Origin of the sequence: Agarivorans sp. Toyoura001 (genome assembly GCF_005405585.1) — a bacterium.
Classification (GTDB): domain Bacteria; phylum Pseudomonadota; class Gammaproteobacteria; order Enterobacterales; family Celerinatantimonadaceae; genus Agarivorans.
Genome location: NZ_BJEQ01000003.1, coordinates 230,318 through 287,685 on the forward strand (window position 1 = coordinate 230,318; position 57,368 = coordinate 287,685).

The window sequence follows — 57,368 nt, forward strand, 5'->3', positions numbered from 1 at the left end:
TGTGTTATTGGATTGACCCTAGAGGGGAGCAAGAACAATGATTAAGTCATTAAGCTTGAACCAAAAATTAGGGCTAACGCTTTTACTGGGGTTATTTGCTTTTGCTGTGCTGGTGGGTGGTTTCTCGCCCTATACCATCGATGAGCAAAATCTCTCTATTCGCCTTATAACGCCTAACAGCGACCACTGGTTTGGCACAGACCATTTTGGTCGCGACATGATGACAAGGCTAGCCAGCGCCATTGTATTGTCATTTAGTTTAGGTGTGTTCTGCGTACTCACCTCATCTATTCTAGGGGTGACTCTAGGTGTATGCTCCGCATGGGCTGGCGGCCGCGTAGAACAAAGCTTAGATGTACTGGTAAACATACTGTTGGCCTTACCTGGCTTGGTATTGGTGTTATTGCTATCAGCAATTGCTCCAGGGTCATTTGTGGTGCTGTATTTTGCGATTTCTTTGGTGCAGTGGGTGGAATATTATCGCGTCACTCGCGCAATAACCCGTACCTTAATGGACAGCCCTGAGCGCCAAGTATCAGTAATGATGGGCTTTGGGAAATGGTATCAATTTAAGCGCCATATATGGCCAGCCATCTCTTCCTCAGTATTCACCATGGCAGCCTTTGGTGGTGCCAATGCCATCTTAATGATGGCCTCTCTTGGCTTTGTTGCGGTAGGTATTCAACCACCATTGGCCGAGTTAGGTTTGATGAGTGTTGAGCTATTCCCATTTTATGTTGAAGCGCCTTGGGTATTAATGCAGCCGCTTATTGTGGTGGCATTGCTAGTACTAGGCTTTCATTTGTTAGCAGGAGCGAGTCGTGAATCTCTTAATTCAACTCACTGATCTATCGATCAATGCAAAAGAGCTTGAGCTCCTTCAACCGCTTTCACTGAGTCTTTACCAAGATAAACCTTTAACTATTCTTGGCCAAACGGGATCAGGCAAGAGCTTGTTGGCACAGGCGATTATTGGCCTACTCCCCAACGAACTGAGCCAACAGGGCCAAGTGGAAGTGTTTGGTAAATTACACGACCGCGGCTCTTTAGTTAGCTTATGGGGTAAAGAGGTGATTATGTTGCCGCAAGAGCCATGGCGAGCGCTAGACCCTTTGATGCCAGCTTACCAGCAAGTGTTAGAGGTGTATGAGTGTTTACATGGTTTAACTCATGAGCAGGCGTTTAACCAAGCGATGGATGATTTAGATAAGGTCGATCTGAAATCAAGCGCCTCGAAAAGACCGGGCCAATTATCTGGAGGCATGGCGCAACGCTTAGCGGTAACAGCCGCAACTGCAGGTGGTGCTAAGCTGATTTTAGCTGATGAGCCAACTAAAGGTTTGGACGTAAGTCGCCGTAATGACATAGTTCAATTACTGTTGCAAAGCGCTCAAGGTGGCGGTTTGCTCACCATTACTCATGATATTGAGGTGGCAAGGCAAATCGGTGGCGACATCATAGTGATGAAAGAAGGTGTTGTAGTTGAGCAAGGCAGTGCAGAACAAGTGCTGAATCAACCCGAGCATTCTTACACACAATCACTTATCGGTGCTGACCCTCGGCATTGGGATCAACGTACTAAGGGCTTGATAGATAAAAAGCCGGTGCTAAGTGCGACAAGCCTGGCGATTGGGCGTAACGGACAAGCACTGTCTGCAGGCATTGATTTTACCATTCATGCAGGCGAAGTGGTGGGTGTGGTTGGAGATAGTGGCAGTGGTAAAAGTACGCTGGGTGACACCCTGTTAAATTTGCTACCACCGATTAGTGGCAAGGTAAACAAACGGGTATCACAGGCCAAGCCTTACCAGTGGCTAAAGCTATTTCAAGATCCGCCAGCGGCTTTTACTTCAAGCGTAAGCCTCGGCGTATTGTTAGAAGATGTCATAAATTTGCATCAGATTGATAGAGCGCGAATTGCACCGTTGATGAACAAGCTCAAGCTAGCACCAGAATTGCTAGCACGCAGAAGTACCGAGGTCTCTGGAGGAGAGTTGCAACGCTTTGCTATATTACGTGCTCTGCTACTCGACCCGATATTTTTGTTTGCCGATGAGCCAACATCACGGCTCGACCCTATCATCGCAAAAGAAGTCACAGATTTGCTGGTAAACCTCGCTAAAGAAAAGGGTTGTGCCTTGCTTCTGGTGAGTCATGACCCACACATGATAGAGAAGCGCTGCGATACGGTGGTGCAATTGAAGTAGACCACAATAGAAGGCCGTTACTCCCTAATGACCTTCTTTTAAGTTTATCAATCGGATCCAATACCTAAATCAAATTAGTTCGAGCAAGCAGGAAATTGATGCCAGCAAAAATAAAGCCGACTTATTAGTCGGCTTTTTTAATCGAAAGTGTAAATACTAGGCTTTTTCTAAGGCTTGGCTTACATCGTTAATGATATCGCCGATGTTTTCGATACCTACCGAAATGCGCACTAAATCTGAGCTAACACCTGCTTTCGCCAGCTCTTCTTCATTTAGTTGGCGGTGAGTCGTTGAAGCTGGGTGGCAAGCTAATGACTTGGCGTCGCCTATGTTCACCAAACGTAAAATCATTTGTAGAGCATCAATAAATCTACCGCCGGCTTCTTTACCGCCTTTAATACCAAAGCTCAAAATGCCAGAGGCTTTACCACCAGCGATTTTTTGGCAAACCTCATTATAAGGGCTAGTAGGCAGAGCAGCGTAGTTTACCCATTCCACTTTTGGATGTTGCTTTAAGTACGCCGCTAAGCTTTCGGCATTTTCACAATGGCGCTCCATGCGTAAACCCAGTGTTTCTAAACCTTGGAGAATTTGAAAAGCATTCATAGGGGAAATAGCCGCTCCCGTATTACGCAGCGGCACCACCCGACAACGCCCAATATATGCGGCAGGGCCAAGCGCTTCGGTGTACACCACACCATGGTAAGACGGATCAGGCTCATTCAAAATCTTAAAGCGCTCTTTATTGGCAACCCAATCAAACTTACCTGAGTCCACAATAATGCCGCCAATTGAAGTGCCGTGGCCACCAATGTATTTAGTCAGCGAGTGGATAACAATATCGGCACCTAGCTCGATAGGGCGGCACAAAAATGGTGTAGCAACAGTGTTGTCTACCATAAGTGGAACGCCATGCTTTTTGGCAATTTCCGCTAGTTTAATCAAGTCAACAACATTACCTGCTGGGTTACCGATAGATTCACAGAAAATGGCGCGAGTATTTTCATCAATCGCGGCTTCAAAACCCGCATAATCATCAGCCGACACCATGCGAACATCAATGCCCTGTTTAGGGAAGGTATGGGCAAATAGGTTATAGGTGCCACCGTACACTTGGCTGGTGCTAACGATATTCGTACCTACTTCACAGATACATTGAATGGCATACGTAATTGCTGCCATGCCAGAGGCCAAGGCTAAGCCGGCAATGCCACCTTCCATTGCTGCAACTCTTTGCTCCAGCACATCAGTGGTAGGGTTCATAATTCGCGTATAAATATTGCCAGGTACCTTCAAATCGAAGAGATCTGCGCCGTGCTGAGTATCGTCAAAGGTATAAGACGTGGTTTGGTAAATCGGCACTGCCGCAGCTTTGGTGGTGGCTTCTGATTCATAGCCGTGGTGAAGTGCTAAAGACTCTAATTTCATTGCTGTTCTCGCTACTTAAAGGAATAAAACAACCCTGTCTGCCGCCAAACTAAGCCAGCGGCAATTCCATTTATTGCAGCGAACCGCAATAAACCCGAGGATCACGCTAAAGTGTTGATAAGTATTAGCCTAATTTGCAGCAAATAGAATAGCGAAGCAATCTAGAATGTGAACTATCGCTAAGCTTGGCGTGTAATCACCACTAAACAATGCCCATGTTATGCCAGCGGTAAGTTTTCCAACGCCAGTGATTGATCAGCCCGCGTACCACTTCATCTAAGGCAAAACATGCCCATGCGCCAATAATGCCCAACTGCCAAGATATAGAACACAGGTAAATAATCGGCACAATACCCCAAATAAAAGCAACCCCTACGGTCGCCGCAAAGCGCCCATCGCCGACCGCTTTTAGGCCCATGCCAGCCACAATATTAATCGCTCTAAATGGCTCCATAACAATACAAATAATCAGTAACCATTTGGCATAAAAAGCCACTTGAGGATCATCACTAAAAAGACCAATAAGAGGTTGGTAAAACCAGGCAAATACACACATGTTCACAAAGGCGAATAATATCGCCAAGCTTACACAACGATTGTATGTAGCATCCACTTGTTGCAGTTTTCGCGCGCCCATTTGATGCGCCATCATAATTTGCCCTGCCGCTGCTAACGACCAACTCACTGCCATTGAAATAAACAAAAAGCGCAGCACAAAGGTATAAGACGACACAGCCAATACCCCAAGTGTGGCCAAAATACCTGCGACTACAATTTGCTGCAGAGTATAGTTGGCGGGCTCTGCGGCAGAGGGAATAGAAATTTTCATTAAGGGTTTAAAAACGGCGCGCATTCGTGGAATAATTGCGCGGTTAAATTCAAAGCTCACTTGCGCCTTAACATGCACAATCACCATCACCACTAAACAGGCAAACAGGTAAGACAACACCGTGCCTAAGGCGATGCCTTTTAAACCCATGGGTTCGATACCAAACCAGCCAAAAAAGAAAGTAGCATTTAGAAAAACATTCACCACGTTCGTCAGTAGTGACGCCAACATATTCCAATTGGTCATGGCTTTTGCGGCCAAAATAGAGCCATAAGCACAGCGCAAACCAAAGAAACCAAAAGTAAACGCCATTATGGCCAAGTAATCTTCAGCATACAGCTGCATTGCCGCAGGGAAGTTAAGCCACACGCCAATATTGTTATAGTTGAGATAGGTAAAAATACTAAAGGCGATACCAGCCAAACCCAGCAACAAAACGTTGGTCATAAATACCGGTATCACTTTGTCGAACTGCTTAGCCCCATAATACTGCGATGCAGCGGCAGTGCCGCCGGTAGAAAGCATCGGCAAAACAAAGAAGCCAATCCATAGATAGGGCATTAGCAAACCAGCAGTCGCGGCGGCGTCTTCCCCTAGTAAACTCAGGAAGTAAATATCAACCATTACCACAAAGCCACTGGTTAACTGCTCAACCAAAATGGGCCACGCCAAATTAAATAATTTGAGTTCTTTTACCGCGCCTTGAGGCATGAGCATTGTCCATGGTTGAGTAAGGCATTAGTGTAACCAGCCTAATCGTTATACCGATTACTTATTTCGAGTTATTACAGACCTTTTATAAAACTTGTTGTCACTCGCAAGCTAAATGAGCGACTAATGACAGTTATTTCATCAACTTGGCAAACAAGCGATCGCAGCCTTGTTTTAATGCCTGCAGTTCTTCTAACGGCATATCGGCTTGGCACAACATGGCTTGAGGAACACTCTCAGCCTGTTGCTGTAAACTCACACCTTGCTCACTTAAGCTAATCACTCGTACTCGCTCATCATGTTCACTTCTTGCGCGAATCACCAAACCTTTTGCTTCTAGTCTTTTTAGCAAAGGAGTCAAGGTACCAGAGTCTAAATGCACTTTTTCCCCCAAGCTTTTCACACTGACACTGTCGTGCTCCCACAGCACCATCATCACAATATACTGCAAGTAGGTAAGATCGAGTTTATCTAACAACGGGCGATAGGCACGGCCCATGGCATTTGACGCGCTGTATAAAGAAAAACATAGTTGCTTGTCTAAGCTGAGGTTCACCACCTGGTCAGATTGCTCACTTAACTTGCTCATGGTAAAACCTTCATAAAATAAATTGTGCACAATATACTTGCATTTCATCTCACCCTCAACTAAAGTTGCAAACAATTAAATAGTGCACAACTTAAATTAAAGGGACACGATATGACAACCTTATACACTACTTCAGCTACAGCACTAGCCGGTCGTAATGGCCAAGTAAGCACCGACGACAAAAAACTAGACCTAGCACTTAGCTACCCAAAAGAAATGGGCGGCAGCGGCGAAGCCACTAACCCAGAGCAACTATTTGCAGCAGGTTATGCCGCGTGTTTCTCTAATGCTATTTTACACGTAGCCAAAGAAGGTAAAGTGGCGATTAAATCTGCCCCAACCACTGCTACTGTGGGCATTGGCCCAAATGACAATGGCGGTTTTGCACTAACAGTCGCGCTGGCAGTAGAGCTAGAACTAGAGCAAGCATCGGCAGTAGAGTTGGTTAAGGTTGCTCATCAAGTTTGCCCATACTCAAACGCTACTCGCGGTAACATAGATGTACAGCTTAGTGTGAACAGCGAAGCGCTTTAAGAACTCTTGAAATACCAAAAACCAAGCTAAGGCTTGGTTTTTTACTTTGCGTCATCGCTCAGCAGTTCATCGCGCTGACGCTGGTACTCTTCAAAGCTCACATCCGCTTGATCCATACAGCTTAAATAATCTTGATGATTAGTGTGTTTGTCACACTGCTGTCGTTGGTTTCCTTGCATGGCATTATAAGCCTGCTGCTGACTGCAGCCGCTCAACGTTACCAGTAAAATACCTATAATAATTTTCATGCTTCGCCCTCGCATCATTGCCATTAGCATGAACTATTTAAAAACAAGTACGAGGATCTTTCCTTATGATAATTGTCAGCACTATCTCGCTAGCTTTACAGTATGTGGGAATGGCTACAGGGATTTTTGCATACTAAAGTTAAGCAAAGTTTGCCCTGCTCGCTGTACCTTGTTGGTTTTAATCACGCTAAAGCCTTGTTTAACAAAGAACCGCCTAGCCACTTTAGACGCATCAACAAACAAGTATTCCCTTTGCTGTTGGCGAGCAATCGCTTCAATATACTGAAGCATTTGTAGAGCAATACCCTTAGCTTGGTATTTTGGCAAAACATAGCAGCAATCAATATTGCAGCCCTCTAGCTCAATAAAGCCCACTACCGTTTCAGCTTGCAAGGCCACAAAGCAGCGTTCAGCTTTTAAGCGTTGCTGCCAATATGAGTAATCTACGGGTGTTGATGCCCATGCTTGTTTTTGTTCCGCGCTATAGTGCTCATTACTAATGGCATGCACCGCTTGAGTAAAAACATCGGCGATTTGTTTAGCAAACCTAGTGGAATAAGGCTCGATGGTGATATTCATTTAAACAAAACTCGACACAAACTCACTTATCGTTTGTCGCATTGGCGCGGCCGACGGCGTAAGCAAGTACGCTAAAGCCGCACAATTAAGCAAAACGGTAGCGTAGTAAACCCAACGAAATTGCTGTTTCTGAGTTTTATGTCGTAAGTACTGCTGAGCAAGCATAGCGCCCGGCCAACCACCGAGTAAGGCAAATACATGTAGCTTGGCTTCTTGCACTCGCCAACGACCCGCTTGAGCAGCGCTTTTATCTAGAGCATACAAAGCAAAACAGACTAAGCTCATCACTAAATAGGCCAACGCAATTGCCAATGGCAAGTTTGCCAACATCACTAAGGCCGTTAGTAGACCGGCAAATACCGCGACTTTTATACTCGCGCCAAATCCAGCCTTGTTGGTCTTAGTAACAAATGCCGGTTTTGCGCCCACCAATTTAAGTTGCTTGGCGCAGGGCCTACCTTGTTTATCGGCAGATAAGCGGTACGTAAACCAATGGCCGATTAAGCGCTCGGGGTTAATGCTTCGATCATCAAAACTGCTGGCGTGTACAAACAAGTTTTTCTCAGCGTTTTTATCACTGAGTTTTAAAAAACCAAAACCTTTGGCGTCATTCCATGAGACTAACTTCGCTTTAGTCATTCGCTTGCATCACCCTTTGCTACTAACTCGGCATGTTCTTTTATTTGCTTAGCCATGCTTGGCTTAATCTTAGCCAAGCCCTTAGCGACACCCAGTTGATTTTCTACACTGTGGTTTTGACTAAGTTTAAATTGAGCTTGCAGCTTATCAATGCTTATTTCAAAGCCAATAATGGCTTTATTAAGCTGAGCCATAAAGTTGTCTGGAGCATCACTTACTTGCCAAGGTTTAGTTTGGTTTTGCTCGTTCTCTAGAGTCAATCGCTGCAATAAATCCAGCGTCCAGGCGGCATCATTTTTAGCCTTAATAACGCCATTAATATGCACTGCTTGATAATTCCAAGTTGGCACTACCTTGGGGTTAGCCAGCTTAGAGGGATAAAAGTTTGGCGATACGTAAGCATCTTCCCCCTGAAACACCACCAATGCAGATAAGTTTGACTGCAAACGCTTAGCTAAGGGATTAGCTCGCGCGATATGACCTTGTAAACACCAGTCATCTTGAGCATTTTTAGCCAGTAGTAAGGGCACATGATCGGCCACTAGGCCTGCATCACTTTGAGTGGTGATAGTGGCAAGTGGATAACTGGAGATCAGTTGAGAAATAGTTGTCCAGTCGTCTTGTTTAAAATGCTTGGGTATATGCACGTGCTATCGCTCCCTGTTAGTTACTTGAATACTCTCACAATTAGGGAACCTAGCACTAGTGATGATTAAGTTATTGTTCAGGCACTTTTTAACCCGTGTTAAGGCACGTAAAACTCGATGTCTTTGTTTAAGCTCATTGCATACCCAGCGCTGGCAATACCTTCTACGTCGGTGGCTTTTACTTGCATTTGACCACTTATCCAAATCACTTCCCAAGGTTCAACCATATCGATTCCAGCAGGATGGCGAACATGAATAATTTGATTGGGTGGCGGTGGGGGTAAGTGCAAACAAGCACCAAAAAATGGTACTAAAAAGAACTCAGTAATTTTGTCACCATCGCTTTCTAATGGCACGACAAAACCAGGCATACGCATATCTTGGCCGTTTAAGGCTTGCACTAAACCGCCAGACTTTATTTGCGGCGCGCGCTCATCAAGTTGAATTTGATGATTAATAGGATTTTGGTTTGGCTGATCTCTTTCTAGCTCTGGCACCAGCGATAACCAAGGATTTGGAGTCGCCAATACTATTGGGCTAATTAAGCCAGCAAAAACAAAACATAATATTCGTAACATAGTTCACCTGAAGTCCTCTGAACTATACCAAGGCACAGTTCAGAGGTAATAGCTTATTTACTCAGCGTCTAAAGCGCCGCGCATTACATTGTAAATCGCAGTGTTGTCTACCGAACGGCCAACAAAGGCATGTGAATTTAAGCCCCAAGAAGCGATAGGTACATCAACGTTAGTGTGGCTTCCCCACTTCCAACTGACTTCTGGTACTACACCTACGCCGTTGGTTTTCTCAAGCTTCAAACCACCCGTTTCGTGATCGGCAGTAACAATGACCATTGAGTCACTGCGTAAATCAGCCCAGTTAGCGACATCTTCAACCGTGGTATCAAAGGCAATGGTTTCATGAATCAAACGTTCTTCATCGTTAAGGTGACCTGCAAAATCAATTTGCGAACCTTCTACCATCAGTACAAAACCATTTGGGTTTTTAGACAGAATGTCTATGGCTACTTGAGTCATTTCATTCAGCTGGGGAATGTCTTGCTCTTCGTAACTTTTCTGGTCGCCAAGCGGTAATACATAAGGGATTTCGTCTTCACCAAAAATACCGGCAAATAAAATTTCTGCATCAGGGTCTGTTGCAGGTAACGCCGCTACCGCAGGAATCATGTCGGTTTTGTTTTTAACGATGGTGTAACCACCTAGCGCAGCCTGTTGGCTAATCACGTCTACGTCATCAACTTGCTTACTGCCACATAAGGCAACGTTTGGCTTTACGTCGCCAAACATACTTTGTGACAAGGTAACAAAGTCATTTCGGTTCGGACCGTGTGAAGCAAAAGCTGCAGGTGTAGCATGCACACAGTGCGACGTAGCAACAATACCTACTGATTTACCCTGTTTTTGAGCATATTCCAAAATGGTTTCTAAATCAGAACCATCACCCGGACGCGCTTGAGCAATGGTGCCAGAGATAGCTTTACGGCCTGTCGAAATAGCGGTTGCCGCGGCGGCTGAGTCGGTATAGTAATTCATGCCTAGCTCGGCAAGATTCTCGTAACCTAGAGTATCAGCGCTGGCGGTTTTAATATCACCACGATGCTTGCCAGATTCTAGGAATAAGGACTCGCCTTGATAAGCACGGGTAATATCAATTTGCCCATAGCCCATACCATCGCCAATCATCATTACAATGTTGTTCGCAGATACTAGATCGATAACATCTATGTCTTGGCTGTCGCTAGCTTGGCCTTTGTTAATGCTAAGGTTTACTTGATAACGACCTAGAGAATCGGCGGTAGCTAACTGACGAATACCCTCAATGGTTTGAGTCTCGTCGTTGGCTAAACCAACTGTAATATCACCTTCCGTTTCCCACGTATAACTTTGAGCAAAAGTACTGCCATCGGCAGTAACACTGGTGGCTAAATCAGGTACGGTGATGGTGTCATGACCCACTACCGCGCGCATTTTAGACAAGGTTAGTGGCACTGCTTGCTGGCCATCGCCCAAGGTTGATAAAGAGAATACATAAGTACCCGCTTCAACCTGCGCAGACATTTTTCCGCCAGGGTAAGTCGTTAATGATGACTCACCTTCGCTTAGGCTAATTGGTTGGTTATCTAAAGAACCGTAAACCAAGGGTTTATCTATACCTTGATGTAGGTTAAAGCTGATGGTGCCAGCTTCAGCAAATTTTACCTGTAATTGGTAGTTACCGGCACCCGCGTAGCTAAACTCGCTGCTGTCATTAGCAGTCCAATCGTTAAAGGTACCCACTAAGTACATCGCTTGGCTTAAGTTATCTACGTCGGTATCGGTGATGTTTTCAATTAATAAGGTGGGGTTGTTAATCGTGGCCGACGAATCTAAGGTAAAGCGATACACTTGGTCTTCATCGCTGGAAACTGTGATATCCATATTTTGGTTACCAAAGTCGTCATACTTGCGTTGCAGCTCCATCGGAATATCAAATACCACTTCAGCATCGGCGTCTTCACCAATCGCTAAGTCGCGCTCGGCACTCCAGCTTGGGTCAGAGATTTTGAAGGAGTACTCACCTGGCTGCATGCTAAATAAGGCAATGTATTCACCGTCGCCTTGGTAGTGTAACTGAGCTTCTGGGCGCGAAGACCAGCTATTCATAGAGCCCTTGATATACAAGCGACAATCTTTGTTGGCGTCGGCAGCAATTTCTTCATCGCTACATTTAAACGGCCCTAAATCGATGCTGTCTGCGATTGGCGGATCAACATACACATACTCAGTATCACTATTACAACCTACTACAACAGATGTAATAGCAATACCAGCTACAACTTTTATAACTTTCCCAACTTGCATTTTACTTCCTTAATAAATAATTATTTTATGTTTTATACTTATTTATATATCTATGAATTTAATTACGATAAAAACATAGCACGGTAAACTACTCGCTTATTATGACTAAAATATTAAAATGTGAAGCGATACAAGGAACAACTCGCAGAAACCAATAAAAACTAAATATATAAAAAACAACAACTTAATATTAAGTCCGTAAACAACAAGACCCGTCACGTTAAAAGTGCGTAACTATCCAAAAAATACATGTTTAATAGGATTTATTTAAAGGGGAGTGATTTATTTAGACAATTAATTCATGAAAGGCTTATTCAAAAAGAATGAAAACGATTTCAATACGGTTTCACAAATAAATAAAGTGGGTGAGTTGATTTAAAATTAAAAAATTATCAAGAAAGGAATATAAACCCTATGCCAAGAACCGCTATGAAAATGATAATTAGTTAGCTTAACGCTTAGCTGAAATTACACCTTAAAATTGGCAATACTGGCTTGTATCAATCCACTTAATTGACCCACTTTTTCAGCCTGTTGAGCTGTGTGCTCAGTACCTTCTAAACTGCGTTGCGCAGCCGATTCAATGTCTTGCATCTCATTCACTACTGTTTCCGAAGTATTTAACTGTGCGTCACAAGCAGCCGTTACATCATCCAGCAAATTAGTAATATCGCTAACTAACTGGTGAGTCGTTGCTACTGATTGCTGCATTTCCGACATCAGTTCAAAACTAGCGCTAGCTTGGCTGCGCCCTTGGCGCATTTGCCCTTCGGTTTTTTCTGCACCTTTGACTAGTTCTCCCATCATTTGCTCAATTTGATCGGTAGAACCACGGGTTTGCTTGGCTAAGTTCCTTACCTCATCAGCCACTACCGCAAAGCCGCGACCATGCTCTCCCGCTCGAGCCGATTCAATGGCCGCATTTAACGCCAGCAAATTAGTTTGCTCTGCAATGCCATTAATCACTTCTAAGATCTTACTGGCATCTTTACTATTTTGCGCCAGCTCTCGCATATCTTCAGACGCGCTATCCACCTGCCCCACTAGCTGCTTTATTTCAGAGGTGGCGGATTGAGTCAGCTGATTGCCGTGTTCGGAGGCTTCATCAATAGCAATCGCAGAGGTATCGGCACTGCGTACATGATCAGCCACTTCGCTAAAACCTTGCGATAACTGACCAATATGGTGGCTGACTTCGCCAACCACTTGCTGCTGTTGGCCCATTTGGTCTTTAGATTGCCGAGCTAAATCATTTAGCTGTCCTGCCGCCAAATTAAGCTCCACCACGTTCGTATTGATAGTGGTTACGGTAGTTTGCAGTAATGCAATAAACTGGTTAAAGGCTTCGGCTAACTGCGCTAACTCATCCTTGCCTTTTACTTTAAGCCGCTGAGTTAAATCACCATCTCCTTGAGCAATAGCTTGCATCGCTTCAACCATGGTCACAATAGGTTGGCGAATCAAACGGGTTATTATCCAGCCCATGAGTAGCGATATCACCACAATAGACAAACCAAAGGCCATATTAGTCCAGGCGGTTTGTTGCAATTGTTGGCTAATGGCTCGGCTAGAATGGCTGAGCACTTGCCATTGATGTTGCTGGCTGTCACTCGCACCCTGCACCACTTGCTCAGCGGCAGGGTTTAATAGGTCTTCCATTAGCAATTGACGCTCTTGCAGTAACTCAAATAACCGAGAGGCCGAGTTAGCCAGCTCGGCAACGTCTTTTGCCACCAGTTCAATCCAAGCTTTATGGTGCTCACGGTTGAGCCCTTTTTGTAAATCTAACAAGGCATTTTCTGCACCAAATAGCTCTAAATAGAATTGGTCTTTACTGCGATCATCTTGGCGGTTTAAATGGCTCATTAAAGCAATGGCAGCAGCTTGAATATGATTCGCTAAATTAACGGTTAGTCCCGGTAAACGGCCAGAGTTCAGAGGATCTAAAGTGGCATGAATATCAGCACTATTAGCCAGCGCATTTGGCACTAACTGGCGTAACACAGTATTTTCAAGTCGGCTCACTTCAGCCAATAAAGGAACCAATTCTTCGGCAAAATGTTGGTCTAGCAACTGGGAGTTACTGGTAATCTGTTCGGCGTTATCAAAACCTGTAAGGTGAGGACTACCTCCTAGTTGCTCCGCCTGTTGCGATAACTGTTGGTAGCGTTGTAATAACTGAGGGTCTTCGCTTTGGCTAAAGCGTGATTGCACCACTAAACGCTGTAAAGCATTTACCGACAACTCACCCGCTAAACGGGCTCGTGGCTCAACTTTTTGCGAAAACTCAACGGTTTGTTGCTCAACATTTTTTAGCGCTAACATGCTGCTCCACAGCATAATGCCGAGCAGCACTACAATACCAATAGGAATAAGGGCGATTTTCTGGCTAAGGCTCAATTTGTCCATCATAAGGCTGGCGCTCCTACCATCTGTAACAAACCACTGCGCAGTTGCACCAACTGCGCGTATAGCAAGTTCGCATTGCTAAGGTCAGCCATTGGTTCTGCAGGACTGTCTTGTTCAATTTGTAAGATTGTTTTAGCTCGATGTAACTCGGCACGTAAATTAACGGTGCTATCCACCACTTGATAGAGGCTGGATTCCCCAGTAGGTAAACGCCCTGGCTTGCTCGGTTCTATCGCCAATTGGCGGAATAAACGTTCTAATAAATACAAACACTGAAAAGCCACTATATTAGCGTCTGTTAACTCGCGGTTTTGAAAATTGTTTAGCGATGCAAAGTTCAGTGGTAAGTCTTTTAACTGGCTTATCTGTTGTAAATCGCCCTTAATGATCGAAAGGTTCTTGGCTAACGCGGTGCTCCCTTCTCGATCAACTAAATCAACAAATAAGGCCTCAATAATCACCAATTGCTGATAAACATCATTCACTGATTTCCCTAAGGGACGTTCTACGTCTGCGGGCTTAGTCGCCGCTACTTTAGTCGCCACAGCATCAAGTTGTTGCTCTAGCAACTCCAGATAAGGCATAACGCTACGTGGCCGAATGACACGATAAGCCACGTTTTTATTAGCACTAACAGGCACGCCATGCTTGCTTTGCAGCTTGGCAGCAAACTCACTTAGCTGCTGGCTCTTAAATACCAAATGGATAGCCAGCTTATCGGCAAAAATTTGCGGTTCGGTACTGAGTGCTGGAAGCTTTTGCTGTTCACGAATCTCCACCAGCTGTTGAGTAATGACTTGGGTTTTCTGATAAAGATGGTTGTTGTTTACAATCGCCGCCACACTAACAGGGCTAAACACCAGCAAACAGCCAATGGCAAAACCGTATCGTTGAAGAAATAACACTAATTTAATCAAAGTAGAATCTCGTCCTTGAGGCGGCTTTTTAAAGCCGTTTTGAAGCCTATTCGGGTTTATTTCCAGACTTATCTTTCAAGCATAGGAACCTTTTAAGCATATAGCCAAGCAAGAACTACACCCAAGGTGTGAACAATAAGACAAAACTCAAGGAAACATCAAAAAAGTGGCAAAGTGATTACAGTTGGAATAATTGTTTGGCGTTTTGCTGCACTTGTTGTTGTAGCTCAAACACATCTTGCTGGCGTAAATCGGCTACCCGCTGGTAAATATGCCCTAAATAACAAGGCTCGTTACGGCGGCTTTTAGGTTTGGGTTTAAGATCTCGTGGCAGCAGGTAAGGCGCGTCGGTTTCTAGCAATAAACGATTGTCGGGAATTTCAGTGACGCGTTGCTGTAAGTCTTGACCACGACGTTCGTCGCACACCCAACCGGTGATGCCGATATAAATATCTAAATCAAGGCAAGCTTTAAGCGCCGCTTGGTCGCTAGTAAAGCAATGCAACACTGCACCAGGCAGCTTATCGCGCCAAGGAGCAAGGATATCGATAAAGCGCTGATGGGCGTCTCGCTCATGCATTACCACCGGCATGTGTAACTCTGCCGCTAAGGCGAGCTGTGCTTCAAATATCGCTTCTTGCTGAGGACGAGGTGAAAAATCACGGTTAAAGTCGAGACCACACTCTCCCACAGCCACCACCTGCGATTGCGCCAATAAGGATTTTAACTCAACCAGCTGTTCTACACTTACCGATTTAGCATCGTGTGGATGCACTCCCGCAGTGGCGTAACACAGATTTGGCCATTGCAGTGCCAACTCACTGACTGCTTGGCTTTCTTGCATGTCAGAAGCAAGCAATAACATGCCATTAATGCCCGATTGTTGGGCACGCTCAACCACCTCGGTGCGGTCTTTATCAAACTGCGAACTGGTAAGATTAAGCGCGATATCAAACATAAGGCTTAGGCTTGCGCTTCTTCATCATCATTCTTGCGTACATAAAAACGCGCAAAGAATAAACCGACTTCAAACAGCAGCCACATTGGCAAGGCTAATAAGGTTTGAGAAATCACATCTGGCGGGGTTAACAACATACCCACCACAAAGGCCCCTACAATCACATAAGGACGCTTGCTACGCAGCTTTTCAGGAGTAGTAGCACCCGACCAACACAGCAGCATAGTGGCAATGGGGATTTCAAAGGCTAAACCAAAGGCAAAAAACAGCTTCAGTACAAAATCGAGGTAATTAGAAATATCGGTGGCAATGGTTACGCCTTCTGGCGCTACTGCGGTAAAAAACGCAAAAGCCAGCGGGAATACCACAAAGTAGGCGAAAGCCACTCCGGCATAAAACAATAAACCAGAGCCAAATACCAAAGGAATGAGTAGCTTACGCTCGTGTTGATACAAACCCGGCGCGATAAAGCCCCAAGCTTGCGCCAATAAATAAGGCATCGCTATAAACGCCGACGCCACTAAAGTGAGCTTAATAGGCGTGAAAAACGGCGCGGCTACGTCGGTAGCAATCATACTGGCGTTATCGGGCAATACCGCTAACAAGGGATCGGCCACTAGCGAATAAATATCGTTAGCAAAATAGACCAGGCCAAGAAATACAATTAAACAGGCCAATACGCCACGCAGCAAACGATTGCGTAACTCAACTAAATGCTCAATTAGGGGTTGCGCAGGGGCATCACTCATAGCTTATTTTTTATCTTCTTGGTTGGCGTTAGGTTGTGAATCTGCAGGCATTTCCACCGTGTCGGCTTGATGCTGACTATTTGCCGGATCAGCCTTTTCAACATCAGGCTTATCGGATGTGGTCTTTTGATATGGGCGAGTGACAGACTCGGCGCGTGCCTTTAAGGTTTCAAAAGACTCACTCAAATCACCATTCAGTGATTCTAAGCCTTGTTGCTCGGCTTTTTTCAAGTTCTGATGCAGCTCATCCAGCTCAAGCTCTTGCTTTAGCTCGGTAGTCACAGACGATACCGACTGCTTCACTTTATTAACCACTGCCAATACACTACGAATAGCACCCGGCAAACGCTCTGGGCCAAGAATAACCAAGCCCATAATCGAGATTAAAATTAACTCCCAAAAGCCAATATCAAACATGCTTAACCTTGCTGCTGGTCTTTGCTTTTAGTGGTTTCTTCAGTTTGCTCTTTGTTTTGAGCGAGCTGTTCTGGCGTAGATTTTTCTGCAGACTTGGCATCATCGTCGTTCATGGCATTTTTAAAACCTTTCACCGCTGAGCCTAAATCGCCACCCATGTTACGTAGTTTTTTGGTGCCAAATAACAACACCACAATGACCGCTACGATCAACAGTTGCCAAATACTAATTCCACCCATCTGTTTTTCCTTTTACATTCTTGTTTGGCCACAATGGCCATAGTTCTATTTTAGTTGTCGCCAGCTAATTAACCCAGTTAAACCACTACATACCGCTAAGGCTGCAGCAACCATGGGTAGGCTTGAGTAAATGACCGCTGCCGAAATTAAACTAGAAGCGGATACCAAAGCCAAAATTAAGCTACGCTGACGTTGCTTTTGTTGCTGCAAATACTGTGCAGTAAACTGTTGAAACTTAAGCTGCTGTTGCTTGGCCAATTGCAGGTTATCATAAACCAACTCTGGCAAATGCGGCAGCGTTTCTAACCAATAGGGTGCCTTTTCTTTAAACGCAGTAAACACTGCTTCTGGCCCCACTTGTTTGCGCATCCAGCGCTCTAAAAATGGTTTCGCTGTGGCCCACAAATCTAACTCTGGGTAGAGCTGTCGTCCTAAACCTTCTATATACAGCAAGGTTTTTTGTAACAATACTAATTGCGGCTGCACTTCCATGTTAAAACGTCGCGCAGTGTTAAACAGGTTTAACAGTACATGGCCAAAAGATATTTCTGATAAAGGCTTAGCAAATATTGGCTCGCACACCGTGCGAATCGCTGCTTCAAACTCTTCTACCTTGGTATCTGAAGGCACCCAACCGCTATCTACATGCAGTTGCGCCACTTTGTGGTAGTCACGATTAAAAAAGGCCAAAAAGTTTTCCGCTAAATAGCGTTGGTCTTCTTTGTTTAGCGTTCCTACAATGCCGCAATCAATACCTATGTACTGCGGATCTTCTGGGTGCTCACGCGAGACAAAAATATTACCCGGGTGCATATCTGCATGAAAGAAACTGTCGCGAAATACCTGAGTAAAAAACACTTCTACGCCACGCTCTGCCAACAACTTCATGTTGGTATTTTGCGCTTCTAACTCGTCGATATTGGCCACCGGAATACCGTAAATACGCTCCATCACCAACAAGGTTTTACGACAATGCTCACTATACACTTCAGGAACATACAGCTCTTTTGCGTCAGTAAAGTTACGGCGCAATTGAATTGCATTCGATGCTTCTCGAGCGAGGTCTAATTCATCAACAATGGTTTTACGATATTCTTCAACCACTTCTTTAGGACGCAAGCGGCGACCGTCAGCGAAAAACAGTGCAAAAAACCCTGCAACGCGCTGCATTAGCGCGATATCAGACAAAATAGTGCGCTCAATGCCAGGGCGAATAACTTTAAGCACCACCTCTTGGCCATTTTCTTTTAAGCGAGCGGTATGCACCTGGGCGATAGACGCAGACGCCAAGGGCTGCATATCAAAATCATCAAACAGGTTTTCAATTGGCTGTTCTAAGGCCAACTCGATTTGTTGTTTCGCTAATTCACCAGAAAACGGCGACACTTGGTCTTGCAGTAAAGCGAGTTCGTCGGCAATGTCTGGCGGTAACAAATCGCGGCGGGTAGACATCATTTGGCCAAATTTAATAAATACTGGCCCGAGTTCTTCCATCGCCATTCGAATACGCGCGCCAGGAGCGCTATTTTTATGCTGGTTACGCCACCAAAATACTAGGCTGCGTAAAAAACGTAGCGGCCACGGCCAAAAACGTTTGGGTAACAACTGGTCGATCCCATACCGACATAAAGTACGATTGATTTGTCTAAAACGAGCGAACTCTTTGGGGGTCATTCACTCAATTCCTGTATTCTCACGGCCAAGTTGTCTAGGTCTTTGGCAAGTGTCTGTACTTGCTGCTGCCAAGTTTGGTATTCCAATTGCCCCACTAGCAACTTCCACTCTTCGCTAGCCAATTCGGTAAATTTTTCAGGGGTTTTGCTAAATAGACTTTTTAAAGCTTCGGCGACCATACGGCCTTTAGAGACTATTTGGTAAGCTGCAACATCACCCACTCGTAGGGATAATTTTTCTTCAAAATCTGGATCTAGCTGCAAGAACAAATCGGCAAACTGCTGAGCAAGTTTAATATCGCCTTCTAGCTGCAACTTGTCTTGCTTAATTAAACTAGGAATTTTATCTGCCTGTTTAAGCTCAGCTAAGGTGAACAAAGACAAATTCAAACTGCAATCTGCTTGGCCTTCAAACTGATTCAGCACATCTAACTGTTGCTCGCTAATCACAAAGTAAAAACACGGCAGAGGTTGGATTTTAATAGCCAACACTTTACCAGCCAGTTGGCTGCGGCGAGCTTGGCTGGTGTCATCTAAGGCTAATACTTGATTACTCAGCGCTTCTACACCAGCGGAGATTAATGAGGAAAAGGGCATAGCGGCCTCTTAAAACTTGTAACCGCGATGCAGAGCGACCACACCACCAGTTAAATTGTAGTAATCAACGCCTTCAAAACCAGCTTGTTGCATCATGCCTTTTAAAGTTTCTTGATCTGGATGCATACGAATAGATTCAGCCAAATATTGATAGCTCTCAGCATCGTTGGCGATCAGTTGACCCATTTTAGGCAATAAGTGAAATGAGTAAGCATCGTACACTTTGCTTACGGCCTCTATCTCTGGCTTAGAAAACTCCAAGACCAGCAAACGACCACCCGGCTTAAGCACGCGATACATAGAACGCAGAGCGGCATCTTTATCGGTTACGTTGCGTAAGCCAAAACTAATGGTTATCACATCGAAGGTATTATCAGGAAAGGGCAGCGCTTCAGCATTGGCTTGAACATAACGCACATTGCCTACAATACCTTTATCACGCAGTTTACTGCGACCCATTTTAAGCATTGAGTCGTTAATGTCGGCCAATACCACTTCGCCATTATTTCCCACAATACGAGAAAACTTAGCGGTTAAGTCACCGGTACCACCGGCTAAATCCAACACCTTTTGGCCAGGGCGTACGCCACTGCAATCAATGGTGAATCGTTTCCACAAGCGATGAACCCCACCCGACATAAGATCGTTCATTACGTCATATTTAGCCGCTACCGAATGAAAAACATCGGCCACTAAGCCAACCTTTTCCTCGCGGTTTACTGTTTTATAACCAAAGTGGGTAGTGTCTTGCTCAACGCTCATATTTGTTTCCTACTAATGCGGTCTGCGGCTAGTGTACTGTAGCTGAGCTCATGCTCCAACTCTTGCGCTACATCCTCTCAACATTTTTACGGAAAGCGCGAAGCCTGCAAAAAATCAATGCTAGCTTGAACAAGCTAACCGAACACTTTTAGCTTCATTACAACACAGGTGTTTTATGTATAAACATCGCCGTCGAATTCAACTAAAAAGCGCCCCGTAGGGCGCTTGGTTTACGTTTTTATTTTCACCGGTTGCTGTCGTGTGCGCCAAGCTTTGTGGCTAGTTTGCTGCTTCACCTCTTTAGCTACTGTAGCGGGTTCCGCTTGCTTAAGTTTGGCTCTAAATCGACCATCGGGATCGGCACCAATATCTTTAGCGATGTGGGCATTTATACCCTCTACTCGCCAGCTTTGTTGGCGTTGTTGTTTAAGCCATTGCTGGGTTTCAAGATGCTGTTGATAACGCAGTAATAATTCTACGGTAAAAGTTAATAAGCGAATTTTAAGTGACATCATGTCTCGTTCTCCTTGATAGAGAGCGAAGTGATGCAGTATAGAGAGAATGGTCTAGCTATTTCCTTACTGCGACACTTCGCAGCTCGGATAAAATTGAATGGGTCTCAATCTTAGTTTGCTGCTGGCCCTTTGGTTCGGCTGCCATGTTTATTATTTCGCATGGCAAGCGAGGCTGCGGGCACAAGTCGGGTTAAACGGTATGCTGAACATAAACAATGTTTCATGGTTCCCTCGACTTAAGCAGTAATTGATTGAATACATAACATAACGTGAGCCTGCTTAAATAACAAGCAAGCAACGTAACTAAATTGAGGCTTTTTTGTAAGCGTTGGTAGCCCTAGCGTATTAGCTCTAAATATCTGATTATTTTAGGCAAATATACTAATGACTTATTCACTTCAAACGCTGACACACTAGTATTTGCAGTTAGCCTCAATTACGCGTTTAATAAACGACAGTTTAGGCAATACACACACTAAGTGAACCTGACATACCGTTTCAATGAGTAGATCTGAGGTTTGAATGCATCCAGCCAGCCATGGTTATTATAAATTACACTTTCACCAAGATTTCCTGTTGGCTCAGCTTTACGATAGTTGGAACGTCACCACCACCAATGAATATCGCAAAGATATAAAAAACACGGTGGGTCAGCTAGAACAACAACCTTGGGCAGCCATTTTTGATATCCGCGATTGGCAGTTTCTCACCCCAGAAAGTATCCCTGTGATGCAAAAGCAAATTGGCTGGTGTTTACAAAACCAGTTATGCCACTGTATTTACTTAGCACCAGATTCTGGAATTTTGGAGTATTTAAAACAGCAAGCTCACGCTCAAGTCACTGAACACAATTGCAAATTTGTTCAAGTGGCCACGGTAGAAGAATGCCTAACAACCTTGGAAAACTGGCAGGTGAACGTACCCAAGCCAATCTCTGCGCTATTACAAGAAACCTGAATCACCGCCAGCTATAACTACATTGTCGACAATAACTAGAACCACTCATCCATTGTCGACAAAACTCCTTATTTCAACGGATATCTCGCTACTTAAACTAAAGTATAAGCACATATTGTCGACAATTATTTGATCGACCCGCAACAACCGGTCTACACTGTGCAACATTCAAACAACCTGAATGTAACCTTAATATGTCACAACGTAGTCCCGCTAAATCGCTCAGCGAAAATCAAAACCTGTTATCACAAAACCTCAGTGATACCTTAATTGAAGCCATAGTGAGCGGCCAAATTGCTCAGGGCGAAAAGATCTCCGAGCCAGAATTAGCCCGTCATTACGGGGTGAGTCGCGGCCCTCTTCGTGAAGCAATACTTAAACTACAAGGCATAGGCTTAGTTGAAAGAGTACCTCACGTTGGCGCTCGCGTAGTACAGCTTAACCAACAACAACTGTTAGACATTTACTCAGTGCGTGAAGCCTTAGAGGGCATGGCTTGTCGCTTAGCCGCCGAGCAATTGTCGACAATTCAGCTTGATGAATTAAAAAAGCTACTAGAACACCACCAAAGCTACCTACAACAACACCAAGGCAAGGCCTACTTTGAACAGCAAGGTGACTTCGATTTTCACTACCTCATTATTAAGGGCAGCGCTAACCAACGCCTAGTGAACCTGCTGTGTGACGAGCTTTACCACTTGTTGCGCATGTATCGCTACCAAGCCGCTAAACAAGTTTCTCGCCCAGAGCGAGCCTTAAAAGAACATTGGGCCATTTGGCAGGCACTGGCTGATCGCGATGGCGAACTGGCCGAAATGTTAATGCGTCGCCATATAGCGCGTGCCCGCAAAGCCATAGAACAACAACACCAAACTAATCTGACCGACCAAAGCTTAGAAGCTCAAGCTTCAGCAACTCACATTCAAGGAGTGAACGAATGAACAGCTCAAAACTCTCACCAGGAGCACGTTTTCGCCAAGCGGTAGCCGAACAGAACCCGCTACAGATTGTAGGCACTATTAATCCCTACTGCGCCATGATGGCCCAACGCGAAGGCCACCAAGCTATTTACCTTTCTGGCGGAGGCATCGCCAATGCGTCTTATGGTTTGCCTGACTTGGGCATCACCACCATGAACGATGTACTAGAAGATGTTCGCCGGATTACCGCAGCTTGCGACTTACCTCTACTGGTAGATATAGATGTGGGTTTTGGTGGCGCATTTAACATTGCCCGTACCGTAAAAGAAATGATCCGCTCCGATGCTGCCGCCGTGCATATGGAAGACCAAGTGGCACAAAAACGTTGTGGCCACCGCCCCAACAAAGCCATTGTCTCTAGCCAAGAAATGGTAGACCGCATTAAAGCCGCTGTTGATGCTCGGGTAGATCCAGATTTTGTCGTTATGGCTCGCACCGATGCCCTGCAAATAGAGGGAATGGGCGGCGCTATCGAGCGCGCTTGCCAATATGTTGAAGCCGGCGCCGACATGATTTTCCCTGAAGCTATGCTCACGCTTGAGCAATACCAACAATTCGCCGACGCGGTAAAAGTGCCAATTTTGGCCAACATTACAGAGTTTGGCCAAACCCCATTGTTTAGCGGCGAAGAGTTAGCGGGCGTTGGTGTAGACATGGTGCTGTATCCGCTATCAGCCTTTCGTGCCATGAATCAAGCCGCTGTAAATGTTTATCGCAGCTTACGCAGTAACGGCCACCAGCGAGATGTGGTAGATAGCATGCAAACCCGAGCTGAGCTCTATGACTACTTGGGCTATCACGACTACGAACAAAAACTCGACCAGCTATTTAAACAAGAATAATACCAATCGGGATAGATAGATGAACAGATATCTATGTCGATTGGTATACACACCACTACGTGAAAGGGCTTAGCCAGCCAAACAAAGATTCAGCCGCTAAGCCCACCATTTAACAAGCCAAACAATGCGGCACTGCAGATGCCACGCTTGTTAACACCAAGGAATGAAGGAGAACATCATGGTACAGAAAGCTTTAGGAGGCGCAGGCTTACGAGGCCAAAGCGCAGGCGAAACCAAATTATGCACAGTAGGCCAAAGTGGCTCAGGCCTTACCTACTGCGGCTACGATATTAGCGAACTCGCCGACCAAGCCACCTTTGAAGAAGTGGCCTACCTATTATGCAATGGTGAGCTGCCCAATCGCGAGCAACTGGCGGCCTATCACGATACGCTGCATAACCTGCGTGAACTGCCCGATGCACTAAAAGCAGTATTAGAGCTGATCCCCGCGAATGCTCACCCAATGGATGTGATGCGCACTGGTGTTTCGATGCTAGGCAATCTAGAAACCGAAGCCAACTTTGCCGAGCAGCAACAGCATACCGATCGCCTGCTTGCGACCTTGCCGGGCATTATTTGTTATTGGTATCGCTTTAGTCATGACGGTGTGCGCATTTCGACCCAAAGCTCGGCTAAATCTATCGCCGGTCACTTCCTCGAATTATTGCATGACAAACCTGCCGATCCACTGCATGAACAAGTGATGCAATGTTCATTGATTCTCTATGCCGAGCATGAGTTTAATGCTTCGACCTTTACCGGCCGAGTCATTGCTTCCACCCTATCAGATATTCATTCCGCCGTTTCTGGTGCCATTGGCGCTCTGCGTGGCCCTTTGCATGGCGGCGCCAACGAAGCGGCCATGGCGATGATTGAAAACTGGACCAGCCCAGAGCAAGCTGAAAACGAAATCATGGGAATGCTAGCGCGCAAAGATAAAATCATGGGCTTTGGCCATGCTATTTATCGCACCAGCGACCCACGTAATGCCTTAATTAAGGCTTGGTCTAAAAAACTAAGCGACGCTAACGGCGACAAGCATTTGTATGCCGTATCAGAGCGAGTAGAAGCTGTAATGTGGCGTGAAAAAGAGTTGTTCTGCAACGCCGACTTCTTCCATGCCAGCGCCTATCATTTCATGAACATCCCTACTCCACTGTTCACCCCCATTTTTGTTTGCTCGCGGGTGAGTGGCTGGGCCGCTCACATCATGGAGCAACGCGCCAATAACCGCATTATTCGACCGAGCGCCGACTATACCGGCAGCGAACCGCGCAGTTACTTGCCAATAGAGCAACGCGGCTAGCTTTTTTTAGTGGAGCGAATGCTCCACTACCCTCTCCTTTTGCTGTGGAAACGTTTATGAATACCAATTATCGCTTACCCCTAGCAGGCAGCAACTTAGATTACTTTGATACTCGCGCCGCGGTTGAAGCCATTCAACCTGGTGCTTATGCCGGTTTGCCTTATACCTCGCGAGTATTAGCTGAAAACCTGGTGCGCCGCTGCCCTGCCGACCAGCTAAACGCAGCGCTTAGCCAAATTATTCTGCGCAAGCGAGACCTAGATTTCCCCTGGTACCCCGCTCGTGTGGTGTGCCACGACATACTTGGCCAAACCGCCTTGGTTGATTTAGCCGGTCTGCGCGATGCCATTGCCGATAAAGGCGGAGACCCCGCCAAGGTAAATCCGGTAGTGCCTACTCAGCTGATTGTTGATCATTCTTTAGCCGTTGAGCATGCCGGTTTTGAAACTGATGCCTTTGAAAAAAACCGCGCCATTGAAGACCGACGCAACGAAGACCGCTTTCACTTTATTAATTGGTGCAAAACTGCCTTTGAGAACGTCGATGTAATACCGCCGGGCAATGGCATCATGCATCAAATAAACTTAGAGAAAATGTCGCCAGTGATTCAAGCGCGCGATGGTGTGGCTTTTCCCGATACGCTGGTAGGAACGGACAGCCATACTCCGCACGTAGATGCTTTAGGCGTTATTGCCATTGGCGTAGGCGGTTTAGAAGCCGAGAACGTAATGCTAGGTCGCGCCTCTTATATGCGCCTTCCCGACATTATTGGAATCGAGTTAACTGGCCAGCGCCAAGCAGGCATTACTGCCACCGATATCGTGTTAGCCATCACCGAATTTCTGCGCGAACAACGCGTGGTGTCTAGCTACTTAGAGTTCTATGGTGAGGGTGCAGCTCAGCTTACTTTGGGCGACCGAGCCACCATCTCCAACATGACGCCAGAATTTGGCGCCACAGCGGCCATGTTCTACATCGACGATAACACCATTGATTACCTCAAGCTTACGGGTCGCGAAGCAGAACAAGTGGCCTTGGTAGAGAACTACGCCAAAACCACCGGCTTATGGGCCGATGATCTACAAGAAGTCGAATATGAGCGGGTATTACAGTTTGACTTATCTAGCGTTAGCCGCAACATTGCAGGGCCATCAAACCCACATCGCCGCGTAGCCACTAAAGATTTAGCCAGCCAAGGCATCGCTGCTCCAGTTCCTAAACAAGAAGGCTTGATGCCAGATGGCGCTTGTATCATTGCTGCTATTACTAGCTGTACCAATACTTCTAACCCTCGCAATGTAATTGCAGCAGGTTTAATTGCTCGCAACGCTAACAAGCTAGGTTTAAACCGCAAGCCATGGGTTAAAACCTCGCTGGCTCCGGGTTCTAAAGCGGTACAACTCTACTTGGAAGAAGCCAATTTACTGCCTGAATTAGAGCAACTTGGTTTTGGCATTGTCGGTTTTGCCTGCACCACCTGTAACGGTATGAGCGGCGCCTTAGACCCTAAGATTCAGCAAGAAGTGATAGACCGAGATTTATATGCCACCGCAGTGTTGTCGGGTAACCGTAACTTTGATGGGCGCATTCATCCTTATGCCAAGCAAGCATTTCTAGCCTCCCCACCACTAGTGGTAGCTTACGCGATTGCCGGCACCATGCGCTTCGATATTGAAAAAGACGCGTTAGGCCATGATACCCAAGGTAACCCCATTACTCTAAAAGACATATGGCCAAGCGATGAAGAAATAGATGCGGTAGTGAACCAAAGCGTGAAACCCGAGCATTTTCGTAAAGTGTATCAACCCATGTTCGATATTAAGGTAGATTACGGCAATAGTGCCTCACCACTTTATGAGTGGCGCCCGCAAAGCACATATATTCGTCGCCCGCCATACTGGGAAGGAGCTTTAGCAGGTGAGAGAACCTTGCGCGGTATGCGACCTTTAGCCGTGCTGGGTGACAACATCACTACCGATCACTTATCACCGTCTAACGCTATTATGCTCGACAGCGCCGCCGGTGCTTACTTAGACAAAATGGGTCTACCAGAAGTAGATTTTAACTCTTACGCGACCCATCGAGGCGATCACCTTACCGCACAACGCGCAACCTTCGCTAACCCCAAACTGTTTAACGAAATGGTTAAAGATAGTGGCGAAGTGAAACAAGGCTCACTCGCCAGAGTAGAACCTGAAGGCGAAGTAATGCGCATGTGGGAGGCCATTGAAACCTATATGGATCGTAAGCAGCCATTAATTATTGTTGCGGGTGCAGACTATGGCCAAGGTTCGTCGCGAGACTGGGCAGCTAAAGGCGTGCGTTTAGCAGGCGTAGAGGTAATTGTAGCCGAAGGCTTTGAGCGTATTCACCGTACAAACTTAGTCGGTATGGGTGTATTACCACTGGAATTTACCAAGGGTAACAACCGCCATAGCTACCGCATAGACGGCAGCGAAACTTACGATGTAATTGGTACCCCCGCGCCCGGCGAGTTGCTTACCTTGGTGATAACCCGAGCCAGCGGCGAGCGTATCGATTTACCCGTAGTGTGCCGCTTAGATACCGCTGAAGAAGTCTCGGTATATCAAGCGGGCGGCGTATTACAACGCTTCGCTCAAGACTTTCTCGAAAATGAGAGCCTCGAAAATGAGAGCCTTGCAGATGAAAACCAGCATTAGGAGGCAAAAGATGAGTTCAGTAAAACAAGTTCGTATTCCTGCTACCTATATGCGCGGCGGCACCAGTAAAGGGGTGTTTTTCAAACTTGAAGACTTGCCAGAAGCCGCTCAACAAGCCGGTGAAGCGCGAGACAAGTTACTACTGCGAGTGATTGGTAGCCCTGACCCTTATGCCAAGCAAATTGATGGCATGGGCGGCGCTACCTCTAGCACCAGCAAAACAGTGATATTGTCAAAAAGCCAGCAAGCTGATCACCATGTTGATTACCTGTTTGGCCAAGTATCAATTGATAAAGCCTTTGTTGATTGGAGCGGCAACTGCGGTAACCTTACCGCCGCAGTGGGCGCGTTTGCCATAAACAGCGGATTAGTTGACCCAGCTTTAATTCCACAAAATGGCTTTGCCAGTATAAGGATATGGCAAGCCAACATTCAAAAAACCATTATCGCCCATGTGCCGGTTAATGATGGGGAAGTGCAAGAATGTGGTGATTTTGAATTAGATGGCGTGACCTTTCCCGCCGCCGAAGTACAAATTGAATTTGTTGACCCAGCAGATAGCGACGGCGCGTTGTTTCCTACGGGTAACTTAGTTGACCAACTGGAAGTGCCGGAGATTGGCACCTTCCAAGCCACCATGATCAATGCGGGTATTCCTACTATTTTTCTGCAAGCCGAACAATTGGGCTACTCGGGCACTGAGTTACAAGACGACATCAACAACGACCCAAAAGCTCTCGCGATGTTTGAAAGCATTCGTGCTCATGGGGCGCTAAAAATGGGCTTAATCAGCCATATTGATCAAGCAGCTCAGCGCCAACATACCCCCAAAGTGGCCTTTGTGGCTAAGCCTCAAGACTACCTAAGCGCTAGCGGCAAGCAGATAAAAACCGCCGATAACGACTTGTGCGTACGCGCCTTATCCATGGGCAAGCTACACCACGCCATGATGGGCACTGCCGCAGTGGCGATAGGCACTGCAGCCGCCATTCCCGGCACCTTGGTTAACTTAGCCGCTGGCGGAGGAGAACGAGAAGCAGTGAGCTTCGGCCATCCCTCTGGCAGCTTAAAAGTAGGCGCTCAAGCACAGCAAGATAATCAACAATGGCAGGTGACCAAAGTGAGCATGAGTCGCAGCGCCAGAATACTAATGGAAGGGTGGATTCGGGTACCCAGTGATAGCTTTTAAGCTACCACTGGTATCAAAAATCGGAACCTAAATACATTCTCCCTACCAAGTGGTTATAGCTTAGGGACGAGGAGCACATTATGAATTATCAGCAACAAGCAGATTTCGCCAAGCAGCAACCAGAACAGTTTTGGCTAGAACAAGCTCAACAATTAGCTTGGTTTAAACAGCCCGACAAAGCGCTAAGCCAAGACGAACATGGCAACTATCGCTGGTTTAAAGGCGGCAGCATGAACACAGCCTACTTAGCTTTAGATTATCATTGTGAAAATGGCCGCGGCGAGCAAACCGCGCTTATTTACGACTCACCCGTCGCGGAGCTACAGCAAAAATTTACCTACAGCCAACTACGTGACGAAGTGGCCACCACGGCCGGTATGTTAGCCGAGCACGGAGTGAATAAAGGTGATCGGGTGGTGCTGTACATGCCAATGATCCCACAAGCGGCGATTGCTATGTTGGCCTGCGCGCGCTTAGGGGCAATTCATTCGGTAGTATTTGGCGGTTTTGCCGCGCAAGAACTGGCCGTGCGAATAGACGATGCGCAGCCAAAAGTTGTTCTTACCGCCAGTTGCGGCCTTGAGGGCGCCAAAGTCATTAACTACATGCCCATGGTGAGTTTAGCCTTAGAGCAAAGCCAACAAATGGATACCCCCGTACTAGTGTGGCAACGCCCGCAGCAAGCCGTTGAATTTAATGCTCAATACCAAGACTGGCAAAGCCAACAAAAGCAAGCTAAACCCGCTGAATGTGTACCTGTGGACGCCACCGATCCCTTGTACATCCTGTATACCTCTGGCACCACCGGCAAACCTAAAGGTGTAGTGCGCGATAACGGCGGCCATGCCGTTGCCATGAACTACTCGATACAAGCCGTGTACAACGTACAACCCGGCGACGTATTTTGGGCGGCTTCCGACGTGGGTTGGGTGGTAGGTCACTCCTACATCGTGTACGCCCCATTAATATATGGTTGCACCACCATTTTGTACGAGGGTAAACCGGTACGCACCCCAGATGCTGGCGCATTTTGGCGAGTCGCCAGCGAGCATAAAGTCAAAGTACTGTTTGCCGCGCCCACCGCCTTTAGAGCAATTAAGAAAGAAGACCCCGAAGGCGCGTTGGTAAAAGACTACGACCTTAGCCAACTGCGCGATATTTTCATGGCCGGTGAACGCCTCGATCCCCCTACTTTAGAATGGACTATAGCCAAAACCGACAAACCAGTGACCGACCACTGGTGGCAAACCGAAACCGGTTGGGCAATTGCAGGCAATCCTCTAGGTTTAGAACGCATGCCTGTAAAAGCCGGCAGCGCCACCAAAGCACTGCCCGGCTACCAAGTAAGCATACTGGATGAAATGGGGGAACCCAGCGCGCCCATGGCGCAAGGCTTTATTGCCATCAAACTGCCACTTCCTCCGGGTTGCTTACCTACCGTGTGGGGAGACCAAGCTCGATTTGAATCAGCCTACCTAAAACAGTTTCCTGGTTACTATGTGTCTGGAGATGGCGGCTATATCGACGAAGATGACTACTTATTTGTTATGGGTCGCATCGACGATGTGATTAACGTAGCTGGCCATCGCCTATCTACTGGCGAAATGGAAGAAGTAGTAGGTGCTCACCCAGCGGTAGCCGAATGCGCCGTTATTGGTAGCCACGATGACTTAAAAGGCCAAGTTCCTTTTGGCTTAGTGGTTCTCAAAGACGGTGTTCAACAAAGCGACCAAGAAGTATCCAAAGAGTTGATTCAAAAGGTACGTAATGAAATTGGTCCTTTAGCCTGCTTTAAACAAGCCATCATCGTGCAGCGCTTGCCAAAAACACGCTCAGGCAAAATACTGCGCCGCACCTTACGCCAACTAGCCGATGGCGAAGAATACGCGATACCGTCTACCATCGACGACCCAGCCAGCTTAGGCGAAATTGAAGAGCTAATGCGCCAAGGTAGAACAATGATTTAACTAACAAGGTTGCTCTGATCTAATTAGCAGCCGAAAGGCTGCTTTTTGTTTTTTACGTTTCACTATTCTCGGAGCAGACTCGCAGCAAGTTCACCCTCGATTCCAGTAAATATCAACTATCAAAGTGCGCACTAATTACCCTCATTACCGCCGAGTAGCGTAAGTCATCTAGCGATGAAGCTAAGGCCTGTTTGAGCGAAGCGAGTTGCCGCGGCGCGCTGGATGATGCGCAACGCAGGATGAAGGTTATGCGGGGCGGGCTTTCTTTTGCTTTCTTTTGCTTACTTTTCTTTGCCCGCCAAAGAAAAGTAAGTCGCCGCAGGCGAAACCTGAATACTCAAAAACATAAAAAGCAGCCCTTAGGCTGCTTTATAAATCCACCGCTCACCACAAAAACTTACTTGTCTGCACGACTCATAAATTTCTTCTCGGTGGTACTGATTTTAATCTTCTCACCACTGGCAATGTATTCAGGTACTTGTACCGACAAGCCAGTGCTTAAAATAGCGGGCTTAGTGCGGGCACTGGCCGAGGCACCTTTAATCGATGGGTCAGTTTCTACAATCACTAACTCAACGCTGGCTGGTAGCTCTACTGCCACAGGTGCGCCATCTACAGTAACCACTTGGATACCAGCGGTATCTTCGGTGATAAATGGCACTTCTTCTGCAATGGTTTCTTTGTTTAGGTTAAACGGCGTGTAGTCTTCGTTATCCATAAACACGTATTCATCACCGTCGATGTAAGAGAACATCACTTGATGGCGGCTTACGTCTGCCAAGGTAATCATTTCGTCTGCTTTAAAGCTCTCATCTGCTTTAGCGCCTGTGGCTACATCGTATAAACGCATGCGGTATAAACTGGCACCGGCTCGGCCACTTGGCGTGAGCTTAGCGATGTCTTTTACAAAGTAAACTTTATCGTTATGTTCAATAGCGGCATTCTTTTTTATTTCACTGGCCTTTGGCATGGCTTGAGGTCCTTAAATAATTCGTGCCATGAAAATATCATGTACAGAATTTTAGGCAACCGTTAGCGCATTTAGGCGCTGCAAATTAGTAAGCTTTATGTTATTAATCCCGCAGAAAACGAATAAAATACCGATAGTTAGCTCAATATTAGAACTTTAACTTGCTTAGTTTTACCGCTTTCTGTAAAAAGCTGGGTTACTTACTTAGGGATGATGATAGCTGACAGGAAAGTTAGCCTTGTTGCTGTATTAGGAGTTGGAATGTTATCCCCGCGTATTGTTGCCGTTGCGCTGTTATCTGGTTTGTTATTGGCCTGTTCTGTAGAAGATGAACAGCCACGTAGTCAAATTGCTGTTACCTTTTATCCCCCTGCTGTTTCCTTCCCTGGCTCTGCCGGTGATACCGAAACTATTACTCAAATACGCCATTTTAGAGCAGACGGTAGTTCCCCCTCTCAAAGTATTACCATTAACCAACGCCGTGACGGTGAACAACCCCGAATTAATGGTGAAGATGCTAGCCAAAACGCGACTTTCTTAATCGATTTTATGAGTAGTACAACCCTAGATGTTTACTCTGAAGGTGGAGAGTTTCTATACAACGTAGATATCTTTTCAGATATGACGCAAAAACACTTATGCCTGCCGAGCATTCATTTGAGCAAGTTTGAAATATTGGTCGATTCACCAGTAAAAATTGCCGAAACCAAAAAAGAAGCACATGAATTTATTTTGGCCTGCCGCACGGCAAATGAAGGCATAGAAGAAAAAGCTGAGTAAATAGCTCAGCCTTTCTATCTTATGTTTTAAGCGCCGAGCAGCTCGCTGCTTTGGTGCTTTAAGTTTTGATAAGTATCTGAACCCTGCTCGTCTGCCTGACAAATACTTAGCATGTCTTCGATAAAGAACGCTAACGCGCGCTGTTCTACTCGCATAAGCTTGGCTTGTACTTCCTGCGGTAAGTACTCGTAATGCGACGCCGCGCCAAAGTCACCCAATACAATGTTATGCGCGCTGTCTACCAACACATTGTGTGCGTATAAATCGCCATGACACATATGATGGTCGGCTAGGTGGGCTACTAAACTTTCCATTTGTTTCACAATGCCGCTGATTGCTTCAACGCTAAATTGCTGTTCTGGCAAAAAGGTATCGCGAGTACAAGTGGCTAAACTTGGCGGCTGTCCAAGGTTGGTAAAATGCTCTGGGATTAACGCCATAACTACTGCTGAACAATTAGCGTGTTGGATTTGACCGATAAAGTTAACCAATGCTGGATGCTGATCCACATGTAAGCAAGCATCTAGCTCATCACTGGGGTAGCCGTCGCTGGTCACTTCGCCCTTAAATACCTTAATCGCCACGCTCGCAGGTAAGTTAGTGCTAGCATTTGGATAAGCTAAAGAGATCACTCCAGAAGCTCCCTGGCCAAGCACTTTATCCATTTCAAAGTCCGTTAATTGGTACTTAGGCAAACTGGAACCATGATCAAAGGCTTGGCAAAACGGATTGCCCGCAAACGCCAACCACGCTAACCGTGGTAGCTCTAATAGCTGAGTAGGAAAGTGTAGTAATTGGTTAGCCGAAATACGCAGCAATTCTAACTTGGTGCATTGGCTCATCGATTGCGGCAAAGCGCGTAGCTTGTTCCCCGCTAAGGCACATTTTTGTAGCAATGCAGCCTCGCCTAACTGTTCAGGCAAAACCTCAATCTGGTTATCGGTAAGAATCAACCAGCGCAAATTTTTAGGTAATGCGGCAGCCGGTACTTCGCGAATAAGGTTTGATTTAAAACCAACCATTTCTAACTTAGCGCAACGCCCGAGTACTTTCGGTAGCACCTCAAAACGATTATTTGAAGCAAACACGATGCGCAGGTTTGGTAACTGTTCTAGGGTGTCCGGTAAGCTATTTAGCTGATTATCGCTAACATCAAGCACTTCTACTTGTGGACAAAACTGGACGAAATTTGCCGGTAAGTACTGCAAGTTGTCTTTGATATGAATACGCGTTTGCTGGCGTAAATCACCAGAGAGAAGTTGTTCGAGAGTATGCATGCTTAAACGGGCGAGTAGAAAAAGATGCGACATAATAACGTGTTGTTTATGGCTTTTCTTCATGTTTTAACGGGCTTAGCGTCACTCAAAGCCTTTTCAGTACTAAGCACGAACATTCACTACAAAGTAAACATAAAAAACCACCTTAAAAATAAATATCAGTATAATTGATGCTCAAAATCAGTTTATACAGTACAATGCGCGACCATCAAAAGCACTGATAACACTATTCATAACAGGAAAATTGATGGACGCAACACAACCGCTTTATAAAAACATTGGCGTGCAAGTCATCGTCGCGATGATCATAGGTACTATCGTTGGTGCCATCATGGGCGAACAAGCCGCCATATTTGCCCCGCTAGGTGCAATCTTCATCCACCTGATCAAAATGCTAGTTATTCCATTGATTGGCGTATCGATTATTGCCGGTGCAGCGAACCTAGGTAATAGCCCAGCAGCTGGTAAAATTGGTATTTCTACCTTTGGCTTCTTTATGGCGACTTCAGCAGTAGCGGTATTACTCGCCTTAGTCATGGGCTCTATTTTCCAGCCGGGTACCGGTTTAGATTTAAGCCAAGCCAGCGATATGTTCTCTAATGAATATGCCGACCAAGGCGGCGTACCAGGTGTAATGGAAACCATTATTGGCATGATTCCAGAAAACATCTTTGCCTCATTAATGGACGCTAACATCCTGCAAATTATGGTGTTTTGTTTATTCTTTGGTATTGCTTTATCTAAGCAACCTAGTGATAAAACCGCGCCGATAATGGGTGGCCTAGACACCATCATTCGCGCCTTTATTTGGATGATTAACATTGTAATGTTGATTGCTCCACTGGGCGTATTTGGCCTAATGGCTGAATCGGTAGGTACCTTCGGCTTTGCTATGTTGGGCTTAGTCGCGAAGTTATTTGGCGTATATGTTGCGGCCATTCTTATCTATGGCTTCATCTTTTACCCACTGACCATCAAGCTATTCTCAAAAATGCCAGTGCGCGAGTTTATGAGCGCCATGAAAAAGCCACAGGCAGTAGCACTATCTACCTCATCGTCTATGGCAACACTGCCAGTCACCATGGAAGTGGTAGAAGAAGAGCTCAAAATCTCTAAAGCAACGGCCTCGTTTGTGCTGCCTTTAGGCGCCACCATTAACATGAGCGGAAACGCGATTTACTATGGTTTAGTGGCGGTATTTTTTGCCCAAATGTTCCAAGTAGATTTAGGCATTGCCGCCTATGCAGCGATTATTTTCACTGCAACTTTGGGCGCTATTGGACAAGCTGGCGTACCAGGCCCTTCATTTTTGGTGGTAGCGGTACTGCTAGCAGCAGGCATTCCTATTGAAGGCCTACCTCTGCTATTTGCTTTAGACCGTATTTTCGACATGATTCGTACCGCACTGAATATCACTGGCGATGCAGCCTGTGCAGTCATTGTGGATCGTTTTAACGAAAAGCACGTTTAAGCGCGAAACGACTCGGGGCGCAGATGATGGCGCTCCAATAGTTTGTAGAACTCGGTGCGATTTCGCATCGCTAAGCGCGCTGCCTGGCTCACATTACCTTGAGTTAGGCGCAACAAGCGCGCTAAATAGCCTCGCTCAAATTCGTCTCTGGCTTGCGAAAAGCTCACTAGTTCGGCTTTTTCACGCAGGGCTTGTTGTACCAATTGCTGCGGAATTAACGGCCCAGTAGACAGCGCATTGGTCTGCTCTACTACATTCATTAACTGCCTCACGTTACCTGGCCAACGCGCCGCCACTAAGCTCGCCATGGCTTCTGGAGAGTAAGTTTTAATCGTCATTTCTTGGCGTTCAGCTATTTGTTGGCTGAAGTGATGCACTAACAAAGGGATGTCTTCTCTGCGCTTCACTAATGGCGGCAAACCCAGCTCAACCACGTTCAGGCGATAATACAAATCTTCGCGAAACTCTTGTTGCTGCACCGCTTGGTATAAGTCTTGGTGAGTGGCCGACACAATTCGCACATCCACCGGAATGTTTTTGGTTGAGCCCACCGGGCGAACTTCGCGCTCTTGCAAGGCACGCAATAACTTAACTTGCACGCTTAGCGGGGTATCGGCAATTTCATCAAGGAATAAGGTGCCACCTTCAGCCGCCTGAAATAAGCCTTGATGCGCATGCGCGGCACCACTAAATGCCCCTTTGGCGTGACCAAACAGCTCTGACTCAAACAAACCTTCAGGGATAGCAGCACAGTTTACTGCCACAAATGGGCCCGAGTTACGCATACTTGCTTGGTGAATAGCCTTAGCCAGCAACTCTTTACCCGAGCCGCTTTCACCTTGAATCATGATATTTACATCGCTCGGTGCCACTTGCTGAATTTGTTTAATCAGCACTTCCATCACTGGGCTACGGCTAATAATGTCGCTTCGCCAAGCGGCTTTATCACTGCTGCTATTGTCTTCCGATACACTAGGCTGCAAACGCAGTGCATCAGCGACTTTAGCCAGCAGCTCTTGGCTATCAAAAGGTTTCGTTAAATAACCAAATACACCCTGTTGGGTAGCCGCAATGGCATCAGGAATATTGCCATGAGCGGTTAATAGCATGACTGGCAGACTAGGATAAAGCTGCTTGATGGCGTTAAACAAAGCCAAGCCATCCATGCCATCCATGCGCACGTCACTAATCACCAGTTGGGCTGGATAACTCTCTAATTCTGCTAAGGCTGCTTTGGCACTAGCCACTGCATGTACTTGATAACCTGCAGATTGCAGACGTAAGCTAATAAGGCGTAATAGGCTGGGATCATCGTCCACAACCAAAATATTGCCACCTTGGTGATTAATTTCGTTCATTTAATTGCTGCTCAATTCTGGTGAGTTCTTCCAACTGCATCTTTAATGCCGCTATTTGCTGCTGCAATAATATTTGTTGTTGCTCTTGGTTAGAGCCTAAATCTTCGTATTTATGCTGCCAACGCAAACCGTCTAAAATCTGGTCATTTAGCGCCACTATCATGCCGTGTTTCGCATAAGGATTGTTGGTAATAACCGCGCGATTAAAGGCCGCATGGGCGCGATGTGGATTTTTAACCGGCGACTTTTTATAGGCGTAAAGTAATCCTAGTTTTATACCGTTATTACCCAATTCAGGATCTAAGTTCAGCAGCTCTAACTCATTAAAGATTTGGTCTTCGCTTAGCTCGTTTAAGCGCAAATAATAAGCGGCAGGGTCAAATTCACCCACCTTAATGGCTAGGGCGTCGTTAACTGGCACCACCTCACGATTAGGCTGTAACAGTTGGCAGCCAGACAAAGCTAAACAAAGCATCCAGCCTATATACATCTTAACTTTCATCTAATTCGCTTCCTTGTAATCCCTCTACAACAAATCGGCTGCCTTTATCTAATCGCTGATAGTTTAAGTTAGCATGTTGTCGTTCAACTAATTCTTTCGCAATAGTCAGCCCTAAGCCGCTGCCTTTAAGCCGTGGGTCTTTGGCAGACTTACCTTGCACAAAGGGCTGAAAAATTCGCTGTTGTAGCTCTTCATCAATGCCCTCGCCTTGGTCATCAATGTATACGCTCACCCCACTCACCGTAGAAAATGCACCAAGTTTAATTAACCCACCTTCTGGCGAAAACTTAATCGCATTGGATAACAGATTATCAATAATTACCCGCAGTTGCTCTTGATTGGCTAATACCGCAGCTTGGCTAAGCTCTAATTTAACCTGTAGTTGGCGGCTAGATAAGCTCAAACGATGCGTCGCCAGCACTTTTTCCATAAGCGGTTTTAAATCCACCGGATGATGAACTTGCTCACCAGGTGTATCGAGCAGTAAGTTAAAGTCGAGCAAGGCTTCAATCAGTTGTTGCAGGCGTAAACTGCTTTCTCGAAGAATTTCGGTTATCTCTTGCTGTTGAGGATTTAGTGGCCCGGCACTGTTATCGTAAAGTAACTCGTTCCCCTCACGAATAGCCGCTAACGGCGTTTTAAGCTCATGCGAAATATGCCGAATAAAGGCAGTCTTTTGCTGCTCTAAGCTCAATAAACGCAAGCGCATATCGTCTAGCGCATCGGCAATTGCCATGACCTCGGTAGCGCCACTCACCTTAATTGCTTGATCAAACTCACCCGACTTAAGCCGAGCTATTTGCGGCCTTAGTTGCTGCAACGGCCGAGTAATTACTAGCACCAACAACACTGCAGCGGCTAAGGCAAACGGCAAACTAATCATGCTAAGCAACAAGCGCTGCTGAGCTTGCTGAGTATTGTTTTGTAAATCCATGGCCAGTTCATTAATCAACGTTTGGCTGCGCAGGTCAAAGTTACGGCTCAGCTCAGTAAAGCGCGAAAATTGCTGATTAAGCGCAATTTTTTGTAAGGGCTGAGGGCGCTCCATTAACTCTTGTAAGGACTGCAATTGCTGCTGTAATTCGGCAACAATAGTCAATAAATCAGGATCTTCGGTGTTTTCTCGTTGTTCAATTAAGGCGCGAGATACTCGCTGCCATTGGCGGCGATAAAGCTTGAGTAGGTTTTGGTCGGCCACCACCCGAAACTGCCTAGCACTGCGTTCTAAATCCAGTAAAGACTCATCAATGCGTTTACTGCCAGAGACCACTTTTGCCGCCAAAAATGCGGTATGCTGCCCCTGCATAGACACTTGCTGCAAGTAATAAGAAGCCAATGATAGGCTGAGTAATAAAGGCAAACCTAAGGTTGCCAAAGCCCAAAAGCTCAGTCGCCTAATTGACACTAGCGCGCGAAAATTAATCAAACACCTATCCCTAGCATGGTTCTTAATAAAACAGCCGCCTATAATGCCAGAGATGGACAAAAATCCCACTGTCGCCAATTAGAGACAGCTCGCCTAGCTCACACAAAAAGTCACTAAATCCTTGTTTTTATGTGACACCGTAAACATTTATTGCTAGCAACCAGCAAATAAAATACGTTTTTTTAGCCGCCTGTCGCCGATTAGCGACAAACAAATACCTTTTGTCTTACTAAGATATTGATCTTTAAAGCCTTAAATATCTGGCTCAGTTTGTGCTGTAAGGCACTAAGCCTTGATAGCGAGCGATTTCCCCTATCTCGCAACGGCATTCATTTAAGGAAGTAAAAATGGAACAATTTGATCAACGTTGTATACGAGTCGGCGATTGGATATTTGAAATAAAAATGGTGCGTGCTATTCGTGTTAGTGAGTACGGTCAACCCTACGACGCCTGCGCCAATATCAATTTTAATGGCACTCAAGCCTACATCGACAGTCAGCTTACCCGTGTAGACAATGCCTTTAGCGGCAAAGATTTTGCTGCCTTTGTAGAATTTTGCCAAGACATGGGCATTACCGACGCCACCTACGACCGCTATTCACAGGGTAAGCGCCGCAGCCGCAATATTACGATTGGTGAAGACCAGCGACAATCACCCAAAGTGGTCAACTTTCCGGCAAACAATATCTAATTATATTGAGTGGTATTTTGCTCAAACAGTGGTCGAAAAGCGCTCAATTTAGTTTGATAAGCGCTAGTGTTAAGGGCCTGCCGATGGTAATCTCAAAGATTGGACAGACAAATTTGTTTAGTCTAAAAGCAAACACAAAAGATCATAAAATAAAGGATATAAACGGACCATGAAAGTAGGTTTGGTTGGTTGGCGCGGCATGGTGGGTTCCGTGTTAATGCAGCGTATGCGCGAAGAGAGCGATTTTGCCCACATAGCTCCGGTTTTTTTTAGTACATCTCAAGTAGGTATTGCTGGCCCAGATGTGGGCACCGGCGAAACCACCTTGCAAGATGCCTTCGATATCGACAGCCTAAAAGCCATGGATACCATTATCACCTGTCAAGGTGGTGATTATACCAAAGACGTTTACCCTAAATTGCGCGAAAACGGTTGGGATGGTTACTGGATTGATGCGGCCTCGGCGCTGCGTATGGAAGATGACGCAGTCATTGTTTTAGATCCCGTTAACCGTGACGTGATTGACAAAGCCTTAAGCAATGGTGTGAAAACCTACGTAGGTGGTAACTGTACCGTTTCGTTACTGCTAATGGCGATTGGCGGCTTGTTCGAGAAAGACTTAATCGAATGGGTAAGCCCAATGACTTATCAAGCGGCTTCTGGTGCTGGTGCGCGCAATATGCGTGAGCTCATCAGCCAAATGGGCGACATTCGTGACGATGTAGCCACAGAACTTGCTGACCCAGCTTCTGCTATTCTCGACATTGATCGCAAAGTAGCCAACAAAATGCGCAGTGACGATTTCCCTACCGATCAATTCGGTGTGCCACTGGCGGGTAGCTTAATTCCTTGGATTGATGTGCCTCTGGCTAGCGGCCAAAGCAAGGAAGAATGGAAAGCTCAAGTTGAAGCCAACAAAATTTTGGGTACAAGTGATAGCCAAACACCTATCGACGGTATTTGTGTACGTATTGGCGCCATGCGTTGTCATAGCCAAGCGCTTACCATTAAGCTGAAGAAAGACATTCCAGTGGCTGAAATTGAAGAAATTTTAGCCGCTCACAATGATTGGGTAAAAGTGATTCCGAATGACCGTGAGTTATCGGCACAAGAACTTACTCCAACCAAAGTAACCGGTACCTTAAGTGTGCCTGTAGGCCGCATCCGCAAACTAACAATGGGCCCAGAATATATCTCGGCATTCACTGTTGGTGACCAATTACTTTGGGGAGCTGCAGAGCCACTTCGTCGCATGCTACGAATTTTAATCGGTAAGTAATTACTGGCATTCGACATTGCATACGCCCAGCCTCAAACGCTGGGCTTTTTTATGCCGTCTATTTAGTCTCCCTGCAGCATTCGCTGTCTCTAAACGTTCTGCACAACATTCATTACAATGGCTGAGTTAAAATTAAGCGGTAAATTGTTTTCATAGCTGAGTAAAATTTACTAAGCTGTTGATAAGATAAAAATCCTCTGTTTACTTATTTTTGAAATTGTAGGAAGCGTAATGAAAAAAACCTTAATTGTAGCCAGCGCCTTCACCCTATTGAGCGCTTGTTCTAGCTCTGCTCCTGAGCAAAACCAAGGCGTAATGATTACCGAAAGTTCTACCGATGTAGTGGATTGCAATATTCTCGGAGTTTTTAACGTTGATCCACAAAGTTTAGAAAGCGATAACGGCAAACAAGAGCTAAGCCAACGCGTTCTTGATTTAAAAGGCAACGCTGTACAGTTGATTCCGTTAAGTACTGCTGAGCCAGAGTTAGTTAGCGCACATGTATATCAATGCCCAGAGGCTTCTTAAGCCGCCTCTAACTCGGATATATAAATATTTGATTAAGTAATGTTGTTTGCATGATCCAATACTGGAAACGCAAGGTAGCAGTAAACAACCCAGTATAGATGGAGCTCTTATGAGCGAGAAAATTTTAAAGAAAGCCACGCTAAATTTAAAAAAAGCAGTGCCTTTGATGATGAAACATCAAATTCCGGCCACACCTAGCAACTATGCCTTGTGGTATTTGTACGTTGATGATCAAAACCCAGAGCTTAACGCCGCGATCGACGAAATAATCAGTGAGTACGACACGGTACCCACCACTAGCAGCCAAGTCTTATATCAAAATCATATCGCCAGCCAAGACGAGCTAGATATGAAAAGTATGCGCCAAAGCCTAGAAGCTATGGCAACCGAGTTGTCGCAAACCATGCAAGACACAGGTTCCGATGCCAATGCCTTTCAATCAAGCATTGATAAAAGCTTTGCTAAGCTAAACCGCATTGAAGAAGACGGCATTCCGCTTGAACAAGTGCTTGGTCTAGTGCGCAACCTTATTGATGACGCCACCAACATTCGCCAAAGTACCGACTTTTTCAACTCTCAATTAGGTAAAGCTCAAGCTGAAATTGAGAACCTTAAAACTCAGTTAAAAGAAACAGAAAAAGAAGCCTTATACGATGCACTAACCGGCGTACTAAACCGCCGAGCCTTCGATGCCGACTTTAAAGATGTGATTGAATCCAGTCCGGAAGGTCTATGTATTATTATGACCGATATTGATCACTTTAAAGCCTTTAACGACAACTATGGCCACGTATTGGGTGATCAAGTGCTTAAGATTGTTGCAAAGCGAATCACCGAAGCCTGCCGAGAGGGAGCTAAAGCTTATCGCATTGGCGGTGAAGAATTTGCCATTATCTGCGCCAAATCGAACCTGCGTTCTGCCCGGCATTTAGCAGAATCAATACGCAGAGCAATAGAGAAGTTAAGCCTTAAAGATAGGCGTTCTAATCAGCGAATCGACAATATTACCTGCTCTTTTGGCGTGGCAGAGTACAACGTTGTGAGTAAATCAAAGGCTATTGTAGATGCTGCAGATACTCAGCTCTACGAAGCCAAACGCTTAGGCCGTAACCGTGTAATGCCAATTGTAAGTTAATGATTAGCCGAGCGACTTAACAGTGAGCTCGGCTATGCTTTGCCATTTACAATACAATTTAATAACAATTCTCCTAGCTAAATCACAGCAAAATCACTAACACTTGATACATTGAATAGCATAACTAGAAAAATCGTTAATATTCATGAAAAAACGTATTGCCATCATATTGCCTACGCTGTCGCAAACTATCGATCAACAAGTGATTCGAGGCATTCAGGCAAGTTTAGATCCCCAGCACTATAGTTGTTTATTCATGCCCATTGGTTATTTACCGGTGGCAGAGCAGTTTTCCGATAACGACTTGTGGCTTATCAAACAAATTCCTAGCCTAGCGATAGATGGCGTGATTCTTTATGGCGGCGGCGTAGGTTACAAAACCTCAGCCGAGATAATGCAAACCTTACTCGCGGCTTTGGGTCCCCTTCCGATCATCAATATAGGCTCTGTATTAGACAATATTCCCTCAGTATTAGTTGATAACTACAGTGGTATGTATCAACTAACCCAACACGTACTAGAACGAGGCTGTAAAGACGTTGTTTATCTTGATGGACCCAAGGTTAATTTTGATTCACAACAACGCTTCAATGCCTTTAAAGACGCCTTAACCGAACATGGATTAAACCTGCCCGAGCAACAGCACTTGGTAGGCGATATGACGCCAGTTTGCGCTGCTGCTTTGTGCAAGCAATGGCTACAACAACACAAGCGTATTCCCGATGCGATTATGTGTGTAAACGACCTGAGCGCCAAAGGCGTAATTGAAGAATTGGATAGACAACAAATTGCCATTCCAGAACAAATTTTGGTGACCGGATTTGATGACTTTGAATATGCTGATGCCATTCGCCCCAGCTTAAGCACCGCTATTTACCCAGCGCAACGAGCAGGGGCTTTAGCCTCCCAGCTCATCTCAGACCGCCTTCAGGGCACCCAATTAGAACCGCAGTATCAACTAGAAACCATGGCAAGGTTTCGTGCGAGTACTGGCGCCCCAGTTAAAGATTCGGCCTTACACAGCAACGATGAGCAACGCCGGCTGTTAATCCAACAGCGAGACAGCAATGCGCAACGCTTAGCGGTAACGCGCTTATTACACCAACGACAAGGGCTAGATAACATTCTTAGCGCGGCACAAGGCACGCTTAACGAATTAGGCATTCCCGAAGTATATATATACCAACACCAGCGCTCCGAGCAGGGTAAGAGCCTAAACTATTTAGCCCATAGCCTACATCCACACCATTTGAACATTGAAGAATCACATCAAACCCTACCTGCCGCTTTTAACCAGGCGATAAGCCCAGACGTACACCGTGGTTTATGGGTTATTAGTGAACTAAAAAACGACCAACAGAGCTTTGGGTATTTGGTGGCACTCACTGAAGAGGTGCATGCCGAGTTTATAGAATTTATGGCGCCGCAAATCGCCGATATTATCGATCATCAGCGCTTACTGGATGATACAAAGCAATACCAAGAGCAGGTCGAACTCAGCGAGAAAATGGCAGCCCTAGGTAGTTTAGTTAGCGGCGTAGCACATGAAATTAACACCCCGTTAGGTAATAGCTTATTGGCCGCTAGCCACCTTAAGGAGCAGATTGCTCAACTGGCTCAACTGATGGCCAACCAAAAGCTCACCAAATCAAATTTTGAGAAGTTTATAGAGGATGCCGGCAATACCAGCGAAATCATCATCAGTAGCGCCCAACGCGCCGCCGAGCTAATAACCAGCTTTAAACAAGTCGCCGTAGACCAAAGCTACGAAGAACAACGTAATATCAACTTAGCCGATTATATTGAAAAAGTGCTGCGTAGCTTGCAGCATCAATTGAAAGGGACTCCCGTTGAGCTACACACTGATTTAGACAGAAATATCGTCTTGTTTACCTACCCCGGCGCCATCGCCCAAGTGATGACCAATTTATTTGCTAACGCCTTACTGCATGGCTTTGAGTCTGGACGTCGTAAAGGGGCGATTCTCATCAGCCTTAAAAAACTAAGTAACGGCGCACAGCTTTGTATTAAAGACGACGGTAAAGGGGCTAGCCAGGAAACTTTAAGCCACATTTTTGAACCCTTTTACACCACCGCCCGAAGTGATGGAGGCTGCGGTTTAGGCATGCACATTGTGTATAACCTCATCACTCAAAAACTACAGTGGCAACTGCAGATAGAAACGCAAATTGAACAAGGTTTTAGTTTCAACATAACTATTCCGCAACCAGCACTAAACCAGGCTGCGGAGCTGCATTAAACACCAAGTAATAACAATGCGATGTCGGTGGAAGTCGGTTTTTGCGTGTCGATAATCGTCGATTATGCTTACCCATTTAGCTAACGGTAGATCGGTAAAATTATTCATAACCGCTCTTTTATCTTGTTAATCACCCAACTATTTTGGCGCTGGATCCATTCGCGGCCGTGAAACTTTAATGAATATTCTGTACTCGTAAATTGCTTTTTCTCACCCCACCTATTCAGCAAATTTGATAGAATAAGTTCGCGGCAATGTTGCCAAGGTAATACAACGAATTATTAATGACTCTTAGCCAGAAAAAGCGCGCTCAAATTATTGATGCTGCAATTAGCGAATTTAAAGCAGCCGGTTATGCTGCCACCAGCATGGATCGCGTGGCTCAAGTCGCCCAAGTGAGCAAGCGTACGGTGTACAATCACTTTCCCAGTAAACAAGCACTGTTTGTGGGTATAGTGAGCTTAATGCTAGAGCTCATTTCTGCGGCAACTAAAATGGAATTCTCTAGTCAGCGAAGCTTAAGCGAACAGCTGAGAGAACTCGCCAATAAAGAACTGGCCTTATTTGCCGACCAAGAGTTTATTGCCTTAGCACGTTTAGTAATTGCAGAAGCGATTCATATGCCCGAGCAAATGGTGGCCACCATGCAGCAAATGTCGACTTTAGAAAACAGTATTAACAACTGGTTTGAAAGCGCGGCAAAAGAGGGTTTATTAAGCACCGACAATCCTTCACTGGCATGTACTCAGTTTATGTCATTGATTAAAGGACAGTGCTTTTGGCCGCAAATTATTAGTCGCTCACCGATGCCGTCACCCGAGCAAATTGAAGAAATTGTCGATAGCGCTATTACGATGTTTTTAAGCCATTATCAGGCAAAAGCTGCCCACTAAAATGGCCAATATTCACCCTTTTATTACCCGCCAAGGTTGGCTCTAGATGCTTAAAGTTATTGGCTTAATTGCCTTATTGATGATCGGAACCCTTGTGGGCTTAGTCATGTTCCCGCCGCCAAGCAGTCAGTTTCAAGACAGTCCATTGGCCAGCAAAACACTAACACCAAAGCCTCAAGCGCAAATTGATGGTATCGCCAATGCTGCTAGTCTTTTGTGGCTACCGAATCAACAACGTTGGCTGGTTGGCACACTGGCCCCGCAAACTGTTTTGGTGAATGGCTCGGCACAACTCGCTTATCTTAATCAGCAATTAACCAGCGCAGAATTAGAGCCGCTGCCCGCCAGCGGCGATATCGCCGATCTAGCCTTGCTTGATGAACACTTAATTGGTATTTCTGGTGATGGCCGCTTACTCTATTTTGAAGCTCACCAGCAACGCTGGAAGTTTGTTGATAAACGTAAATGGCTACGCGGAGGTTTGCACCATAAAACCGCGGGTTTAGTATGGGATCCCAAGGCCGCGCTATTTTATACCTGTGAACGCGAAGGCTTAAAACGTTGCTACCGCGCAGATCGTGATGGCCAGCAGCAAGACGAATTTGATTTACAGATTACAGAGCAACAGCAAGCTAGTTTGGCTCAATATCAAATAGGCAGCATGACCTGGCACCAAGGCCAGTGGTACGCCTTAAGTTCTCGCTATAGCAGTTTATTGCAGATAGAGCCTGAATCTGGGCAAGTACTTAATGTGATTGCATTAGCCCAAGAGGATACCGCTCAAGCTATTGCCAGCGACGGTGACAAACTTTGGTTACTCTCGGTAATACGCCAGCAACCTGAGACCATTAAATTGGCTACCATTCCCTTACCTTAAAGCGACTAGGAGCAAGTATGTTAAACGTTGGTATTATTGGATTTGGTTTATCTGGACGGGTATTTCATGCCCCGTTAATTACCGCCTGCGAACAACTTTCATTATTTGCCATTGCTAGCTCAAGAAAACAGGAAATTGCCAACAGTTACCCACACGCGCAGTGCTTAAGCCCAGATGAGGTATTGGCTCATCCTGAGATTGATGTAGTGGTCATTGCTAGCCCAAACGCACTGCACGCTCAACAAGCCGAGCAAGCAATGAAAGCCGGCAAACATGTGATTGTAGAAAAGCCCTTAGCCATTGATAGCGAACAGTGTTTGCAGCTGCAACAAGTTGCCGACGAAACAGGTAAATGCCTAAGTGTGTTCCACAACCGCCGTTGGGATAGCGATTTTCTAACCATTCAACAGCTCATCGCTAATCAAAGCTTAGGCAGCATTCATAGCTATGCGGCACACTTTCATCGCTACCGCCCAGTGGTAAAGCAGCGCTGGAAAGAATTAGACCCGCAAGGTGGCGGGGTACTATATGATTTAGGTGCTCACCTTATTGACCAAAGCTTGTGCTTATTTGGAAAACCGGAAAAGCTTTGGGCACACATCGCCACTCAGCGAGATGGCGCGGTAACTCCAGATTGTTTTGATTTACACCTCATCTATTCCGACAAAAAAGTACAGCTTAGTTGTAACTCTTTAATGGTAGAACCAGGGCCACGCTTTCAACTGCATGGCAGCAAAGGCTCTTATGCAAAATGGGGCATGGATCCACAAGAGCAACAGTTGGCAGCAGGTTTGTCGGCCAAGGCACGTATTTTGGGCCAAGACGCCAATCGCAGTGAAATTCATTTAGCGGGTCAAGCTATTGTTCATAAGCCTTTAATAAAAGGTAATTATTTGGCTTTTTATGATAACTTTGTAGCAGCAGTGACTAAGGGTGAAACCTTGGCAGTAAACGCTCATCAAGCCAGTGAAGTAATAGCGTTAATTGAGCTCGCCACACTTAGCCACCAGCAACAAACGATATGTTCAGTTAACTAAACACTGAACAGCATTTATCAATATTGCCCACTTTGCTCCTTCAAAGCGGGAATAAGAGGTGGCAAAGTGATCACAGCTATAGCTTGTTTACTTATCTTTGTTGGTGCGTTGGTGCAATACACCATTGGCTTTGGTTTAGCGGTCATTGCCGCTCCTCTGTTATTTTTACTCTCACCTATTTATGTACCAGGTCCCGTGGTCATTGTAGCGTTGGTTGTATCTACCCTAAGTGCTTTTGAACACCGAGCCAGTATCTCTTTTAAAGGCTTAACTGCCGCCATATTAGGTCGAATTCCTGGCTCTATTGCTGGCGGCGCGCTGCTGTTATGGGCTGACCTTAGTAAGCTGTCTTTTTGGCTAGGCTTATCGGTACTGATTGCCGTAGCGATTAGTTTGTTCCCCATACGTTTAACCCCAAGCCCAAAGCGTTTGGCTTTAGCGGGATTTATGTCTGGATTTATGGGTACTAGTAGCTCGATTGGTGGGCCGCCAATGGCACTACTTTTACAGCATCAACAAGCCAGTTATTTGCGGGCAAACTTATCGGCGTTTTTTGTCACTAGCTGCATAATGTCTTTGATAGTGCAGCTATCTATTGGCTTTATGTCGCTAGAGCATTTCCAAGCAAGCTTACCGCTAATCCCCGCTGCGCTATGCGGAGCATGGGTGGGTTGCCGTTATGGCAAACGACTACCACAACAGTGGATGCGGGCTTTTTCTTTAAGCTTATGTGCCATATCTGGCGGTAGCGCAATGGTTAGCTACTTTTTATTGGCCTAAATCTCAAAATTATTATTAACCAATACATTTGTCATACAAATATTGTATAATCGCTAATCATAATCAAACAATTACCTGTATTAGCTGACAAACGCCCTATTCTTAGTTACCACCAGTAACTCAAGTATTCTTGTGCGGCTAGGTAAGGAAAAGCGTGCCTTCTCAAACATACCTTAGAAAAAACATAGCCTTAGCCTGGCCATTAGCGCTAAACGGCTTGTTGATGCAGTCTATGTTAATGGTGGATACCCTGCTGGTATCTCCTCTTGGTGAAATCCCTTTGGCAGCAATGGGGATAGCCGCAACACTGGTAGCGTTTATTTTGGGTATTCAAATGGCCTTAGCCAATGGCTCGCAACTAGTACTTAGCCGCGCAGTGGGCTCGGGCAATAGCGCATCTGTCGCAAAAGGCTTTTGGTCTGGGCTTATTATCAACTTCACTGTTGCCTTAGTCTTTTGGTTGATTTTGTCCTTTGGCAACCAGCCTATTGTGGCAGCACTGACCGATGATGGTTTACTGCAGCAGCAAATCATCAGCTACTTATCGTATTCTAAATACCTAGTGCTTTTTACCGCGATGACTCAGGTGATAATTGCCCTGCTAAATAGCCAAGGTAAAAGCAAAATACCGCTCAAAGGCTACTTGATAGAGATGCCAATCAACGCGGTGTTGTCGTACTTTTTAATCTATGGTTTTTCTAATACACAAGGCATGGGGCTAGAAGGCGCTGCCTTAGGTAGCTTGGTGGCCATAATGATTAGAATGAGCTATTTAACGATTTGCGTTAAGGCCGATCCCAGCCTCGATCTAAGGTTTACTCAAAACCTTAAGTCTCTGCTTAACAGCCTTCGTTCACATGCTAATGAAATATTCCCGGTTGCCGCCAACGTCACCATTCTGCAAATTGGCATCAGCATTTACCAACTGCTCTACTCACAGCTTAATATTAACGCTTATGTGGCTATTACCTTAGTCACGCCATGGCTAAGAGCTGGCACCCAGTTTATCGCCGCCTGGGCACATTCTTCAGCAATTAGTATTAGCCAAGCCATTGGTTCTAAAAACCTGAATAACCTGGGAAAGAACGTAGATAAAAGCATAGATGTATCCGTAGGCATTTCGGTGCTATGCGCCATAGCTTTTGCTGGCTTAAGCTTTATATTACCTAACATTTACCCAGATTTAGATGCTGAAACTTACCAAGCCTTAAGCCTTATTGCCCCACTATATATCTTCTTACCGATAGTTCGTGGTTACAATACCGTGCACGGTCACGCACTAAGAGCCTTAGGTAAAACCACCTCAGTATTCAAAATTAACTTCATCGGGCAATGGCTTATCGCTATACCATTATGTGCCGTGTTAATTTTGCATTATGAAGTGTCGATATTCTGGGCCTTTGCGATTCAACCTTTTGAAGAAATCGTTAAAGCGCTACCGTTTAGGCTACTCGCTAGAAAGTCTTTGAAAGAGTTTGATCATCAAAAAGCTGAGAAGCTGATGTATGACTAAGGTGTAGTCGCGTTTACTCGATCTTACGCATACATTGGAAAACCCCGACAAGAACGTACAGTCAACCCATAGGGTGGCGTAACTCACAATTGGACAGAACTGAGTTGGGCGCTTCGTGCTGAATCTACCCATCGGATAACTTTTGCTATCCCAAAGTGCAGAAAGGCACCGCTATTCGCAATGTCTGAAATGCAAGGTGATCGAAAATCTTCAGCCTAGAGGTAAAAAGTCAAAGTCAAAAGTCAGCTAGCATAAATCTAGCTAGCTCAAAAATGGAAAAACTAGTAGGTATTTGGGTATTGCGCCCTTATTTCCGTAATGGTGGCTAGTTTTGATAACTTTTTTATTTTCATGATGTCGAGAAAGCAACTTCTAACCACTCTATGAATAGTCTAACCCTCGTTGAATGCTTCCTGTTTCGCGGGTAAAGAATTGAAACAGGAGATGGAGATGGAGGGACATGCTCCAAAATAGTACTCAATGCACCTGATTCTAGATCTCTCTTTATGTGATAACTCGGTACTTGTACTATTCCTAAGCCTTCTCGAGCTGCGGCTACGAGCGTTTCAGCGGCATTGACCATTATCGAAACTTCTGGCGAAAAGTATTGAATTTTCCCATCTATAATGAACTCTAAGGGTAAAGATACACTACTTCCCGTTGCCCGAAAGCCAACCATTTTGTGGTCAGCTAAATCCTCGACACTCGTCGGCGTACCAAAGTTTGATAAATATTCAGGAGAAGCAACTGTTACTTCATCTAAAAGAGCTATCTGCTTTGACACTAATTCTTCTGTTCTTATATTTCCAACTCGAATGACACAATCAATACCTTCATGAATTGCATCAGAAAGCCTATCTCCTTCACTCATATATAGCTCAATATCTGGATATGTTGATAAAAAATGTGGCAACTTGGAAATTAGAAAGTGTCGAGCTAATGTTCCATGAACATCAACCCTCAAAGCTCCCTTGGGCTTTACGCCAGTAAATGCGGTTTCTGCATCTTCCACTTCTTGAATTATCGATAAACACCGCTGATAGAATTCTTCACCGTCTAATGTTGGTCTAACTCGTCTTGTTGTTCGTTCAAGCAAAACAACACCAATTCTATCTTCTAGCTTCTTTACCACATCTGTGACGGTAGAACGGGCAATGTTCAAATCTCCGGCTGCTTCGGTAAAGCTCTGCCTCTCTAAAACCCTTGTAAAAACGCGCATTGCGTCAAATCTGTCCATCATTGTTCGACTTTTTCGGATATTGATACCGAATAATAACTGATTATTCACAAACGTGAAGGTGCTATTTTTTAGATAGATGTTCAAACAACAACCACAATCCTAAGGAGGATTCATGTCAAACTTCAAAAAAATAGCTTTAGTAACTGGTGCTTCGCGGGGAATTGGGGCAAACATCGCGGAACGTTTAGCGAAGGATGGATTTGCCATTGTGGTGAATTTTGCTGGTAGTGAAAGTGCAGCAAATCAGGTCGTTGCTCAGATTACTGAAGCCGGTGGACAGGCTATGCCTTACCAAGCCGATGTATCAGATGCGAAGGCTGTAAATACGATGTTCAACCATATTGAATCAACGTGGGGGAAAGTCGACGTATTAGTAAACAATGCAGGAATCATGGAACTTCAGCCTCTTTCCAAGGCCGATACACAACATGTCGATAAACAAATAGATATTAATCTAAAGGGGACAATCAATACTCTTCGTGAGGCTTCATTAAGACTGAATAACGGCGGTCGAGTCATTAACTTTTCGACTAGTGTAGTTGGTCTTAAACTTGAGAACTATGGTGTCTATGCTGCTACGAAAGCTGCGGTTGAAACGCTAACCGCGATTATGGCCAAGGAGATGCGCGGAAAAGAGATTACGGTTAACGCTGTAGCACCGGGGCCAACTGCTACAGAGCTGTTTTTAAAAGGTAAGCCGAATGAGCTGATTGAACGTATGGCTCAAATGAACCCGCTTGAAAGACTCGGTACGCCAGATGACATTGCATCCGTAGTATCATTTTTAGCAAGTACAGATAGTGGCTGGATCAATGGGCAGGTTCTTCGAGCCAATGGCGGCGTTATTTAAGGAGATCATCGTGTCTAAGAAAGTCATTTTAGTTACTGGTTCTTCTAGTGGATTTGGGCGTCTCATTTCTGAAGCGCTCGCCCGCGCGGGCCATCAAGTATATGCCTCCATGAGAGAGATAGATGGAAAAAATGCAGTCAACGCTCAGCAAATTGTTGAATTAAGTCGAGCTGAATCTCTGTCTATCAAACCTTTGGAATTAGATGTTCAATCCGAGTTATCTGTTGAACAGGCGGTAACCACGATTATTGACGAATGCAGTATGATTGACATCGTAGTCCACAACGCTGGACACATGATGTTTGGACCTGCCGAGGCTTTTACTCCTGAACAATTTGCTCAGCAATATGATGTCAATGTTTTGGGAGCGCAACGGCTCAATCGTGCTGTATTGCCTCATATGCGTAAACGTCATGAGGGTTACCTAATCTGGATTTCCAGCTCAAGTTCGGCAGGTGGCACGCCGCCTTATTTGTCACCGTACTTTGCGGCGAAAGCTGCTATGGATTCTTTGGCTGTTCAATACGCAAGAGAGCTGAGTCGCTGGGGGATTGAAACAACCATAGTCGTTCCAGGGGCGTTTACCAAAGGCACAAACCACTTTGCTCACTCAGGACATCCAGAGGATATCGAATGCGTCAATGAATATGAAAATGGGCCATACGCTAACTTTTCTGAGCAGATTCAAAATTCGTTTGCTGAAATAGTCCCTGAAGATGCTAGACCGGATCCGGTTGCAGATATGATTGTCGAGGCTGTATCTAAGCCTTTCGGTGACAAGCCGTTTCGTATCCTCTTTGACCCGACCAATGATGGTGCCGATGTTGGTTTTGCGGTTCTGGATCGACTCAGAGCAGAAATGTTACATCGTGTTGGTTTATCGGACCTTTTAACACCTTCCGCTAAATAGTAGCAAGGCACGTGCAGCGATGAGGTGATGGCCTAAAAGTGTGAGGTTATAAAATGCATACATTAATCATACTTGTGTGTGGAATTATCCTACTAGGATTATTTATTACTTTCGGCTGGCTATGGCATTTTACGCCATTACTAAGTCCAGCAATGCTGAAGCTGTTCATTCTTATTTGGTTTGGAGTATCAAGTTGGAATATGTGGATAGGGATTGACAAAGCTGGGTACTCACTTTGTGAGGAAATTTATATTTTTCCTCTAGTATTTCTTCCTCCAGTGTTGTTGGCGTTTATAGCCCTGAAGTGGGCCCGAACTATCGTAGCGAGTTATTTTGCTTTAAACCTTAAACTGAATTTCAATTTTGAAGAGAAAACGAAATGTTCAATTTTAATTATTTATTAGTTAGTCTGATTGCCGCAATTACGGCCACACTTGCCGCTACATTAGCTAACAGTCTAAGTTGGCCTGTATGGGCTATGTTTATTGGCTGGGTTGCTTTCTATACTGGAAAACACACACTGCCTGGTATTTTTACAACCTATGGTTGCTTAGCACTAGGTATTATTATTGCCAATTTCGCGGGACTTGCAATCGCTAGTCTAGCTCAACAAATAGGTTTTTGGTCTATAACGCCTGTTGTATTTGTTGTTGCATTAGTTATCGTTTCATTGCGAGGTATTCCTCTATTTAATAATATCCCTTCTTATTTTTTAGGAATGATTGCATTTATTGCGGCGCATATGCCAGTAGGGATATCAAGCACGATGCCTATGCTTATTGTAACCGCGGTAGGAATCATCGCAGCATTCTGCACAGCAATGATACAAGGCAAGCTCATTCGCAGTGCGTCTGATGCCAACTGATATCAAATGGCTATAATTAGAGTAAAGAAGGCTAAAAAGATAGGGAGATAGAATCCAACTTAGGTTGGGCTGACTCTTTTATATACTTCATCGGATAAACGTCATTACTTTTCCTAGATTTGCTTTAGAGCGCATTGGTTTACCCAGTGGCAGTCATGTTTACCCTGATACAATTGTATCAGGGTAAACAGCCAGTTTATCCGGCGCAGACTTCTTGTTGAGCGCGTATCGCGTCTTTTCCAGCAACCAACTTGAATGGGCTTTCGATGTCAGTTGCCGCTCGCCAAACGGCCTCCACCACATCCTGGCTCTGTGTAAGATCCTCTGGTGAAGTAGAGGTGAACTTACTCATTACTTCTTCAATGAAAGGTTCATACTCAGCAGGTGTTTGACTGCTCTGATCCATTGCCGCGATAGCATTTTTGCTAAAATCAGTGCCCGGAGATTGACCCGGCAAAACAAGATGCACGTTTATCCCCAAGGGTTTTAGCTCCAAAGCCAAACACTCAGAAAATGCATTTAAGGCAGCTTTACTCGCGGTATAAGCAGCCAACAAAGGCAGTGGCTTTATAGTGACACTGGAAGATACGTTGATTATGGTCCCCACCCCGTTAGCCCGCATTCCGGGTAGCACCGCTCTTATCATCTCAAAACAACCAAATGTATTGGTATCAAAGATATTTCTGATAACCCTGTCAGGTGCGCTTTCTAATACTGATAACCACCCTACACCAGCGTTGTTAACCAGCACATCAACATCACCTGCTAGCTCGACAGCTTGATGGATGCTTTCTGTTTGAGTTACATCCAACTCTATCAGCTTTAAGTTCTCAGATTGGGGCAGTAAGTTGGGATTGACTCTTCTCATGGTTGCAATAACTTTCCATCCATTATCTAAGAAATGTTGAGCAATCGCTAAACCAAATCCTGATGAACACCCTGTGATTAATACTGTTTTCATAAGCTCTCCTAGTCATGTCTACCTTTTGGGGAGAGCCAATATTGACAGGTTCATTAACACTATGAATACTCGATAGTACAAAAACGTTTATCAATGGTATTTTATGCGGGATCCTCTTTCTGACGTTGTCTCCCTTTTAGCCCCTTATGCTCCAGAAATTAAACTCGCTGAAGCAAGCGGGCCTTTTCAAGTTCAAAGAGCTAGGCTAGACAGGCTATTCTATTGTCTAGCAGTTACAGGTGAGGTGTTAGTATCGGTCAACGATGCCCCTCCAATTCAGCTAAATGAATCCGACTTTATACTTATTCCTGAAGCGCAAAAAGCCGCGATCTCCTCCGTTCAGCCAACAACTTCTAGCTTTTTCGACAAGCCGCAACAAATAGGACCCGGCAGAGTGTGGATTGGCGAGAATGGAGCGGATATAAGCACCCGTATGATAATTGGTCACTGTAGCTTTAAATGTCAGGATAAGGACATGTTGCTATCATTGCTTCCTTCAAGCATGGTCCTACGGGGAAAGGAGCAAATTACTGCTATAACCTCTTTAACCTCTTTAACCTCTTTGATCAAAGAAGAAGTTTTAGCGCCTAAACCTGCTGGAGAGGTCATCACCGACTATTTGTTACGAATACTGTTGATAAACGCATTTCGCTCAGCTCACCTTTCCAATGAACTTCCTAGTCTAATACGTGGATTGGCAGATAAATGCGTTGCTAAAGCTTTAAGAGCTATCCATGACCAACCTGCATATCCTTGGTCTGGTGAGTCTTTAGCTGCGGAAGCTGGAATGTCCCGCTCTGCTTTTTTTTCACGCTTTAAAGATACTGTAGGTATGACACCCTTAAGTTATCTTCTGCAATGGAGAATGGCCAAGGCCAAATCCCTTCTTAAAGAAGGGAGAGAACCAGTCATCTCTATTGCATTAGAAGTCGGGTATAATTCAAGTAGTTCGTTCAGCAGCGCTTTCCTGCGACATCAGGGGGTATCTCCCTCAGCTTTCAGAGGACAGCTTGTGGAAAACAACTAGCTTGAGTTCGGCCATTAACTTAGTGCTGATTGCAGATGCTTTAACAAGCTAGTCAATAAGGTATCGGACAATCAAGCTAGTTAATTTATCTAGGTACTTTTTATCTGCCCTTTTTTTGGTAATCACCATACGCCAGTAAATCATGCTACCCAGCATATCCAAAGTCATCTCGATATCTTTATCAGGACCAATTTGCCTTCGTTCAATTGCACCCTGTAATACTTTTTCTGCGCTAGACCTACGTTGAACCTGCACTGTTGCGCGTATTTCCGAAGCTAACGCTTGATTACGTCCCATTTCTGCATGTAAATCGGGTAGAATCCTTGCAATCAAAGGATGACGAAGCAACCTTCTAAGCTGGAGCAGTATCTGATGAACATCCTGATAAAGGTCACCTGTATCCGGAGTCACAAACAAGTTAACTCCCACTTTGTTTACTAGATCTGTAACCATGACTAGTTTAGAAGGCCAGCGACGGTAAATTGCCGCTTTACCTACTCCAGCTCTTTTAGCAACTGACTCAATTGAAATAGCTGAGTATCCTGTAACAGCCCACTCCTCAAAGAGTGCTTTTTCAATTGCTCTGGTTACTGATTCTTTTTTTACTGCTGCTCCACTAGGTTTACGACGCGTAGATCTATTTTCGTCGATACACTTGCGTTCCATTCAAAGTCCCCCTATAGTTATATTATCAATGATACGATGTCGTTCCATCGTAAAGCAAGGCCAGAGGAGTAAATCATGAATGATATTCAGACAGCTTTTACAGATTTTTCGGGAATGCTTAAAAATGCCCTTGGGGAAAAGCTTAACCCATCTGCAGAAAACTTTATCGATATGGTCGCCCAAGACGGTGTTATGGAATTCCCCTATGCACCAGAAGGCGCTGTAAAAAAAATCGAAGGTTCGGAAGCCCTCGCAAAATACCTATTGAGCGTAAGTGAAGTGATTAGCATTGGGGAAATCAGCAAACCTACAGTGCATCACACTCTGGATCCGAATGTGGTCATCATAGAGTTCGAATGCGCTGGGCTTGGGCTAAAAACAGGACGAGCCTACAACCAACGATACATTTCAGTGATTACCTTAAAAAATGGAAAAATACAGAAGTATCTGGATTACTGGAACCCAATCATTGCATTGGATGCGATTGGCGATCTTAGCTCACTGACTCAACGTGCAGGAGACAAAAAATGAACACTGTATTAATTACGGGTGGAACCGGAAAAACTGGCAAACGCATAGCTGAAAAACTTACCCTGCAGGGTGTAAGTGTTCGTGTTGCTTCTCGATCAGCCTTACCAATAAACGATTATGAGAGTATACGGTTTATCTGGGGTGATGAGACGACCTATGACGCAGCACTCAAAGATGTAAAAGCCATCTATTTGCTCGCACCAGCTAATGTCGCCGAACCGCTAGATGTGATGAAGCCTTTTATCGATTACGCGGTGAAAAAAGGAGTGAAGAGATTTGTATTGCTTAGCGCCTCCTCTTTACCGAAAGGCGGGCCAATGATGGGGGCGGTGCATGCTTACTTGGAAGAAACGGTCCCAGAATGGGCCGCGCTAAGGCCGACTTGGTTTATGCAGAACTTCTCTGAGCAGCAGCATCTGGAAACAATTTTATCAGAAGGGGCTATTTATTCTGCCACTGACAACGGCCGAGTCCCTTTTATCGATGCTGACGATATTGCTTCAGTAGCTGCGGTTGCTTTAACTCAAAAAGAGCCTCTTAATCGAGATGTTATTATGACGGGTCCATCTGCCATTACTTATGATGATGTTGCTAGTATGATAAGCAGAGTGATCAACAAACCAGTTGAACATATTAAGTTGACAGAGGGGCAACTTCGACAGCGTTTTATAATTTCAGGAATGGAGCTAGTCTATGCCAACGTGCTGTCTGCCATGGATACGTCTATCTCCCTCGGTTCAGAAGAAAACTGCTCAAATGAAGTAAAAAAACTGACCGGTAAAGATCCAATCTCTTTTCTAGATTTTGCTGAGCAAGCTACCATGAACTGGATACGCTGATAAACGATCTAAGCTTTTGCAGTCATCGTCCGAGGTCTGCAAAAGCAGCTCGCTTAATATCGGTTTGAACAAATTATCCCGTAGTATACAATGTATATATGATTCATATACAAACTGCATATCTATGGGTATAGTAAAAATTTCTGATGAGCTCCATGAAGAGCTTCGCAAAGCAAGTTCCGTCATGCATCGTTCTATCAACTCTCAGGCAGAGTTCTGGATTAAAGTAGGCATGCTAGCAGAGTTACATCCTGAGCTTTCATTTAACCAG

At 45.3% G+C, this 57,368-nt stretch carries 58 protein-coding genes (2 of these 58 running past the window's edge); 30 read left to right on the forward strand and 28 right to left on the reverse strand.

Going from position 1 to position 57,368, the window contains the following annotated elements:
• The 3 genes in view from FFR00_RS06345 to FFR00_RS06355 are tightly spaced (each overlapping or abutting the next) and all read left to right on the forward strand, a layout consistent with a single transcriptional unit that may run on beyond the window.
• On the forward strand, positions 1-41 hold the end of the coding sequence (locus tag FFR00_RS06345) for an ABC transporter permease (RefSeq protein WP_201798705.1). It extends 898 nt beyond the left edge of the window; the window shows 41 of its 939 coding nt (coding positions 899-939); its start codon lies off the left edge, out of view; its stop codon occupies positions 39-41.
• Positions 38-847: an ABC transporter permease gene (locus FFR00_RS06350; RefSeq protein WP_137672537.1), complete on the forward strand. Its 810-nt coding sequence runs from the start codon at positions 38-40 to the stop codon at positions 845-847. Before FFR00_RS06345 ends, FFR00_RS06350 begins: the two co-directional genes overlap by 4 nt.
• Positions 822-2,207 carry an ABC transporter ATP-binding protein gene (locus FFR00_RS06355; protein ID WP_137672538.1) on the forward strand — a complete coding sequence of 462 codons (1,386 nt, stop codon included), beginning with the start codon at positions 822-824 and terminating at the stop codon, positions 2,205-2,207. Before FFR00_RS06350 ends, FFR00_RS06355 begins: the two co-directional genes overlap by 26 nt.
• A 156-nt stretch (positions 2,208-2,363) precedes the next feature.
• Here the strand turns inward: FFR00_RS06355 and FFR00_RS06360 are convergent, their stop codons facing one another.
• The 3 genes from FFR00_RS06360 to FFR00_RS06370 form a co-directional block, all read right to left on the reverse strand.
• Complete coding sequence (locus tag FFR00_RS06360; protein WP_137672539.1) at positions 2,364-3,635, reverse strand: O-acetylhomoserine aminocarboxypropyltransferase/cysteine synthase family protein; 1,272 nt, start codon at positions 3,633-3,635, stop codon at positions 2,364-2,366.
• 202 nt (positions 3,636-3,837) lie between these two features.
• Positions 3,838-5,175 carry an MATE family efflux transporter gene (locus FFR00_RS06365; RefSeq protein ID WP_161985104.1) on the reverse strand — a complete coding sequence of 446 codons (1,338 nt, stop codon included), beginning with the start codon at positions 5,173-5,175 and terminating at the stop codon, positions 3,838-3,840.
• A gap of 133 nt (positions 5,176-5,308) precedes the next feature.
• Positions 5,309-5,764 (reverse strand): MarR family winged helix-turn-helix transcriptional regulator, encoded by a 456-nt coding sequence (locus FFR00_RS06370; RefSeq protein ID WP_137672541.1) that lies wholly within the window; start codon positions 5,762-5,764, stop codon positions 5,309-5,311.
• 111 nt (positions 5,765-5,875) lie between these two features.
• Between FFR00_RS06370 and FFR00_RS06375 the strand changes: the two genes are divergently transcribed.
• Positions 5,876-6,298 (forward strand): organic hydroperoxide resistance protein, encoded by a 423-nt coding sequence (locus tag FFR00_RS06375; protein WP_137672542.1) that lies wholly within the window; start codon positions 5,876-5,878, stop codon positions 6,296-6,298.
• A 41-nt stretch (positions 6,299-6,339) separates the two neighbouring features.
• Here the strand turns inward: FFR00_RS06375 and FFR00_RS06380 are convergent, their stop codons facing one another.
• The 16 genes from FFR00_RS06380 to FFR00_RS06455 form a co-directional block, all read right to left on the reverse strand.
• Positions 6,340-6,546, reverse strand: a complete 207-nt coding sequence (locus tag FFR00_RS06380) for a hypothetical protein (protein ID WP_137672543.1) — start codon at positions 6,544-6,546, stop codon at positions 6,340-6,342.
• 114 nt (positions 6,547-6,660) lie between these two features.
• Positions 6,661-7,125, reverse strand: coding sequence for a GNAT family N-acetyltransferase (locus tag FFR00_RS06385; RefSeq protein WP_137672544.1), 465 nt, complete (start codon positions 7,123-7,125; stop codon positions 6,661-6,663).
• Entirely contained in the window at positions 7,126-7,764 is a 639-nt protein-coding gene (locus FFR00_RS06390) for a DUF1294 domain-containing protein (protein ID WP_137672545.1), read from the reverse strand.
• Entirely contained in the window at positions 7,761-8,411 is a 651-nt protein-coding gene (locus FFR00_RS06395) for an FMN-binding negative transcriptional regulator (RefSeq protein ID WP_137672546.1), read from the reverse strand. Before FFR00_RS06395 ends, FFR00_RS06390 begins: the two co-directional genes overlap by 4 nt.
• A gap of 98 nt (positions 8,412-8,509) precedes the next feature.
• A complete protein-coding gene (locus FFR00_RS06400; protein WP_137672547.1) occupies positions 8,510-8,989 on the reverse strand; it encodes a DUF3299 domain-containing protein in 480 nt (159 codons plus the stop codon).
• Positions 8,990-9,046: 57 nt separating this feature from the next.
• Positions 9,047-11,272, reverse strand: coding sequence for an alkaline phosphatase (locus FFR00_RS06405; protein WP_137672548.1), 2,226 nt, complete (start codon positions 11,270-11,272; stop codon positions 9,047-9,049).
• A 468-nt stretch (positions 11,273-11,740) separates the two neighbouring features.
• Positions 11,741-13,684 (reverse strand): methyl-accepting chemotaxis protein, encoded by a 1,944-nt coding sequence (locus FFR00_RS06410; RefSeq protein ID WP_137672549.1) that lies wholly within the window; start codon positions 13,682-13,684, stop codon positions 11,741-11,743.
• A complete protein-coding gene (locus tag FFR00_RS06415; RefSeq protein ID WP_137672550.1) occupies positions 13,681-14,598 on the reverse strand; it encodes a hypothetical protein in 918 nt (305 codons plus the stop codon). Before FFR00_RS06415 ends, FFR00_RS06410 begins: the two co-directional genes overlap by 4 nt.
• Before the next feature lie 178 nt (positions 14,599-14,776).
• A complete protein-coding gene (locus FFR00_RS06420) occupies positions 14,777-15,556 on the reverse strand; it encodes a TatD family hydrolase (RefSeq protein WP_137672551.1) in 780 nt (259 codons plus the stop codon).
• Between the two features lie 5 nt (positions 15,557-15,561).
• Positions 15,562-16,305, reverse strand: a complete 744-nt coding sequence (gene tatC, locus FFR00_RS06425) for a twin-arginine translocase subunit TatC (protein ID WP_137672552.1) — start codon at positions 16,303-16,305, stop codon at positions 15,562-15,564.
• A 3-nt stretch (positions 16,306-16,308) separates the two neighbouring features.
• The gene (gene tatB, locus FFR00_RS06430; RefSeq protein WP_137672553.1) at positions 16,309-16,722 is read right to left on the reverse strand and encodes a Sec-independent protein translocase protein TatB; all 414 of its coding nucleotides are present in this window, start codon (positions 16,720-16,722) and stop codon (positions 16,309-16,311) included.
• 2 nt (positions 16,723-16,724) lie between these two features.
• On the reverse strand, positions 16,725-16,961 hold the full coding sequence (tatE, locus tag FFR00_RS06435) for a twin-arginine translocase subunit TatE (RefSeq protein WP_137672554.1): 237 nt from the start codon (positions 16,959-16,961) through the stop codon (positions 16,725-16,727).
• A gap of 45 nt (positions 16,962-17,006) precedes the next feature.
• Positions 17,007-18,635: a ubiquinone biosynthesis regulatory protein kinase UbiB gene (gene ubiB, locus FFR00_RS06440; protein ID WP_137672555.1), complete on the reverse strand. Its 1,629-nt coding sequence runs from the start codon at positions 18,633-18,635 to the stop codon at positions 17,007-17,009.
• Complete coding sequence (locus tag FFR00_RS06445) at positions 18,632-19,231, reverse strand: SCP2 domain-containing protein (RefSeq protein ID WP_137672556.1); 600 nt, start codon at positions 19,229-19,231, stop codon at positions 18,632-18,634. Before FFR00_RS06445 ends, ubiB begins: the two co-directional genes overlap by 4 nt.
• Before the next feature lie 9 nt (positions 19,232-19,240).
• Complete coding sequence (gene ubiE, locus FFR00_RS06450; protein WP_137672557.1) at positions 19,241-19,993, reverse strand: bifunctional demethylmenaquinone methyltransferase/2-methoxy-6-polyprenyl-1,4-benzoquinol methylase UbiE; 753 nt, start codon at positions 19,991-19,993, stop codon at positions 19,241-19,243.
• A gap of 230 nt (positions 19,994-20,223) precedes the next feature.
• The gene (locus FFR00_RS06455) at positions 20,224-20,508 is read right to left on the reverse strand and encodes a hypothetical protein (protein ID WP_137672558.1); all 285 of its coding nucleotides are present in this window, start codon (positions 20,506-20,508) and stop codon (positions 20,224-20,226) included.
• Between the two features lie 522 nt (positions 20,509-21,030).
• On the opposite strand from FFR00_RS06455, the gene FFR00_RS06460 reads away from it, so the two are divergent.
• The 7 genes from FFR00_RS06460 (at position 21,031) to FFR00_RS06490 (ending at position 30,430) form a co-directional block, all read left to right on the forward strand.
• Entirely contained in the window at positions 21,031-21,465 is a 435-nt protein-coding gene (locus tag FFR00_RS06460) for a hypothetical protein (RefSeq protein WP_137672559.1), read from the forward strand.
• 194 nt (positions 21,466-21,659) lie between these two features.
• On the forward strand, positions 21,660-22,406 hold the full coding sequence (locus FFR00_RS06465; protein ID WP_137672560.1) for a GntR family transcriptional regulator: 747 nt from the start codon (positions 21,660-21,662) through the stop codon (positions 22,404-22,406).
• Positions 22,403-23,287, forward strand: coding sequence for a methylisocitrate lyase (gene prpB / locus FFR00_RS06470; protein WP_137672561.1), 885 nt, complete (start codon positions 22,403-22,405; stop codon positions 23,285-23,287). Before FFR00_RS06465 ends, prpB begins: the two co-directional genes overlap by 4 nt.
• Before the next feature lie 178 nt (positions 23,288-23,465).
• A complete protein-coding gene (gene prpC, locus FFR00_RS06475; RefSeq protein WP_137672562.1) occupies positions 23,466-24,593 on the forward strand; it encodes a 2-methylcitrate synthase in 1,128 nt (375 codons plus the stop codon).
• Positions 24,594-24,649: 56 nt separating this feature from the next.
• Positions 24,650-27,274: a Fe/S-dependent 2-methylisocitrate dehydratase AcnD gene (gene acnD / locus FFR00_RS06480; RefSeq protein ID WP_137672563.1), complete on the forward strand. Its 2,625-nt coding sequence runs from the start codon at positions 24,650-24,652 to the stop codon at positions 27,272-27,274.
• 10 nt (positions 27,275-27,284) lie between these two features.
• The gene (gene prpF, locus FFR00_RS06485; protein ID WP_137672564.1) at positions 27,285-28,463 is read left to right on the forward strand and encodes a 2-methylaconitate cis-trans isomerase PrpF; all 1,179 of its coding nucleotides are present in this window, start codon (positions 27,285-27,287) and stop codon (positions 28,461-28,463) included.
• An 80-nt stretch (positions 28,464-28,543) separates the two neighbouring features.
• Positions 28,544-30,430 (forward strand): propionyl-CoA synthetase, encoded by a 1,887-nt coding sequence (locus FFR00_RS06490; protein ID WP_137672565.1) that lies wholly within the window; start codon positions 28,544-28,546, stop codon positions 30,428-30,430.
• A 397-nt stretch (positions 30,431-30,827) separates the two neighbouring features.
• On the opposite strand, the gene yeiP is transcribed toward FFR00_RS06490, so the two are convergent.
• On the reverse strand, positions 30,828-31,400 hold the full coding sequence (gene yeiP / locus FFR00_RS06495; protein WP_137672566.1) for an elongation factor P-like protein YeiP: 573 nt from the start codon (positions 31,398-31,400) through the stop codon (positions 30,828-30,830).
• A gap of 261 nt (positions 31,401-31,661) precedes the next feature.
• On the opposite strand from yeiP, the gene FFR00_RS06500 reads away from it, so the two are divergent.
• Positions 31,662-32,180: a hypothetical protein gene (locus FFR00_RS06500; protein ID WP_137672567.1), complete on the forward strand. Its 519-nt coding sequence runs from the start codon at positions 31,662-31,664 to the stop codon at positions 32,178-32,180.
• A gap of 26 nt (positions 32,181-32,206) precedes the next feature.
• Here FFR00_RS06500 and FFR00_RS06505 read toward each other — a convergent pair whose 3' ends face one another.
• A complete protein-coding gene (locus FFR00_RS06505) occupies positions 32,207-33,490 on the reverse strand; it encodes a leucine-rich repeat-containing protein kinase family protein (RefSeq protein ID WP_306766882.1) in 1,284 nt (427 codons plus the stop codon).
• 214 nt (positions 33,491-33,704) lie between these two features.
• Here FFR00_RS06505 and FFR00_RS06510 point away from each other — a divergent pair, with 214 nt between their 5' ends.
• Positions 33,705-34,928, forward strand: coding sequence for a dicarboxylate/amino acid:cation symporter (locus tag FFR00_RS06510; RefSeq protein ID WP_137672568.1), 1,224 nt, complete (start codon positions 33,705-33,707; stop codon positions 34,926-34,928).
• Here the strand turns inward: FFR00_RS06510 and FFR00_RS06515 are convergent.
• From FFR00_RS06515 to FFR00_RS06525, 3 genes are read right to left on the reverse strand one after another with little or no spacing between them, the layout of a single operon-like run.
• Positions 34,925-36,286 (reverse strand): sigma 54-interacting transcriptional regulator, encoded by a 1,362-nt coding sequence (locus FFR00_RS06515; RefSeq protein ID WP_274595105.1) that lies wholly within the window; start codon positions 36,284-36,286, stop codon positions 34,925-34,927. The two genes, FFR00_RS06510 and FFR00_RS06515, sit on opposite strands and share 4 nt — an antisense overlap.
• A complete protein-coding gene (locus FFR00_RS06520) occupies positions 36,273-36,788 on the reverse strand; it encodes a hypothetical protein (RefSeq protein ID WP_137672569.1) in 516 nt (171 codons plus the stop codon). The genes FFR00_RS06515 and FFR00_RS06520 overlap by 14 nt, the downstream gene beginning before the upstream one ends.
• Entirely contained in the window at positions 36,778-38,214 is a 1,437-nt protein-coding gene (locus FFR00_RS06525) for a HAMP domain-containing sensor histidine kinase (protein ID WP_137672570.1), read from the reverse strand. The genes FFR00_RS06520 and FFR00_RS06525 overlap by 11 nt, the downstream gene beginning before the upstream one ends.
• A gap of 347 nt (positions 38,215-38,561) precedes the next feature.
• On the opposite strand from FFR00_RS06525, the gene FFR00_RS06530 reads away from it, so the two are divergent.
• The 5 genes from FFR00_RS06530 to FFR00_RS06550 all read left to right on the forward strand — a co-directional run bounded on the left by FFR00_RS06530 (position 38,562) and on the right by FFR00_RS06550 (position 44,108).
• Positions 38,562-38,906 carry a hypothetical protein gene (locus tag FFR00_RS06530; protein WP_137672571.1) on the forward strand — a complete coding sequence of 115 codons (345 nt, stop codon included), beginning with the start codon at positions 38,562-38,564 and terminating at the stop codon, positions 38,904-38,906.
• Positions 38,907-39,075: 169 nt separating this feature from the next.
• Positions 39,076-40,185, forward strand: a complete 1,110-nt coding sequence (asd, locus tag FFR00_RS06535) for an aspartate-semialdehyde dehydrogenase (RefSeq protein WP_137672572.1) — start codon at positions 39,076-39,078, stop codon at positions 40,183-40,185.
• Between the two features lie 231 nt (positions 40,186-40,416).
• Positions 40,417-40,713 (forward strand): hypothetical protein, encoded by a 297-nt coding sequence (locus tag FFR00_RS06540; RefSeq protein WP_137672573.1) that lies wholly within the window; start codon positions 40,417-40,419, stop codon positions 40,711-40,713.
• Between the two features lie 109 nt (positions 40,714-40,822).
• Complete coding sequence (locus FFR00_RS06545) at positions 40,823-41,848, forward strand: GGDEF domain-containing protein (RefSeq protein WP_137672574.1); 1,026 nt, start codon at positions 40,823-40,825, stop codon at positions 41,846-41,848.
• A gap of 145 nt (positions 41,849-41,993) precedes the next feature.
• On the forward strand, positions 41,994-44,108 hold the full coding sequence (locus FFR00_RS06550; protein ID WP_137672575.1) for a substrate-binding domain-containing protein: 2,115 nt from the start codon (positions 41,994-41,996) through the stop codon (positions 44,106-44,108).
• Here FFR00_RS06550 and FFR00_RS21965 read toward each other — a convergent pair.
• Entirely contained in the window at positions 44,082-44,216 is a 135-nt protein-coding gene (locus tag FFR00_RS21965; protein ID WP_255437803.1) for a hypothetical protein, read from the reverse strand. The genes FFR00_RS06550 and FFR00_RS21965 overlap by 27 nt on opposite strands.
• 176 nt (positions 44,217-44,392) lie before the next feature.
• Here FFR00_RS21965 and FFR00_RS06555 point away from each other — a divergent pair, with 176 nt between their 5' ends.
• The 5 genes from FFR00_RS06555 (at position 44,393) to FFR00_RS06575 (ending at position 49,208) form a co-directional block, all read left to right on the forward strand.
• Positions 44,393-45,001 (forward strand): TetR/AcrR family transcriptional regulator, encoded by a 609-nt coding sequence (locus FFR00_RS06555; protein ID WP_137672576.1) that lies wholly within the window; start codon positions 44,393-44,395, stop codon positions 44,999-45,001.
• 46 nt (positions 45,002-45,047) lie between these two features.
• A complete protein-coding gene (locus FFR00_RS06560) occupies positions 45,048-45,878 on the forward strand; it encodes a hypothetical protein (RefSeq protein ID WP_137672577.1) in 831 nt (276 codons plus the stop codon).
• Positions 45,879-45,895: 17 nt separating this feature from the next.
• Complete coding sequence (locus FFR00_RS06565; RefSeq protein WP_137672578.1) at positions 45,896-46,915, forward strand: Gfo/Idh/MocA family oxidoreductase; 1,020 nt, start codon at positions 45,896-45,898, stop codon at positions 46,913-46,915.
• A 66-nt stretch (positions 46,916-46,981) separates the two neighbouring features.
• Positions 46,982-47,695 (forward strand): sulfite exporter TauE/SafE family protein, encoded by a 714-nt coding sequence (locus FFR00_RS06570; RefSeq protein ID WP_137672579.1) that lies wholly within the window; start codon positions 46,982-46,984, stop codon positions 47,693-47,695.
• A 154-nt stretch (positions 47,696-47,849) separates the two neighbouring features.
• Positions 47,850-49,208: an MATE family efflux transporter gene (locus tag FFR00_RS06575; protein ID WP_137672580.1), complete on the forward strand. Its 1,359-nt coding sequence runs from the start codon at positions 47,850-47,852 to the stop codon at positions 49,206-49,208.
• A 349-nt stretch (positions 49,209-49,557) separates the two neighbouring features.
• Here the strand turns inward: FFR00_RS06575 and FFR00_RS06580 are convergent, their stop codons facing one another.
• On the reverse strand, positions 49,558-50,532 hold the full coding sequence (locus FFR00_RS06580) for a LysR family transcriptional regulator (RefSeq protein ID WP_201798706.1): 975 nt from the start codon (positions 50,530-50,532) through the stop codon (positions 49,558-49,560).
• 28 nt (positions 50,533-50,560) lie between these two features.
• Here FFR00_RS06580 and FFR00_RS06585 point away from each other — a divergent pair, with 28 nt between their 5' ends.
• The 3 genes from FFR00_RS06585 to FFR00_RS06595 all read left to right on the forward strand — a co-directional run bounded on the left by FFR00_RS06585 (position 50,561) and on the right by FFR00_RS06595 (position 53,073).
• On the forward strand, positions 50,561-51,298 hold the full coding sequence (locus FFR00_RS06585) for an SDR family oxidoreductase (protein ID WP_137672581.1): 738 nt from the start codon (positions 50,561-50,563) through the stop codon (positions 51,296-51,298).
• A gap of 10 nt (positions 51,299-51,308) precedes the next feature.
• Positions 51,309-52,208: an SDR family oxidoreductase gene (locus FFR00_RS06590; RefSeq protein ID WP_137672582.1), complete on the forward strand. Its 900-nt coding sequence runs from the start codon at positions 51,309-51,311 to the stop codon at positions 52,206-52,208.
• A 379-nt stretch (positions 52,209-52,587) separates the two neighbouring features.
• Positions 52,588-53,073, forward strand: coding sequence for a DUF1097 domain-containing protein (locus FFR00_RS06595; RefSeq protein ID WP_137672583.1), 486 nt, complete (start codon positions 52,588-52,590; stop codon positions 53,071-53,073).
• A gap of 196 nt (positions 53,074-53,269) precedes the next feature.
• Here FFR00_RS06595 and FFR00_RS06600 read toward each other — a convergent pair whose 3' ends face one another.
• The gene (locus FFR00_RS06600; RefSeq protein WP_137672584.1) at positions 53,270-54,034 is read right to left on the reverse strand and encodes an SDR family oxidoreductase; all 765 of its coding nucleotides are present in this window, start codon (positions 54,032-54,034) and stop codon (positions 53,270-53,272) included.
• Between the two features lie 103 nt (positions 54,035-54,137).
• Here FFR00_RS06600 and FFR00_RS06605 point away from each other — a divergent pair, with 103 nt between their 5' ends.
• On the forward strand, positions 54,138-55,061 hold the full coding sequence (locus FFR00_RS06605; protein WP_137672585.1) for an AraC family transcriptional regulator: 924 nt from the start codon (positions 54,138-54,140) through the stop codon (positions 55,059-55,061).
• Positions 55,062-55,109: 48 nt separating this feature from the next.
• Here the strand turns inward: FFR00_RS06605 and FFR00_RS06610 are convergent, their stop codons facing one another.
• Positions 55,110-55,727, reverse strand: a complete 618-nt coding sequence (locus tag FFR00_RS06610; protein ID WP_137672586.1) for a TetR/AcrR family transcriptional regulator — start codon at positions 55,725-55,727, stop codon at positions 55,110-55,112.
• A 75-nt stretch (positions 55,728-55,802) separates the two neighbouring features.
• Here FFR00_RS06610 and FFR00_RS06615 point away from each other — a divergent pair, with 75 nt between their 5' ends.
• The 3 genes from FFR00_RS06615 to FFR00_RS06625 form a co-directional block, all read left to right on the forward strand.
• On the forward strand, positions 55,803-56,258 hold the full coding sequence (locus tag FFR00_RS06615; protein WP_201798707.1) for a nuclear transport factor 2 family protein: 456 nt from the start codon (positions 55,803-55,805) through the stop codon (positions 56,256-56,258).
• The gene (locus tag FFR00_RS06620) at positions 56,255-57,097 is read left to right on the forward strand and encodes an ergot alkaloid biosynthesis protein (protein ID WP_137672587.1); all 843 of its coding nucleotides are present in this window, start codon (positions 56,255-56,257) and stop codon (positions 57,095-57,097) included. The genes FFR00_RS06615 and FFR00_RS06620 overlap by 4 nt, the downstream gene beginning before the upstream one ends.
• 124 nt (positions 57,098-57,221) lie before the next feature.
• Positions 57,222-57,368, forward strand: the 5' portion of a protein-coding gene (locus tag FFR00_RS06625) for a ParD-like family protein (protein WP_137672588.1). 72 nt of this gene lie beyond the right edge of the window; the window shows 147 of its 219 coding nt (coding positions 1-147); its start codon is at positions 57,222-57,224; the stop codon falls past the right edge of the window.

Excerpts from the sequence above, each read along its gene's own strand:
- FFR00_RS21965 (WP_255437803.1), bottom strand. The coding sequence starts at position 44,216 with ATGAATAATTTTACCGATCTACCGTTAGCTAAATGGGTAAGCATAATC.
- tatE (WP_137672554.1), bottom strand. The coding sequence starts at position 16,961 with ATGGGTGGAATTAGTATTTGGCAACTGTTGATCGTAGCGGTCATTGTG.
- FFR00_RS06510 (WP_137672568.1), top strand. The coding sequence starts at position 33,705 with ATGGACGCAACACAACCGCTTTATAAAAACATTGGCGTGCAAGTCATC.
- FFR00_RS06620 (WP_137672587.1), top strand. The coding sequence starts at position 56,255 with ATGAACACTGTATTAATTACGGGTGGAACCGGAAAAACTGGCAAACGC.
- FFR00_RS06515 (WP_274595105.1), bottom strand. The coding sequence starts at position 36,286 with ATGAACGAAATTAATCACCAAGGTGGCAATATTTTGGTTGTGGACGAT.
- ubiB (WP_137672555.1), bottom strand. The coding sequence starts at position 18,635 with ATGACCCCCAAAGAGTTCGCTCGTTTTAGACAAATCAATCGTACTTTA.
- FFR00_RS06460 (WP_137672559.1), top strand. The coding sequence starts at position 21,031 with ATGCATCCAGCCAGCCATGGTTATTATAAATTACACTTTCACCAAGAT.
- FFR00_RS06375 (WP_137672542.1), top strand. The coding sequence starts at position 5,876 with ATGACAACCTTATACACTACTTCAGCTACAGCACTAGCCGGTCGTAAT.
- FFR00_RS06615 (WP_201798707.1), top strand. The coding sequence starts at position 55,803 with ATGAATGATATTCAGACAGCTTTTACAGATTTTTCGGGAATGCTTAAA.
- FFR00_RS06520 (WP_137672569.1), bottom strand. The coding sequence starts at position 36,788 with ATGAAAGTTAAGATGTATATAGGCTGGATGCTTTGTTTAGCTTTGTCT.
- FFR00_RS06555 (WP_137672576.1), top strand. The coding sequence starts at position 44,393 with ATGACTCTTAGCCAGAAAAAGCGCGCTCAAATTATTGATGCTGCAATT.
- FFR00_RS06365 (WP_161985104.1), bottom strand. The coding sequence starts at position 5,175 with ATGCCTCAAGGCGCGGTAAAAGAACTCAAATTATTTAATTTGGCGTGG.
- yeiP (WP_137672566.1), bottom strand. The coding sequence starts at position 31,400 with ATGCCAAAGGCCAGTGAAATAAAAAAGAATGCCGCTATTGAACATAAC.
- FFR00_RS06405 (WP_137672548.1), bottom strand. The coding sequence starts at position 11,272 with ATGCAAGTTGGGAAAGTTATAAAAGTTGTAGCTGGTATTGCTATTACA.
- prpC (WP_137672562.1), top strand. The coding sequence starts at position 23,466 with ATGGTACAGAAAGCTTTAGGAGGCGCAGGCTTACGAGGCCAAAGCGCA.
- FFR00_RS06550 (WP_137672575.1), top strand. The coding sequence starts at position 41,994 with ATGAAAAAACGTATTGCCATCATATTGCCTACGCTGTCGCAAACTATC.
- acnD (WP_137672563.1), top strand. The coding sequence starts at position 24,650 with ATGAATACCAATTATCGCTTACCCCTAGCAGGCAGCAACTTAGATTAC.
- FFR00_RS06370 (WP_137672541.1), bottom strand. The coding sequence starts at position 5,764 with ATGAGCAAGTTAAGTGAGCAATCTGACCAGGTGGTGAACCTCAGCTTA.
- ubiE (WP_137672557.1), bottom strand. The coding sequence starts at position 19,993 with ATGAGCGTTGAGCAAGACACTACCCACTTTGGTTATAAAACAGTAAAC.
- FFR00_RS06600 (WP_137672584.1), bottom strand. The coding sequence starts at position 54,034 with ATGAAAACAGTATTAATCACAGGGTGTTCATCAGGATTTGGTTTAGCG.
- FFR00_RS06605 (WP_137672585.1), top strand. The coding sequence starts at position 54,138 with ATGCGGGATCCTCTTTCTGACGTTGTCTCCCTTTTAGCCCCTTATGCT.
- FFR00_RS06360 (WP_137672539.1), bottom strand. The coding sequence starts at position 3,635 with ATGAAATTAGAGTCTTTAGCACTTCACCACGGCTATGAATCAGAAGCC.
- FFR00_RS06560 (WP_137672577.1), top strand. The coding sequence starts at position 45,048 with ATGCTTAAAGTTATTGGCTTAATTGCCTTATTGATGATCGGAACCCTT.
- FFR00_RS06540 (WP_137672573.1), top strand. The coding sequence starts at position 40,417 with ATGAAAAAAACCTTAATTGTAGCCAGCGCCTTCACCCTATTGAGCGCT.
- FFR00_RS06505 (WP_306766882.1), bottom strand. The coding sequence starts at position 33,490 with ATGTCGCATCTTTTTCTACTCGCCCGTTTAAGCATGCATACTCTCGAA.
- FFR00_RS06545 (WP_137672574.1), top strand. The coding sequence starts at position 40,823 with ATGAGCGAGAAAATTTTAAAGAAAGCCACGCTAAATTTAAAAAAAGCA.
- prpB (WP_137672561.1), top strand. The coding sequence starts at position 22,403 with ATGAACAGCTCAAAACTCTCACCAGGAGCACGTTTTCGCCAAGCGGTA.
- asd (WP_137672572.1), top strand. The coding sequence starts at position 39,076 with ATGAAAGTAGGTTTGGTTGGTTGGCGCGGCATGGTGGGTTCCGTGTTA.
- prpF (WP_137672564.1), top strand. The coding sequence starts at position 27,285 with ATGAGTTCAGTAAAACAAGTTCGTATTCCTGCTACCTATATGCGCGGC.
- FFR00_RS06410 (WP_137672549.1), bottom strand. The coding sequence starts at position 13,684 with ATGATGGACAAATTGAGCCTTAGCCAGAAAATCGCCCTTATTCCTATT.
- FFR00_RS06585 (WP_137672581.1), top strand. The coding sequence starts at position 50,561 with ATGTCAAACTTCAAAAAAATAGCTTTAGTAACTGGTGCTTCGCGGGGA.
- FFR00_RS06390 (WP_137672545.1), bottom strand. The coding sequence starts at position 7,764 with ATGACTAAAGCGAAGTTAGTCTCATGGAATGACGCCAAAGGTTTTGGT.
- FFR00_RS06400 (WP_137672547.1), bottom strand. The coding sequence starts at position 8,989 with ATGTTACGAATATTATGTTTTGTTTTTGCTGGCTTAATTAGCCCAATA.
- FFR00_RS06465 (WP_137672560.1), top strand. The coding sequence starts at position 21,660 with ATGTCACAACGTAGTCCCGCTAAATCGCTCAGCGAAAATCAAAACCTG.
- FFR00_RS06385 (WP_137672544.1), bottom strand. The coding sequence starts at position 7,125 with ATGAATATCACCATCGAGCCTTATTCCACTAGGTTTGCTAAACAAATC.
- tatC (WP_137672552.1), bottom strand. The coding sequence starts at position 16,305 with ATGAGTGATGCCCCTGCGCAACCCCTAATTGAGCATTTAGTTGAGTTA.
- FFR00_RS06455 (WP_137672558.1), bottom strand. The coding sequence starts at position 20,508 with ATGATGTCACTTAAAATTCGCTTATTAACTTTTACCGTAGAATTATTA.
- FFR00_RS06380 (WP_137672543.1), bottom strand. The coding sequence starts at position 6,546 with ATGAAAATTATTATAGGTATTTTACTGGTAACGTTGAGCGGCTGCAGT.
- FFR00_RS06350 (WP_137672537.1), top strand. The coding sequence starts at position 38 with ATGATTAAGTCATTAAGCTTGAACCAAAAATTAGGGCTAACGCTTTTA.
- tatB (WP_137672553.1), bottom strand. The coding sequence starts at position 16,722 with ATGTTTGATATTGGCTTTTGGGAGTTAATTTTAATCTCGATTATGGGC.
- FFR00_RS06610 (WP_137672586.1), bottom strand. The coding sequence starts at position 55,727 with ATGGAACGCAAGTGTATCGACGAAAATAGATCTACGCGTCGTAAACCT.
- FFR00_RS06500 (WP_137672567.1), top strand. The coding sequence starts at position 31,662 with ATGTTATCCCCGCGTATTGTTGCCGTTGCGCTGTTATCTGGTTTGTTA.
- FFR00_RS06445 (WP_137672556.1), bottom strand. The coding sequence starts at position 19,231 with ATGCCCTTTTCCTCATTAATCTCCGCTGGTGTAGAAGCGCTGAGTAAT.
- FFR00_RS06490 (WP_137672565.1), top strand. The coding sequence starts at position 28,544 with ATGAATTATCAGCAACAAGCAGATTTCGCCAAGCAGCAACCAGAACAG.
- FFR00_RS06420 (WP_137672551.1), bottom strand. The coding sequence starts at position 15,556 with ATGTTTGATATCGCGCTTAATCTTACCAGTTCGCAGTTTGATAAAGAC.
- FFR00_RS06530 (WP_137672571.1), top strand. The coding sequence starts at position 38,562 with ATGGAACAATTTGATCAACGTTGTATACGAGTCGGCGATTGGATATTT.
- FFR00_RS06565 (WP_137672578.1), top strand. The coding sequence starts at position 45,896 with ATGTTAAACGTTGGTATTATTGGATTTGGTTTATCTGGACGGGTATTT.
- FFR00_RS06595 (WP_137672583.1), top strand. The coding sequence starts at position 52,588 with ATGTTCAATTTTAATTATTTATTAGTTAGTCTGATTGCCGCAATTACG.